The organism is Microcoleus sp. B3-D2 (assembly GCF_036705345.1).
Lineage (GTDB): Bacteria > Cyanobacteriota > Cyanobacteriia > Cyanobacteriales > Microcoleaceae > Microcoleus.
In genome coordinates, this window is record NZ_JAUBUG010000057.1 from 5,601 (window position 1) to 48,019 (window position 42,419).

General features: G+C 46.6%; 38 protein-coding genes and 1 pseudogene. 11 read left to right on the top strand and 28 right to left on the bottom strand.

Going from position 1 to position 42,419, the window contains the following annotated elements; all coding sequences use genetic code 11:
• Positions 1–124 precede the first annotated feature (124 nt).
• The 11 genes from QUB14_RS20425 to QUB14_RS20475 form a co-directional block, all read right to left on the bottom strand.
• Positions 125–1,078, bottom strand: coding sequence for an asparaginase (locus QUB14_RS20425; protein WP_333218772.1), 954 nt, complete (start codon positions 1,076–1,078; stop codon positions 125–127).
• Between the two features lie 166 nt (positions 1,079–1,244).
• The gene (locus QUB14_RS20430) at positions 1,245–1,754 is read right to left on the bottom strand and encodes a CGLD27 family protein (RefSeq protein ID WP_333218773.1); all 510 of its coding nucleotides are present in this window, start codon (positions 1,752–1,754) and stop codon (positions 1,245–1,247) included.
• A 2-nt stretch (positions 1,755–1,756) separates the two neighbouring features.
• Positions 1,757–2,176 carry a ribosome silencing factor gene (rsfS, locus tag QUB14_RS20435; RefSeq protein ID WP_333218774.1) on the bottom strand — a complete coding sequence of 140 codons (420 nt, stop codon included), beginning with the start codon at positions 2,174–2,176 and terminating at the stop codon, positions 1,757–1,759.
• A 137-nt stretch (positions 2,177–2,313) separates the two neighbouring features.
• On the bottom strand, positions 2,314–2,949 hold the full coding sequence (gene yqeK / locus QUB14_RS20440; protein ID WP_333218775.1) for a bis(5'-nucleosyl)-tetraphosphatase (symmetrical) YqeK: 636 nt from the start codon (positions 2,947–2,949) through the stop codon (positions 2,314–2,316).
• A gap of 32 nt (positions 2,950–2,981) precedes the next feature.
• Positions 2,982–3,116 (bottom strand): hypothetical protein, encoded by a 135-nt coding sequence (locus QUB14_RS20445; protein WP_333218776.1) that lies wholly within the window; start codon positions 3,114–3,116, stop codon positions 2,982–2,984.
• 422 nt (positions 3,117–3,538) lie between these two features.
• Positions 3,539–4,807: a WcaI family glycosyltransferase gene (locus QUB14_RS20450; RefSeq protein WP_333218777.1), complete on the bottom strand. Its 1,269-nt coding sequence runs from the start codon at positions 4,805–4,807 to the stop codon at positions 3,539–3,541.
• A gap of 161 nt (positions 4,808–4,968) precedes the next feature.
• Positions 4,969–5,406, bottom strand: coding sequence for an ATP-binding protein (locus QUB14_RS20455; RefSeq protein ID WP_333218778.1), 438 nt, complete (start codon positions 5,404–5,406; stop codon positions 4,969–4,971).
• A 547-nt stretch (positions 5,407–5,953) separates the two neighbouring features.
• On the bottom strand, positions 5,954–6,952 hold the full coding sequence (locus QUB14_RS20460) for a sugar transferase (RefSeq protein ID WP_333218779.1): 999 nt from the start codon (positions 6,950–6,952) through the stop codon (positions 5,954–5,956).
• Between the two features lie 373 nt (positions 6,953–7,325).
• Positions 7,326–7,994, bottom strand: a complete 669-nt coding sequence (locus QUB14_RS20465) for a DUF3318 domain-containing protein (protein ID WP_333218780.1) — start codon at positions 7,992–7,994, stop codon at positions 7,326–7,328.
• 290 nt (positions 7,995–8,284) lie between these two features.
• Positions 8,285–8,440, bottom strand: a complete 156-nt coding sequence (locus tag QUB14_RS20470) for a hypothetical protein (protein WP_333297294.1) — start codon at positions 8,438–8,440, stop codon at positions 8,285–8,287.
• 871 nt (positions 8,441–9,311) lie between these two features.
• Positions 9,312–10,367, bottom strand: a complete 1,056-nt coding sequence (locus QUB14_RS20475) for a hypothetical protein (RefSeq protein ID WP_333218782.1) — start codon at positions 10,365–10,367, stop codon at positions 9,312–9,314.
• On the opposite strand from QUB14_RS20475, the gene QUB14_RS20480 reads away from it, so the two are divergent.
• Both QUB14_RS20480 and QUB14_RS20485 read left to right on the top strand, forming a co-directional pair.
• Entirely contained in the window at positions 10,366–10,503 is a 138-nt protein-coding gene (locus tag QUB14_RS20480; RefSeq protein WP_333218783.1) for a hypothetical protein, read from the top strand. The two genes, QUB14_RS20475 and QUB14_RS20480, sit on opposite strands and share 2 nt — an antisense overlap.
• A 173-nt stretch (positions 10,504–10,676) precedes the next feature.
• Complete coding sequence (locus tag QUB14_RS20485; protein ID WP_333218784.1) at positions 10,677–11,840, top strand: DUF3800 domain-containing protein; 1,164 nt, start codon at positions 10,677–10,679, stop codon at positions 11,838–11,840.
• Positions 11,841–12,051: 211 nt separating this feature from the next.
• Here the strand turns inward: QUB14_RS20485 and QUB14_RS20490 are convergent, their stop codons facing one another.
• From QUB14_RS20490 to QUB14_RS20505, 4 genes are all read right to left on the bottom strand, one after another.
• On the bottom strand, positions 12,052–13,461 hold the full coding sequence (locus tag QUB14_RS20490; protein WP_199297522.1) for a ferredoxin:protochlorophyllide reductase (ATP-dependent) subunit N: 1,410 nt from the start codon (positions 13,459–13,461) through the stop codon (positions 12,052–12,054).
• Between the two features lie 475 nt (positions 13,462–13,936).
• The gene (locus QUB14_RS20495; RefSeq protein ID WP_333218785.1) at positions 13,937–15,511 is read right to left on the bottom strand and encodes a DUF5331 domain-containing protein; all 1,575 of its coding nucleotides are present in this window, start codon (positions 15,509–15,511) and stop codon (positions 13,937–13,939) included.
• A gap of 34 nt (positions 15,512–15,545) precedes the next feature.
• Positions 15,546–16,412 (bottom strand): ferredoxin:protochlorophyllide reductase (ATP-dependent) iron-sulfur ATP-binding protein, encoded by an 867-nt coding sequence (bchL, locus tag QUB14_RS20500; RefSeq protein ID WP_006634709.1) that lies wholly within the window; start codon positions 16,410–16,412, stop codon positions 15,546–15,548.
• A gap of 936 nt (positions 16,413–17,348) precedes the next feature.
• Complete coding sequence (locus QUB14_RS20505; protein ID WP_333218786.1) at positions 17,349–19,511, bottom strand: CBS domain-containing protein; 2,163 nt, start codon at positions 19,509–19,511, stop codon at positions 17,349–17,351.
• A gap of 145 nt (positions 19,512–19,656) precedes the next feature.
• On the opposite strand from QUB14_RS20505, the gene QUB14_RS20510 reads away from it, so the two are divergent.
• Entirely contained in the window at positions 19,657–22,218 is a 2,562-nt protein-coding gene (locus tag QUB14_RS20510; RefSeq protein ID WP_333297296.1) for a PhoD-like phosphatase, read from the top strand.
• Between the two features lie 270 nt (positions 22,219–22,488).
• On the opposite strand, the gene QUB14_RS20515 is transcribed toward QUB14_RS20510, so the two are convergent.
• The 5 genes from QUB14_RS20515 to purS form a co-directional block, all read right to left on the bottom strand.
• Complete coding sequence (locus QUB14_RS20515) at positions 22,489–22,698, bottom strand: hypothetical protein (RefSeq protein ID WP_333297298.1); 210 nt, start codon at positions 22,696–22,698, stop codon at positions 22,489–22,491.
• A gap of 117 nt (positions 22,699–22,815) precedes the next feature.
• On the bottom strand, positions 22,816–25,023 hold the full coding sequence (locus QUB14_RS20520; RefSeq protein ID WP_333218789.1) for a WD40 repeat domain-containing protein: 2,208 nt from the start codon (positions 25,021–25,023) through the stop codon (positions 22,816–22,818).
• Positions 25,020–27,083, bottom strand: a complete 2,064-nt coding sequence (locus tag QUB14_RS20525) for an ATP-binding protein (RefSeq protein ID WP_333218790.1) — start codon at positions 27,081–27,083, stop codon at positions 25,020–25,022. Before QUB14_RS20525 ends, QUB14_RS20520 begins: the two co-directional genes overlap by 4 nt.
• 220 nt (positions 27,084–27,303) lie before the next feature.
• Entirely contained in the window at positions 27,304–28,005 is a 702-nt protein-coding gene (gene purQ / locus QUB14_RS20530) for a phosphoribosylformylglycinamidine synthase subunit PurQ (protein ID WP_333067849.1), read from the bottom strand.
• Positions 28,006–28,315: 310 nt separating this feature from the next.
• Positions 28,316–28,600, bottom strand: coding sequence for a phosphoribosylformylglycinamidine synthase subunit PurS (gene purS / locus QUB14_RS20535; protein WP_006634701.1), 285 nt, complete (start codon positions 28,598–28,600; stop codon positions 28,316–28,318).
• Positions 28,601–28,743: 143 nt separating this feature from the next.
• On the opposite strand from purS, the gene QUB14_RS20540 reads away from it, so the two are divergent.
• On the top strand, positions 28,744–29,136 hold the full coding sequence (locus tag QUB14_RS20540; protein ID WP_006634700.1) for a Fur family transcriptional regulator: 393 nt from the start codon (positions 28,744–28,746) through the stop codon (positions 29,134–29,136).
• Between the two features lie 294 nt (positions 29,137–29,430).
• On the opposite strand, the gene QUB14_RS20545 is transcribed toward QUB14_RS20540, so the two are convergent.
• The 3 genes from QUB14_RS20545 to QUB14_RS20555 form a co-directional block, all read right to left on the bottom strand.
• Complete coding sequence (locus QUB14_RS20545) at positions 29,431–31,641, bottom strand: peptidase domain-containing ABC transporter (protein ID WP_333218791.1); 2,211 nt, start codon at positions 31,639–31,641, stop codon at positions 29,431–29,433.
• Between the two features lie 134 nt (positions 31,642–31,775).
• Positions 31,776–31,949, bottom strand: coding sequence for a hypothetical protein (locus QUB14_RS20550; protein WP_333218792.1), 174 nt, complete (start codon positions 31,947–31,949; stop codon positions 31,776–31,778).
• A gap of 169 nt (positions 31,950–32,118) precedes the next feature.
• Positions 32,119–32,346, bottom strand: a complete 228-nt coding sequence (locus QUB14_RS20555) for a secretion protein HlyD (protein WP_333218794.1) — start codon at positions 32,344–32,346, stop codon at positions 32,119–32,121.
• A gap of 335 nt (positions 32,347–32,681) precedes the next feature.
• Here QUB14_RS20555 and QUB14_RS20560 point away from each other — a divergent pair, with 335 nt between their 5' ends.
• The 6 genes from QUB14_RS20560 (at position 32,682) to QUB14_RS20585 (ending at position 38,437) form a co-directional block, all read left to right on the top strand.
• Complete coding sequence (locus tag QUB14_RS20560) at positions 32,682–33,797, top strand: HlyD family efflux transporter periplasmic adaptor subunit (RefSeq protein WP_333218796.1); 1,116 nt, start codon at positions 32,682–32,684, stop codon at positions 33,795–33,797.
• 169 nt (positions 33,798–33,966) lie between these two features.
• Positions 33,967–34,977 (top strand): tryptophan--tRNA ligase, encoded by a 1,011-nt coding sequence (trpS, locus tag QUB14_RS20565; protein ID WP_333218798.1) that lies wholly within the window; start codon positions 33,967–33,969, stop codon positions 34,975–34,977.
• Between the two features lie 145 nt (positions 34,978–35,122).
• Complete coding sequence (locus tag QUB14_RS20570; RefSeq protein ID WP_333218800.1) at positions 35,123–36,013, top strand: methylenetetrahydrofolate reductase; 891 nt, start codon at positions 35,123–35,125, stop codon at positions 36,011–36,013.
• Positions 36,014–36,126: 113 nt separating this feature from the next.
• Positions 36,127–36,387 (top strand): hypothetical protein, encoded by a 261-nt coding sequence (locus QUB14_RS20575; RefSeq protein ID WP_333218802.1) that lies wholly within the window; start codon positions 36,127–36,129, stop codon positions 36,385–36,387.
• Between the two features lie 94 nt (positions 36,388–36,481).
• Positions 36,482–36,724, top strand: a complete 243-nt coding sequence (locus QUB14_RS20580) for a hypothetical protein (RefSeq protein WP_333218804.1) — start codon at positions 36,482–36,484, stop codon at positions 36,722–36,724.
• A 63-nt stretch (positions 36,725–36,787) separates the two neighbouring features.
• Complete coding sequence (locus tag QUB14_RS20585; RefSeq protein ID WP_333218806.1) at positions 36,788–38,437, top strand: mucoidy inhibitor MuiA family protein; 1,650 nt, start codon at positions 36,788–36,790, stop codon at positions 38,435–38,437.
• 91 nt (positions 38,438–38,528) lie between these two features.
• Here QUB14_RS20585 and QUB14_RS20590 read toward each other — a convergent pair whose 3' ends face one another.
• The 4 genes from QUB14_RS20590 to QUB14_RS20605 all read right to left on the bottom strand — a co-directional run bounded on the left by QUB14_RS20590 (position 38,529) and on the right by QUB14_RS20605 (position 41,455).
• Positions 38,529–39,020: a YajQ family cyclic di-GMP-binding protein gene (locus QUB14_RS20590; RefSeq protein ID WP_006634691.1), complete on the bottom strand. Its 492-nt coding sequence runs from the start codon at positions 39,018–39,020 to the stop codon at positions 38,529–38,531.
• A 123-nt stretch (positions 39,021–39,143) separates the two neighbouring features.
• Positions 39,144–39,560 carry an MAPEG family protein gene (locus QUB14_RS20595; protein ID WP_333218812.1) on the bottom strand — a complete coding sequence of 139 codons (417 nt, stop codon included), beginning with the start codon at positions 39,558–39,560 and terminating at the stop codon, positions 39,144–39,146.
• A 15-nt stretch (positions 39,561–39,575) separates the two neighbouring features.
• A complete protein-coding gene (locus tag QUB14_RS20600; RefSeq protein WP_039887610.1) occupies positions 39,576–40,079 on the bottom strand; it encodes a hypothetical protein in 504 nt (167 codons plus the stop codon).
• A gap of 278 nt (positions 40,080–40,357) precedes the next feature.
• Positions 40,358–41,455 (bottom strand): phosphotransacetylase family protein, encoded by a 1,098-nt coding sequence (locus tag QUB14_RS20605; protein ID WP_333218808.1) that lies wholly within the window; start codon positions 41,453–41,455, stop codon positions 40,358–40,360.
• Between the two features lie 113 nt (positions 41,456–41,568).
• Here QUB14_RS20605 and QUB14_RS20610 point away from each other — a divergent pair, with 113 nt between their 5' ends.
• Positions 41,569–41,763 carry a hypothetical protein gene (locus QUB14_RS20610; protein ID WP_333218810.1) on the top strand — a complete coding sequence of 65 codons (195 nt, stop codon included), beginning with the start codon at positions 41,569–41,571 and terminating at the stop codon, positions 41,761–41,763.
• A 379-nt stretch (positions 41,764–42,142) separates the two neighbouring features.
• Here the strand turns inward: QUB14_RS20610 and QUB14_RS20615 are convergent.
• Positions 42,143–42,334 (bottom strand): annotated as a pseudogene (locus QUB14_RS20615) (hypothetical protein); the annotation flags it as partial.
• Between the last annotated feature and the right edge of the window lie 85 nt (positions 42,335–42,419).

Consider the following 42,419-nt stretch of genomic DNA (forward strand, 5'->3'; position numbering starts at 1 on the left):
CGCGTCGCTTTTTGTCTCTCTACTAATATAACCATATCTTTCTGAAAATTGCAACCCCTAAATCAAAAAAACTTTTTAGATTGTGGGAGGGGTTGCTGAAATCGGCGAGCGAGTCTCGATCGCCCTAAAGCATCGAAACTTCCCCGATTACCTCCAAGCGCTTGAATTCACTGAGAGTGAGGTAAGTCTCCGCCAGAGTTTCGGCGATCGTCGGAGTAATCCACCCCAACTGCTTGAGCAAGTGAATCGCCACAGCAAATTGAGCACGCTTTCCTCCATCCGTCACCTTAATTGCCAAGCCCATGCCTTCGCCAACGCGGCCAATGCACTGCACCCCTTCGGCGCCGGACTTGCTCACCAATTCCCCTTGAGTCAAGCGCATCAGTTCCGTGTCAAATTTGCCCTCACCGGCAACCATCATCGGGTGATGAGTCATAGCGCGGACAATCCGCTCCATCTCCACATTGTCGCCGGAAGCCAACTTAGCGTACAAAGACGCCATTTGCCCCAACTGCAACAGATAGGTAGGAGCGCCGCAGTCGTCACGAGCGCTGATAAACTCTTCGGCAGGCATTGCCAGCAAGTCAGCCACTTTGCCCAAAATAAGCTGCTGGACAGGATGTTTGCGGCGTAAATAATTTTCCAGAGGCCAGTGCAGTTGCTGGCAGACAGCCAGCATGCCGGCGTGTTTCCCAGAGCAGTTGTATTGCAGGGCGCTCTTTTTGCCTTCGGGAATGGGGCATTGAAGTTTAGAGGGGTCAATGTCGCAGCGCCACAGTACGTTAAATACCTGGCGCGATTGCTCGATCGTACCTTGATGGGAACTGCAAATAATCGCTAAATCTCGATCGGTCAATTCGTAGCGTTCTAAAGTGCCAGTCCCCGTCACAGCCAAAGCTTGAAAAGGCTTGAGTGAAGAACGGACAAATGAGGCCGTTTCCGAGTTACCAGCAACAGACAGAACGCGCCCGCGGTTGTCGCAGACAGCGGCCTGGGCGCGGTGCCTCGATTCCACAATACCTTCGCGCAGCAATGTGACTTCCAGTTCGGGAGCTTGGGTTCGTTTTCCCCTTGTCATATCAATTTTACATTTTAGATTTTAGATTTTAGATTGGGGTTCAGGAAGTTATGAGTTGCGAGTTGTGAAATTAATCTTTTGGCGATCATTTCTGACTCATGCACCCCGTGTGTGTTGTTGGCTGTGCGCGACTATCTCAAAACTCAAAACTCCCTTCTATTCCCGATTACAAACAACTCCAAATTAGTCCCCCGGCAACCAGCAATACTGTCAAACCATAAAATGTCTGCCGCAGACGCCTGAGAATTGGTTCTAATTGGTAGTTGACAATCAACTGGTCTTGAAGCAAAACTTCGGGAGTTTTAGGCCAAGATTGACAATCGTACCAGCCAGACTCTTCGTAGACGACCGTGGGATTTGAAAGGCGCGATCGCACGTAGAACCAACCCAAGTAAAGCCGCAGCAAAGCTAATCCTAGAATAAAACCGGCACCTGCGGCACCGCACAGGACAAACTGAGCTGGATACTTGACAGGAGCAAAGCTAGAAGCAGCTATCGGCACCGATACCAAGCAACTCCAAGCCCAAACCCAAGCTAGTTTTGCCAGGTATCCGGGCCAATTGAGTGTTACCCAGCTAAAAAACCAGGATTCTTTAAGTTCTTGGTATTCATTGATCGGTCGCTGTTCTTGCGGAACGGGACAAATAGAAGCAGAAACGTTTTTCACATTAGCCATCCTCACGGCGTGGGGGAAAAGTCAATGCGTTCGGCGTGTCCCCAGAACGCTTCTAAATTGTAGAACTCCCGCTCTTGAGGCTTCAATATGTGAATGATTGCGTCGCCGTAGTCCATGACTACCCAACTAGCGTCTGATAGGCCTTGTGTACGCAGTGGCAAGCGTTGCCACTCTTCTTCCACTTGGTCTGCTATCGCTTGGGAGATGGCTCGTACCTGCACGTTGGAAAATCCGGTGATGATCGCAAAGTAGTCTGCCAAAAAGCATACTTCTGACACGCGGAGCAATACAATATCTACTGCTTTGCGGTCATCGGCTGCTTGGGCAACGGTCATGATCAGGCCACGGGCTTCGTCTGAGGAGGTGCTGTCCGTTGCTGTAGACTGGGCCCTGGAGTATTCGAGTTGGGTTAGATCTGACATTAAGTGTTTAATTTCCTAATTGATACGGTAAGGGGGAATCGGTGCGTTTTCGCGATCGGTTGTTGGCAGTTTGAGACGGGAAATAGGAGTTAGGTTGAAGCCAAAAGTAAGGACAGGATTTCTGGTAAATTTTACTTTTAACTTGTGATTTGTTCGATCGACTTTTCTGTCGAATTTCCTCTTTCCGGCGATTCGCGGGCCCTTTGCAGCGCCCAATTCCGCGTAAGTACGGTGCGGGGGTGGATGTAGCAGCGAGTTTCTAGCAAATATTTAAGAGAATAATCGCTAGTTTGCCACACCGCTGCATAAAGATTTTGCCAGCTTGCCTCGCGCAGTGCTTCTAGTTCGGCTGTGTTGCCGCGGCTCGGCTCTATGGTATCTGCTACAAATACGGTACAACTGAGCTGGCTCATGCTTGGTCTGCCGAGGGTGTGATTGGCGATGGCGTCCAAAATTTCTCGATCGACCACCCCGAATTCGTCTCTGGCGACGATCGCGCTGGCGTCTGCGTGCAGCAAATGCGGGTGTGCTTCCAACACTGAGTCTAACTCTAAACCTTCCTTCTGGGCCATTTGCAGCAGCAGTGGAGGTTTGAAGTATTTTGCCAAATCGTGCAACAAACCGGCCGATCGGGCTTTTGCTTCATCGAGGCCGTAATGGCGAGCCAAGTCACCTGCTACCTGTTCGACTCCCAGAATATGTTTGATTCGGGCAGCAGGAACGCGCTCACAGAGCCAAGCTAGGACGTTTTCGCGCGCGGGTGCAAGTGTCAAATATTAACTCCAAAATTGTATGAGCTACTATTTTAGCGTTTTGTTTCGATCGGCTGCGGTGTGGGGCGGACAGGGGTGTGGTTACTTATGGGATGGGGAGGGGTGAAGGGGGCGATCGGCTGTTTGGGAGATACGTTATCTTTTCTGGTAACTGCTGGAATATTCAAAACATTCCCTAGCTGAACAATTAGTCTAATGGACTCGCTATTTTTGGTAATTCTCTCATTTTTTCTATTTTTAGTCAGTGCTATCAAAGGTTATTTTGTCGTTGAGCCGCTGCTAGCTTCTCTGGGAATTTTTAGGATTATTTTCTTAATTTAACCTAAAAACTTTTCTAAAAATATTAATCAAAATGGCTGTAACGGGAAGTCAAAAGTCTGTTTCAGTAATCTGTATTTTACTTTTTATCGGGGTAGTCAGGGATTTCTGGATGGCGGCGGGGACAGTTCCAGTTCTCGTTTTATTGGCGACTTAAATCGCTCAACCATCAGTATTTCATTTTTTTTGTATTTATGTTAACGAACGTTATTTCTGTACTGCTAGGAACATCTTTTGGCACTCTAAGTAGGCACGATTTCAAGCGGTTATCTTATTTGGGCAGCGGCGCCAATATTTTCTCAGCATGATTCGCTGCCACCGCCGCAAATAAGGCTTCATAATGATTCAAAGCTTCCTCAAATCCGTAATTCTCTACAGCATAATTTCTGCCTTGCTCGCCCAACGTATCCACCTTAGCAGGGTGCAAGTACAAATCCTCAACAGCCTCAGCCAAAGCCTGCGGATCTTCCGGCGCAACCACCACCCCGCCACCGCTTTGCTGCACTGCTTTCTGGGCCGTACCAGTTTCGGGAACCGAAGCCAAAATTGCCCGGCCGCTGGCGAGAATTACTTGAATTTTTGAAGGCATATTGAAGTTAGTAACGCGGCGCTTTTGTACGACTAAACTAACATCAGCAGCAGCTAACAATTCGGGCAATTTTTCTCGCGGTTCAAATGGCAGCAACATTACATTATTAGCTTTGTAAGTTTCGCAATCTTGTTGCAAGCGGGCGAGTGCTGTTGATTCCCCTACTATTACAAAAGCGATTTCCGGTATGTGCTTCAAACGAGCGGCTGCTTGGACAACTGTTTGCAAGCCTTGAGTGAGGGCAATATTGCCTGCATAGAGAACGACAAATTTGCCCTTGAGTTTGTGAGTTTCTCGAAATGAGTTACTTTCCTTGGGTAAGGGACGAATGAAATTGACATCAACCCAATTGGGCACGCAAACTATTTTTTCCGGCGGTACTCCCTGAGAGTGCAATTTTTTGATAAAACCGCTGTCGATGACGCTGACTTGGCTGGCTGTGCAGTATGCCAATTTTTCCAAAGCGTCAGCAATGCGAACTAGCACTCCGTTTTTTTTGACCAAGCCGACGCGCACGGCTGCTTCTGAGACGATATCCTGAACGTTGAGGACGATCGGACAAGCGCGAATCCAGCCGTAAAAGGCGACTGGGACGCAAATCGGTAAAGGGGGCATGGTCGAGAAAATCACGTCGGGACGCCAGCCTCTGAAGGCTTGGACGGCGCTGGAGACGACAAAACTGCCGTCTAGCAAAAGTCGGTCTAGCAGGCTGGGGTGGGGGCCGTTGACGCGCAGATAGCTGCGCTGAATTGTGACGCCCTTGTGTTCTTCGGTGAGGTAAAATTTGCCCTCATATTGCGGATAAATCCGGCGCTGCGGATAGTTGGGCATTCCTGTGACGACTCGGACTTGGTGGCCGCGCTTGACTAGGCCTTGCGCTAGTTCTGTCATCAGGGGGGCAATGCCGATCGGCTCTGGATAATAGTTATAGGAATAAATTAGAATACGCATACTATTTATTTTGAAGCAAATAGTCCAGCAGCCGCGTGCATCGAGCCTGCACCCGCAGAATTGCAGAGGATGTGGTTGGGTTCCGGGTAGGACAATAGGGGGCGAGGGGATCTTCCACTCCTGGCGAAAGAAGCCGCCCTTACCGGGCGGGTATCCCGCCCTCAGATAATGTTTTTTCGCATTACCAGGCAGTTCCGGCGATCTTCGGTACGGATATAGCGAAGATCGTCTGTAAGCTTGTACATGAACACCAGTCCCCTTTCTCCTTCTCGGTCCAAAGGATCGCGTTGCTCTTGCATGATCGAGTGCAGCTTTGCTTCTAAGTTGAAGGGTTGACCCCTGTCCCAAATCCTAATTTCTAAGTAATCGGCAAACACTTTTACCTCAATGTCTATGGGCGTCGTGGGGGGCAAGTTCGGGTGAGCGTGGCGGACAGCGTTTGTAAAGCCTTCGTTGATTATCAGTCGGCACTGCCACCAGAAATCCGCTGGTATCATGGGCAAAACGATATTCTCCAACCATTCCAAAATGGATGTTAAAGCATTCAGGTCTGTTTCAACCTGCAGGTGCCACTCGGCCTTTGGTTGCTTGTCTTTCATCTTTCTTCCCCCTGGTCGGCCCCCACCACCGCTGTACTCAGCGGCGGAGGGAGAGAAAAAGGAGGGCAAGGTCTTGGCAACATATTAGTTAAGTCAAGCTTGAGTTGAAGAAGCCCGTTTTGCCTCAAGGTGAGCATTCCTTTCGCACCATTTACTCGCACAGCAAATGAGAGACTTCCGATACTGTAAGCCGCCTCGGTAGGGCGTTTAAATAGGGAAAATTCCCGAGTCAGCTTGCGAGGAAGTGATTTAAGCTTCGACCGTGTTAGCAGTCGTTACTTTTCTAAACACAGGTGAGTTCTTCTCGTCCTCGAAAATCATGCTGGGAGCATTCGAGTATGACCTCGAACTCGCCAATTGCTAATTATTAATGCTCTGATTGCAGAGCTGGCAACTAGCTTGGCATTTTCTGGGCGTGTGAATTTTAACACTTAATGCTAACGTAGGTATCGCTAGCGATCGTCTGCTTGACTAAGTATCGAGTTCGAGTTCCCGCCCCCCGTCGGCAACAGCACCTCAAAGTTCAGCGGTGGGTTGTTGAGGGTTCCTACACAGCGCCACTATTTTTGTTAAACAGGACTGTTATAGTTTTGACAATTAGTTTGAGGTCATACACCAGGCTCCAGTTTTGTTGGTATTTTAAATCTAAACGGATGACATCTTCAAAATCGCGGACTTGAGAGCGACCGTTGACTTGCCATTCCCCTGTCATCCCGGGTTTGACATCCAAACGCTGCCACTGAGGGACTTCGTAACGCTCAACTTCGTCTGGGGTAGGCGGTCTAGTGCCAACTAGACTCATTTCGCCTTTGAGCACGTTCCAAAACTGCGGCAGTTCGTCGAGGCTGGTTTTGCGTAAGATGCGCCCGACTTTGGTAATCCGCGGGTCGTTGTCATTTTTGAAAAATGCGCCAGAAGCCTGGTTTTTGATTTGGGCTTTCATGGCTTCGGCGTTGGTACACATCGATCGAAATTTCCAAATCCGAAATTGTCTGCCCATCCAGCCACAGCGGGTTTGACCGAAAAATATCGGGCCTGGATCGTTGATAGTGATGGCTGCAGCTATGGGTACGAGCAAAATTCCTGTAATCATCAAACCGACTATTGCCCCAACAATGTCTATCAGCCGCTTCACCCACGATTGCACTGAGGGGTGGGTCATCGGTAGCTGATTGTCCGAGGGGTTGGTCTCTGTCGGAGTTGAGGTTGCAGAGGGCTGCTCGATCGTCAGCACTTGATCTAGGCTGGTGAGAGCAAATACTGCCATCACCTGCGGCTTGAGGCTTCGGAGCACCAAGTCGCTACCACGCTGTTTGGCAAATTTCAGATTGCTGACTAACGCACCGATCCCGCTACTGTCGATGAATGTCGTCTGACTGAAGTCTAGGACAATCTTGCTGGGAACGGTGCTGCCCGAAAAGAGTTGCTGGCAGGTTGTCTTGAAGTTTACGGCTTCAAGTACGCTCAAGCGCACGGGTATGTGAACTGAGGGAATCTCGTCGGAGTACGTTACCCGAAAATCTGCCTCTGGGGTGTGACTGACCATGAAGTCCTAGTTTCAAATTTCAAGCTGATGTCTTTAGCCTATTCTGTCCTAGCAGCTCCTCCTTATGCTAGCTTTATAAAAACTTTATAAAAACGCCTGCCAACTCGCCCCCCGAGAATGATATCAAAGGCAAAAATAGACTTGAGTCTACCAGTGCCAGTTTTGGTCCAAAGATTTTTGAACGCAGTCGCGGCCAAACTTTGACATCGGAATCAAGATTTTTGTGGATTCAGGCCGACTAATCTTGTCGTTAATCATTTTGGTGCCTGTCTTGCACCGGATAGCCATCGCAGTTAACAGTTAACAGCTAACACACAAGTCAACAGTTAACGGTTAACTGGAAAACCCCCGTAACAAGCGTCGGGGGATGAGGTTAAGAATTGTAGACGTTTTCTGACTGGGAGGTTTCGCGGGTGATGGGTTTGACTTTGGCTTTGGCTTTGGCTGCGTTGCGTTTGAGGGCCTGGAGACGAGCTTCGTATTTAGCCCGCTGCTGTTTTTTGGAGGTTTGCTCGATTAAGGTTTTTAAGGCGCTGCCGAGGCTTTTGTAGGCGTTTGGAAGAGTGTAGCCGAAGCGGGTTGCCAGGGCGAGGGCTTTTTCGTCGGCCTCTACTGCTTCTTTTAAACTTTTCTCTCCGTTGTTTTTTTGGAAAAGTCTCCAGCCCGAGACGCCGCACAGGGATAGGGCCAGTAACAGCAGCAAGCCGTCTTGCACCCAAAGTTCGCCGACAGCGCCGCCTAAACCAATGGCGAGGGCTGCCATTTCCCAACCGTCTCTGGGGATGGTGTCGTTTTGGATTCTGGCGACTTCGTGCCAAAATAGGAGGTTCCGCTGATCTATTGCTAGCTGTTCCCAGCGGATCAGGTCTATTTGGATTTCTACCTGGTCTTTGCCTATTTCTTCGCTGCGGATCAGGGTAGGATTAACTTCTATTGTTTTTTCTACTGTTACCCAACTTTGGAGTTCTGGGGGCAGTATGTTTTTCAAGCGCCGGATCTCACTCATCTCGGCTCTTGCTGTAGAGGTTGCATAGGATGTCATAGCTCCGGCCTATTGATTTTGCAAAGGTTAATATGTGTCTATTTCTGGAGTATAGCAAACCTTGAATCCAAATATAGTCGAGTAACAGGGGTCGATCGACCAATACTTGCAATTTTAGTTGATTTTACTCTGTGGGCGCGATCGCAACTGCCTGCTCGATAATTGACTTTCGACTATTTCATCAGCGTTTCGATTTCTTGTAGCAATTTCGACCAAGCCGACAAAACTTCCGGCTTAGAAGTTATGCCTTTTTGAACTAAAACAACTCCGTCCAATTCTTCAGCAATTCCCTACAAACCTCGCAGTAGAGATTCATCGGTAAGACGCACCCCCTCAACTCTACCTCTGTCAATCGGAGGTTTTAAATTCTTCTGCTGTAAATGCCACAAGCCCAGAAACTCATAATCGACAGCAACAGTTTTTTCGTCTTTCTCTATAAACTGCATCACTTCTAAACAAATTATTTTCTGGCTGTCAAAAGCGGAGAAACTATAGCTACTCTAAATCCTTGTTACAATATAATCATATTTTGTTCACCTTAGTAAAATTGGATATTATCAAGGTAAAAATTAAAATAATTTATTAAGTAGGTTAAAATTTGGGAAATAAAATAACAGCCGATAACAAGGTTATTACCTTATATGCCCATCCTTTCTGCATGGTTTTACTCTGAGTTCTAAGAAGCAAATAAACAACAATTTATTGGGCATTTTGACGGTGATTTACCGTAGTGTTACCTTTTAACAAGCTGCTGCATTTTTTGACCTTGAGGATAGCTAGCACCCTCCCCTATCAAGAAAGCTTCTGTTAGACATCAAGTGTTTTTCTAGTTTTGATATATTCCGTTTTTCCGGTTGAGATAGCCACTGGATGCGGAAACCTGTTGCTTAGTTAAATAGCTTTTTAACAATTTTTTAATGTCGTGATTATCGACGAAGTATTTTCTGTGAGTGTGTGCAATAAAACTTGTTTCAACGTCTATTTTTTTAAAAAAAGTAGCGATAATTAAATTAGTGTATTATGAGTATAATAGCTTGTTTTATGTTACATTTCTGGATATTTTTTAGGGTACATAAAGTTGTGCAAGTCTTCTTTTTCTCCCCACATTCTCTCTTTTTTTTCCTTGTGTAAAATTCATTTTTTTCTCTTTTTTTGCTACATGAGCGCGATCGCCCACAGTCGGGTGTTCGATCGCGCACAGTAGCGAGTCGGAGCGCGCACAGTGGCACTAACTACTGGTCTACCCCTTTTATTCTTGCAGTGGATCTTACCACTTTTCGGGGATTTACACACATCCTTCAGACGCGATTTAAATGATTAAAGTGACTTGAGAAGACCGCTTTCTAACTGATAAATTGCTGCCATGATTCCGCTTTCAGGATTTGTGAGCAGCGACTTTTTGACATCTTTTAAGTATTCTACAATATGTTCCCGCAAAATAGGTCTTTCTACTGTGACTGTGTGATTATAATCCCACAAATCCCAAATGATAATTCCGATGCCGACAATCGGGTCGATTAAACTTACTCCCAACTGACTAGCCACTGTACCGCCTGTTTTTGTGGCTACCTTGGCGGCGGCTTTGCTGGCTACTTTTGCGGTAACTTTACTACCAACTTTAGCTGCGACTCCCAAAATTAAGGGTTTAGCAACCAAGTAACCGCTACCGCCAACTAATACTTTTAAGGATAAATTCGAGACGTTTCCTTTGTCGCTAATTGTGGTAGCAATATCGTTCAGATATTTGTCCCACTGTACCTGCGGTATGCTATAATTGTTTTGAACTACTTTCACATTTTTGCTAACTTCTGATATGTACAAATTAGCAGTATCTTGAGTAATTAATTGAAAGCGCAGTTGAGCATTTTTTGGCACCAGCACGCGGTTAGCAAATTCTCTTTGAAAGTCTTCGGTTAATTTTTCGGAAACAGCACGAGATGCTGCTGTCATATCAAATCTGTTCAGTACGGCAGATTTCACAAAATTAAAAGGTACGGTAAACTCCATCTTTTTTTGGTTGAAGTAATCGAAATACCAATCGAGGAAACTGTTGTCAACCCGCGCGATTACTTCTGTTTCCCATTTGTCCAACTCTTTAGATGCGAAAGTTTCGGCAGTTATATGGGATTGTTGGATGGCGTTTTTAACGTCTTGGTTGACTTTTCTAAAATCGTGTGGCGGCGATACTACAACTGCTGTGGTTCCTGTATTTGTTAGTGACTGGGAAATTAGAAAGTTACCTAATAGGGGAATGATGACTACTAAAATTACGATCGTCCAAATCATCGGTGTTACAGTTTTGATAAACTGACCGATAACTCTGAGGCGTTCTGTTTTCTCTGAATAGCTAATTTCTTCCTTGTCTTGACTCATGGCGGTTTCTCAACTGATGAGAGTTGGGCTAGTTTCGATTATAGGCGATCGTACCTGCGATCGTGTTACGGGCGTGTGGCATGGGATTCTGGAAAGGTTGAGGAAAAGTGCGATCGCCCACACAGTCTTATTATAGCAAGCTGTTTTTCGGAGCGTACTCAAATACCAAGTCCTGTATTATTGTTAATTTTCATTTGTGAAAGGAGGCTGTTAAGTCTCATTTCTGAAGTGCTCTGCTTCTGTAATTTCATGTTATACTACCAAAATGACACGTAATACATAACCTTCAAAATTAAACGGAGAATCGCTATGAAACAAACCCTTCAAGAAATTTACTGCGATGAATCAGGTTTCACTGGTAACGCTCTTCTTGACAAAGAGTCCACTTTTTTTGCTTATGCAAGTGTAGCAATTAACCATGAAGAAGCTACGGAATATGTAAATAATATAATACAAAAATATAAGCTACAAGGGGGCGAATTAAAAGGTCGAAACCTTCTTAACTCTCCCAAGGGCAAAAAGGTAATAGCTGAGATATTGAATACCTTTAAAGATCGCATAAAAGTAGGTGTTTATCATAAAAAATTTAACTTGGCTTGCAAATTTTATGAATATATATTTGAGCCACCTCTCTCAGAAAAAAGCTCTCTATTTTATCAAATAGAATTTAACAAATTTATCAGCAACATTTTATATCTAGACATTAAATGTCAGAGTGATGATGCTGAAAAAATTTTTAGCGATTTTCAAAAGCTTATGAGAAGTTTGGAGGACACAGAACTTAACGCTCTCTTTAGTTCTTCACAAACACCTGATATTTCGCCTACACTCGACGACATAAAAACTTTTTGTATTCATCATAGAAATACGATCGATCAAGAATTAAACTCTTTACGAGGAACTGATATAGGCAAGTGGATTTTAGAGCTTTCGACCTCGGCTTTGTTTTCTATTCTCTGTGACTGGGGAAAAGAGTTTAACCAACTTAAAGTTTTTTGTGATGTTAGTAAACCACTCAAAGAAAACAATAGACTGTTCGAGCCTATGATTGTGAAAGAGAATAAGATTGATATTGACTTTTGTCAAGGAGTAGAAGAACCTATTATATTTAATCTATCCCAAGAAGTAAAATTCGTGGAATCCCATAAATTTCCTGGCATACAAATAGCTGATGTTGCTGCGGCTGCTTGTGCTTCTGCTTTTAAAGAAGATTTCAACCAAAATAAAGAAAGCTGGATAGAGCATATACCTGGTATTGTAGGTAGCCACTTAGTGATTCCTGATTTGAGTTACATCGACCTAAATACATTGGATGCCACCAGAAATTGTCTGTTGTTAAAATATTTGGTGGAGAGAAGTATCAACAAACAGCCATTGCTCGATGGAATAGAAGAGTTTTTATTGTGGGTTACTCGTTCTTTACTCCATCCGAACGCTTTTGTGGTACCTGGCTCTGACTATATACCTTTCTAGTAGTTAGAAGTAAAGCATCAACAGACTAACACTACAGCACGCTCTTCATAAAGTAATAGGAGCAATCGCGCGATTGCCTCTCAATACTAGCCCGCCTGCGCGGGCTAGGTTGTTGTAGCGATGGGTTTCAACATCGGCCTTCAACCTATGGGATATTTAAAAAACCCGGTTTCTTGGAGAAACCGGGTTTTTAATTGAAGGCTAAAAACGATTAAACCTGAGCCTCATTCTTCACCAAATTACCCCAACCCAAATCCTTGAGCGAATTATTCCGGCGCAACGGACGAGTCACCAACTCCAAAATATCCCGCGCATTACCAAAGCCGTGAATCTGAGCAAAAGTAAACTCAACAGACCACTTAGTATTAATCCCCCGCGCTTCCAAAGGATTAGCGTGAGCCATACCAGTAATCACCAAGTCAATATTCTGCTCGTAAATCCGCTGCAACTGATTGTAATTGTCCGGTTTCTCCACAATCCGAGGAGTAGGAACTCCCATCTCGTGACAAGTCTTTTCTAACAAAGCCAACTCTGCCGCCTGATAGCGCTTGTCCATGTAAGGAATGCCGATTTCCGGGCAAGTCATGCCGCAGCGAATCAAGAAACGTGCTAAAGAAATCTCTAGCAAATTGTCGCCCATAAAGAAGACTGATTTGCCGCGAATTATTTGCAGGTAATCTTCCAAACCAGCCCAAATTTGCGCTTCCCGTTCGTCCAAACCTTTTGGTTCAATTCCCAACACTGAGCAAATCTTTTCAATCCAAGCGCGAGTTCCGTCAGGGCCGATCGGGAATGGCGCACCAATTAGCTTACACTTGCGGCGGCGCATCAACGTAGAAGCAGTGCGCGACAAGAACGGATTCATGCCAGATACATAATAACCTTCTTCCAAGACTGGCAATTCAGTGTAGCGCTTGGAAGGAAGCCAACCGGAAACTTTGATTCCTTGCTTCTTCAATTCTAGAGTTAGCTGAGTAACAACCGGGTCGGGCAAAGAACCAAAAAGTACCAGCGGCGTGTGCTTGACATATTCCGATTCATCTGCTGCAACTTCCTCTTTTTTCTTACCGAAATTCAGCAGTTGAGAGATAGCATTGCGTTCTTGTTTCTGAGATTCCATCACGGGCGCTTTCTCAGGGCATTTAGCAGCCATCGCTGCTAAAACGGTATCTTCCCCTTGAGTAAAAGCGTAATCCAAGCCGTTAGCGCGAGCCGTGACGATGGGAATGCCAATTTCTGCTTCGAGTTTCGGCGCTAACCCTTCCAAATCCATTTTGATGATTTCGGTGGTGCAAGTGCCGATCCAAACAATTACACTCGGGTTACGATCGCGCTTAATTTGCAAGCACAGCCGCTTCAACTCATCATAATCGTTTAACTGAGCGGAAATATCGCCTTCTTCCAACTCAGCCATCGCATAGCGAGGCTCAGCAAAAATCATCACGCCCATTGCGTTTTGCAAGAAATAGCCGCAAGTCTTGGTACCGATTACCAAGAAAAAGCTATCTTCAATTTTTTGATAAAGCCAAGCTACGCAGCTAATCGGACAAAATGTGTGATAATTGCCTGTTTCGCATTCAAAGTTTAAAGCTTCCGGTTCATTAGTAGTAATAGCAGTCATATGTCAAATCTTCTCCGTTTAAATTGTTTTTCGTCTCGAACAGGACTTGCGGCGGAGCGAGGAAACACCTGGATTTTGCGATCGTCTCGGCGATCTCGCCCAGGAGAGGAATAGGTTGTTTTTCCTCTCGATCGCGAACAGGCGCAGTGGCGAGAAAACACCTGTTTTGCCGGATCGCGACGCACAGTCAACAATAAATAGAAATACCTATTTTTGGGCTAATTCCTCTGAAAAATAGATGCAGCCAACTCAATATTTCCCCAGCCGCAGCATCCAAAATTGGAGCTAAAAAATTCTGCGCGAGGGCTTATAATCCCTCACAGCAGGGATTTAGTTTTCTTCAACTCGCTAAGGCAAAAATCCTTTTGGCAGTTGTGAGGTGGAGCTAATTAAAAATTAACAACTCGCAACTCACAACTCACAACTAGAGCGGGAAACTTCAAGACTAGAACAGATGCGGGCGATCGCAACAACCTCACTTAAAATCCGACAAAAAGCCAGAAATTTCTTCATCCTCATCGTCGGAATCCAAATCACCGAGACCTAGAGCATCTAAATCATCTTCATCGGGATCTCCGGTAGTTGCTTCCCCCAGATCGTCGAGTCCGAGATCGTCGAGGTCATCGTCATCAGATACAGAGAAATCGTCAATACCGTCATCGTCCAAGTCGCCCAGATCCATGTCTAGGTCATCTGAGGTCGCTGTCCCAAAAGGATCGGGTATTTCTTCGGCGACAAACTCTGCATCTTCTTCCCCAAACGGATCGGAAATCCCCGCTTCGAGATCTCCAGAGGTCAAACTCCCAAATTGTGAGGCTTCTTCTTCCTCGTCATCGCCGAGGTCGAGACCGCCCAAACCCGAGGCTTCTTCTTCCTCGTCATCGCCGAGGTCGAAACCGTCCAAACCCGAGGCTTCTTCTTCCTCGTCATCGCCGAGGTCGAGACCGCCCAAACCCGAGGCTTCTTCTTCCTCGTCATCGCCGAGGTCAAGACCGCCCAAACCCGAGGCATCTTCCTCATCGTCGTCGCCTAGGTCGAAGTCAGATACGGCATCTTCCTCGTCGTCGCCGAGGTCGAAGTCGGATACGGCGTCTTCCTCATCGTCACCCATATCGAAGTCAGATACCGCGTCTTCCTCATCGTCCCCGAGGTCGAGACCGTCCAAAGCCGAGGCTTCTTCCTCATCGTCGTCCATGTCGAAGTCGGAGACTGCTTCTTCCTCATCGTCGTCCATGTCGAAGTCGGAGACTGCTTCTTCCTCGTCATCGCCCAGGTCGAAGTCGGAGACTGCTTCTTCCTCGTCATCGCCCAGGTCGAAGTCGGATACGGCGTCTTCCTCGTCATCGCCCAGGTCGAAGTCGGATACGGCGTCTTCCTCAAACTCATCGAAGGATTCGTCGTCGGAGCTCAGTGCTGACGCAGCAGCAGCCAGACCGGCGGCTCCGGCGACTCCGGCGACTACTCCGGCTGCTGCTAAGGCCGCACCGCCCAATTTATTAGATTTGGCATCAGCGGGTGCAGCAGTTGCAGTTTGAGCTGCTGCGGGTGCAGCAGTTGCAGTTTGAGCTGCTGCGGGTGCAGCAGTTGCAGTTTGAGCCGCTGCGGGTGCAGCAGTTGCAGTTTGAGCCGCTGCGGGTGCAGCAGTTGCAGTTTGAGCTGCTGCGGGTACAGCAGTTGCAGTTTGAGCTGCTGCAGGTGCAGCAGTTGCAGTTTGAGCTGCTGCGGGTGTTGGAGATGTGCCGGCCGTCTGCGGCGCGATATTTGAGGGCATACCCAGCGCTATGTCCGGGTCAAAATTTAGCCCCAACACTTCGATCAGGCTGTCTGCATCCGGCTTGAGTTTTGAGAAGGGCAGCATTAATTGCTGGAGTTCCGGCTCCAGGGCAGCCGCAATTCCCAGGATGAGGTAAGAAACAGGCCTTTTCCCGCCGTCGGGTGTGGCGACCGTGTTGTCAGCCGTCATGTGCAGGAGCAGCCAAGCCCGATTTACCTGGTAGTAGTCCAACCACTTCTGTTTGAGAGCAACTGAAAAAGTATCAAAAAAAGCCATAACCTCTTTATCCTCATCCTGATCGCTAGACCTATTAAACCATCATCAGGTCTAGCTCATCTTCCTCCTTCTTGACCACCGGTTGCACTGGATTTAGATAAAAATCTGAAAGTAAGGCGAATAATTCGCGATCGGGCGTGTCGTTGGGCACTACTCCTTCGGGCATTGCCAAAATCTGGTCAGCGATGTTGAGGTAGTAATCGCAGACGTAGTTGAGGGAAGGATCGCTTTCGGCCATCTCAAACAATGTTTTGCCTTTGACGCGAGAAACGCGGATGTCTTCAATCAGGGGCAGCACTTCCAGCACTGGCATCGGTACAGAGTCTATGTACTTGTCGATCAAGTCGCGCTTTGAGGTGCGGTTGCCAATTAAACCGGCGAGCCGCAACGGGTGAGTGCGGGCTTTTTCGCGGACTGAGGCGGCGATGCGGTTGGCTGCAAATAAAGCGTCGAACCCGTTGTCGGTAACAATCATGCAGTAATCGGCGTAGTTCAAGGGGGCTGCAAAACCGCCGCACACTACGTCACCGAGCACGTCGAACAGGATGATGTCGTATTCGTCGAAGGCATTGAGTTCTTTGAGGAGTTTGACGGTTTCACCGACTACATAGCCGCCGCAGCCAGCTCCTGCGGGAGGGCCACCTGCTTCTACGCAGTCAACGCCGCCGTAGCCTTTGTATATGACATCTTCGGGCCAAACGTCTTCGTAGTGATAGTCCTTTTGCTGAAGGGTGTCAATAATTGTGGGGATCAAGAAGCCAGTGAGGGTAAATGTGCTGTCGTGCTTTGGATCGCAACCGATTTGCAAAACTTTCTTGCCGCGCTTGGCTAGGGCAACGGAGATGTTGCAGCTTGTTGTCGATTTGCCAATTCCACCTTTTCCGTAAACTGCGAGTTTCACTCTTTGTTCTCCTATAGGTTTCTATCAAAACGATGAGGGCTGGCTTTTCATGCTTTTTTTCGATCGCCCAATTGCAATAGCCCAATTGCAATTCCCTTACTGTCAGTCGATTTGAGATTTCAGATTTGAGATTAAAGAATGGACTCCACAGATGAATCTGGGGCTTCTCTCTAACTAAAATTTTCGATCTCGACGACTTTTGTTTGGGGCTTGTATCCGTCTTTGGGTTAGGCCAATTTTGGACTCAGCCCTTAGTCACCTCGTTGAAAGCATTATTAGCTAACTTGCGAGGAAAAGAAAGGGGGCGTGTAAATGAAAATGCTAGTAAATTGGTTTATTTTGCACCTGTGAGAATCTTAACGGGTTTTTTGAGACAAAAATCTATTTTTATAATTTTTTTAGCTTTTAAATTGATTTTAGAATACTTTCTTAATATAAAGAGGTACAAAAATAAAACAAAAATTAACTTCTAAAACAATCTGGGCTTTTGGCTTTGGGGCTAGGATGCAGGCAGTTGATGGCTTGTGCGGGTAACTGGAACGGTCATAAAGGCGCTAGTGGATGAGGCAAACTCGAAGTGAGTTCGGATCAGTTGGGTCAGGGGAGGGCAAAGTTATGGGATTTTAGATTTTAGATTTGAGATTTTAGATTGGGAAAGATTGACTTTGCTTGGGTTTCTGGTGTTTTGTAAAAAATTGTGAATTTTTAGGAAATGGTGGAAAGTCGGAGAGTGGGGGAGTGAGTCGGCCAGAGGGAGAGTGCATGGGGAGAGTGGGGGAGTGGGAGAATATGATGTCTTCCCCATCACTACTGATACCAGTTGAAAAAAAGAATGCAACTGTAGGCCCGCGATCCAAACCCCGGGCTTCATGAGTCATTTCCCATCCTTAAATTGTTCAATCTAAAATCTAAAATCTAAAATCGTATGACTGCTGACTAATGACCGCTGACAATCGGAATCTCGATCGCAAATTCAGTGCCCCGTCCAGCTTCCGAAACGCAGTCGAGCCGCCCCCCGTGCTGTTCGACGACTAAATGGTAAGAAATCGACAGTCCCAACCCAGTGCCCTTGCCGACTGGTTTGGTAGTAAAAAACGGGTCAAATAATTGGCGGCGAATCTCCTCCGGTATGCCCCGCCCGTTGTCGGAAATGCGGATCGCCACAAAATCGCCACCCACAACTTCAGTGCGAATTGTAATAGTGGGAACAGTCAATGGAGAATTAGGATTTGACAGGGCTGAATTTTTCGCATTTCTCGTCGCCCATTCTCCTTTCTGGATTTCTTCATCCAAAGCATCAATAGCATTGCCGATAATATTCATGAACACCTGATTGATCTGACCGGCACAGCACTCGATGGGGGGCAAATTGCCATATTCTTTAATAATCTGGATAGCTGGATGTCCGCCGTGGGCTTTGAGTCGGTGCTGCAAAATCAACAAAGTGGTTTCGAGTCCCTCGTGAATGTCAACGAGCTTGACGTTAGATTGATCCGATCGCGAAAAATTACGCATCGACACAACTATTTGGCGGATGCGCTCGGTTCCTACTTGCATAGAAGACACTAGCTTAGATAAGTCTTCTACCAAAAAATCGATTTCCATCTCTGCTGCTGCTTCCCGAATTTCCGAGACTGGTTCGGGATAGTGCTGCTGGTAAAGTTCCAACAGTTGGATCAATTCTTTGATGTAGTGGCTGGCGTGGGAAAGGTTGCCGTAGATAAAATTAACAGGATTGTTAATTTCGTGAGCGATACCGGCAATCATTTGTCCCAAAGAAGACATTTTTTCGGTTTGCACCAATTGAGTTTGAGTTTGCTGCAACTTTCGCACAGTTTCCTCTAATTGCTGCGCTTGATTTTTCAAGCAAGTTTGCTTTCGCCGCAGCACTTCTTCGACTCGCTGGCGCTTGATAATATCCCGTCTCAACAATTCATTGGATTCTAAAAGTTGAGCGGTGCGTTCTTCAACTTGTTTTTTTAAGTCGTCGTGAGCTTGGCGCAGGGCTTCTTGGGCCCGCTGCCGCTCTAAAATTTCTTGCTGCAAAAGTTCGTTGGCTTTCTGCAATTGGGTGGCTCGATCGTCCACTGCTTGCTGCAAAAGCTCGATCGTCCCGTACATTTCAGATTGGTTAAAAACTTGCGGCAAACTTGTCTGAGAGACAATGCCCAAAAGTTCTCCCTGGCTGCCAACTACTACCAAACGGCGGACGCAGTGCCGCTGCATGGACTGGTGGACACTCCAGAGGGAATCGGCGGGAGATACGCAAAATAAAGGCGCACTCATGACCATTGCAGCCGGGATTTCCGAGAGGTTGAGTTCGAGGGCGTGAAACTGCACGATGTCGCGCTCGGTGACAATGCCGATCGGAATTTGATAATTTGGTGTTGGTGCGATCGCCAGCTCGGGATGCTGAATTTGCTCTTGGACAATGACGACGCAACTAACTCGATGCTTGACCATGAGCTGGGCTAAATCGAGGGCTGAGGCAGTTGTTGGGGCAGAAATGACTTCTTTAGTCATGACATCTGCTGCACAGCGCAAATTGGTTAGCAAGTTAATCGGTTGCAGGGCTTCGTGAATCGCTTCGCGGGTGATGATGCCCAGAAGTCGCGAGTCCTCGTCCACTACGGGCAAATGCCGGATCTGGTGCTGGCGCAACATGAACATAGCTGTGAAAATATCTTGAGACTCGGATTGTTTGAGGGTAATGGGCGATCGAGTCATTACATCAGCAATTGTCAGTCCGACTGTACAAGCTGCGACGGTAGTTAGCTTGACGATATCCCGTTCTGTAAAAATGCCGATCGGTCGATTATCTTCCACGACTATGACGCAACTGCGCTTGGCTGCGCTAGCAACAGCGTTTTGTTTTTCCCCACAAAGCTGACAGGAGACGCGCATCGGGTTCATGAGAGCCAACACTGGGGCGATCGGGGTTTCTGGAGCGACGGTGAGGGGGTGGCGGTCGATCGCCCGATCTAAAGGTGAGGAGTAGAGCGGTTGGCTGTTGGGCCGTCCGGCGGGTTCTGATGATTTAATTACGGGCAATTGCGGGGCTGAATTGACGAAATGCTGTAATTTTTCTTCTTGTAGCATGATTATTAATTTTACTTAATGAGTTGTTACAAAGTTGCAGACGGGGGTTGGCAGACTTAGCATTAATTAACCCGGTCACAGATGCTGGCTCGCCTAAAATCTGATTGCTAGAACACCCTTATTTAATTTTTATTTTTTAAATTCTATGTCGTGGACTCCCTTAAGTCATCGAATTCATCACTTGCCGCTTATCCTTGCGGGCCCGATTTTGCGCCGGACTGAAAGTCGGGCCGTGACAGTTTGGCTGGCTCTGAAAGCACCCCGCCGAGTCGAACTCAAGGTTTATTCGACAGAGGGCGGAACCGGCGAAATTGTCGATCGACCCTTGCTCCAAGGTGCGAACTCTACTGTGCAGCTCGGCAAATACCTGCACGTAGTGGCGGTGACTGCTAAACCAATTAATAGCAATGTCTTGACATCCGGGCAAATTTATGCTTATGACATCAAGTTTGCTGGGAGTAGCGAGTCGCCGTCGGGGGTGGCAGTCGCAGAAAATGAGAAAGAAAATCTCATTTCTTGCCTGTGGCCTGCCGCCCCGGATTTGTCGGCTTTGGGACGGGACACGATTAGTTATTTCGCTCACCAGTTGCCGACTTTTGCCCTGCCACCGAACGATTTAAACTATTTGCGTATCGTTCACGGTTCTTGTCGCAAGCCCCACGGAGACGGCAGAGATGCGCTGCCAATCTTGGATAATTCGATCGAACAGTTTGCAGGTACGGCAAATAGCAGGCCCCACCAACTGTTTTTAACCGGCGACCAAATTTATGGCGACGACGTGGCCGATGCGATGCTGTGGGCTTTGACTGATGCTGGCGATACACTGTTGGGCTGGGAAGAAAGTCTACCCCTGATGGATGATGCCCAAATTAAAAAGAATTTGTGTATCAGTATACCTAAAAATTCGCAAAACGAAAATGCAGTTGGCGAAGAGAGGGAAATTTTTAAAGAGTCCCCTATTCAGAAACTCTCTGAGGCTGATGAGTATCAGTACAAAAAACCAATTGAGTTACAGCCGGGGACTCGCAGCGATATTGCCAGAGATTTTGGCGGCTTTACGGCGATGTTGGTGAATAAACCGGACAAGGCTAAAAGTCACTTGTTCAGTTTGGGGGAATATTGCGCGATGTATTTGTTAGTTTGGTCGCCGATACTTTGGTGCGCGCGTTTTCCGAAGGGTAAGGATATTCGCCAAAATTCTAAGCAGGCAAAAGTCTGGGATAGAGAAGTTGTTGAACTTGACGGTTTTGCCCGCAATTTGTGGAGGGTGAGAAGGGCGCTAGCGAATATTCCTACTTATATGATTTGCGACGACCATGATGTTAGCGACGATTTTTATTTGAATCGAGAGTGGTGTTACCGGGTGCTGGGGAAGCCGCTGGGACGGCGGGTGGTCCAGAATGCTTTGGTGGCTTACGCTGTGTTTCAGGCTTGGGGCAATACGCCCGCACAGTTCGATCGGGAAAAACCGGGAGATAAATTATTAAAGGCTGCTGAAAAATGGTCTGTTTCGGCGGGAACTGATGTTTCTGCTTGGGAGGATGCGGCTTTGTATTTAGGAATTCCAAGGCTCGATCCGAAAACACATTTACCGAAGTTTAAATTAGATGAAGATGTTTTTATTTTGGATCGAGATGACGAGGGTGTAAATGAGGTTTTGAATTGGCATTTTACTGTGAGAAATTTTAAGCACGAAGTGATTGTGCTGGATACGCGGAGTTGGCGGGGTTATCCGATGGAAAGCCCGATGGATCCGCCGATGCTTTTGACTCACAAAGGTTTTGAGGAGCAAATTCAGAAACCTTTGAAGGAGACGGATTTGCTGAATAAAACTGAGGAGTTTGAGATTGAGGCGACGCTGGTGGTTGTGCCGACAAATTTGGTGGGTTTGTGGCTTATTGATGCGGTGCAAAAGTGGGATTTGGCACAGGGGAAGGTTTTTAGTAGTGATGCGGGGGATGCTTGGAATTTTCATGAGTTGGCTTTTGTGAAGCTGTTGGTGGAATTTTTTAAACAGCGCGATCGCGTGATTGTGTTGACGGGGGATATTCACTATGCTGCTGCTGTGCGACTGAGTTATTGGTATGATTGTCATTTTGGCGATTCTCGACCGAATATTGAGCCTTTGGGGGGGGCGAATTATAAGTCAAGTTGTCAATATTCTGTGCTGGCGCAGTTGACTGCTAGTGCTTTTATCAATGAGGAGTGGAAAACGCATTTAGTTCATACTAAGATTAAGTCGTTGCTTCCTGAGCGATCGCACCAATGTTTGGGATGGAATGAGCCGCTGGAATTAATGAATATTTCGAGGATGACCAGAAAGAAGGCTGTGGCGGCTGGTCTCAGAAATAGACAATCTCTGCCTGATTGGGGCTATCGGATTGACTGGATTAAACGCCAAAGAGCTCGGGTGTTTTTGAAGCTAGAAAAGGGAACTCCGTCAAGTAGATCGCATAAAAATAAACAATTGTCACTGCTGCATAGGTTGTGGAATTTTATATCGCTGTTGTGGCGCAATCGCTGGCTGCAAGAGGGTGATGAGATTGTGGGATATAGCAATATTGCGATCGTCAGTTTTCAGTGGCCTGCTGATGGTGATGGGGAGAAGGCGGTGATGCAAAATGTTTATTGGCGGCCACTTTGGGAGCCAGATAGTGTGGTTTACAGTCAATATTTTGTGCCGCTGGGATTGGATGAGGATGATTAGATTACCGATTTCTTGAAGAAGTCGGGGATTTGGATATTGGTACAATATTGTGATGCGTTTGTGGCAGTTTCCGCCGGGGGTTGAAACCCCCGTCTCATAGCTAAAGTCGGTTGAAACCGACTAAAGATTCGCCTCAAACCGATGTACATCAACTAAATCTTCAGTCCTCTTGAGAGGACTTTCGCTTTGAGACAGGGGTTTCAACCCCTGGCGGACTCGCGGGCGAACCAACTGGCTTTCCCTGCGCGGACAAACTAACGGACTAACAAATCAAATTCGATCGCACATTTCTCTCAAATTCGATCGCCCATCAACCAAAAAATCCGATCGCCCCTCCACCAAAAACCCGATCGCGGGGCCCCAGAAACCGGGTTTTTTCCGCAATACTTCGGTACAACCCACAGATTCGGACAAAAACCCGGTTTCTTGGATCGGCGGGTGGCCCAGAAACCGGGTTTTTTCCGCAATACTTCGGTACAACCCACAGATTCGGACAAAAACCCGGTTTCTTGGATCGGCGGGTGGCCCAGAAACCGGGTTTTTTCCGCAATACTTCGGTACAACCCACAGATTAGGGCAAAAACCCGGTTTCTTGGATTATCGCCCGTCGCTAACTCCCTCCAATCGCAGGAAATGCACCCGGCCCGATCGATCGCCCGCTACAACTGTCACTCCATCAGGGGCGATCGCACAGCAATTAAATCCATACTCTCCGCTGAAGCTAGCGAGCTCTTTACAGCTAAGCAAATCCCAGATTTTCAGGGTGTAATCCCATGAAGCGGAAATCGCTGTCATGCCGTCCGGTGCGATCGCCACTCCTCTTACCCAGCTAGTATGACCGGTGAGGGTTCTCAGTTGGGTGCCGCTTTCTGTGTCCCAGATTTTCAGGGTGTTATCATCTGAAGCGGAAATGGCTGTTAGGCCATTGGGTGCGATCGCCACTGCCCATACCGCGCCACTATGACCGGTGAGAGTTTTGAGTTCCGAGCCTGTGTCGGTGTCCCAGATTTTCAGGGTATTATCCATTGAAGCGGAAATCGCTGTTTTTCCGTCGGGTGCGATCGCCACTTCCCATACCGCGCCACTATGACCGGTGAGAGTTTTGAGTTCCGAGCCTGTGTCGGTGTCCCAGATTTTCAGGGTATCCCAAGAAGCGGAAATCGCTGTTTTTCCGTCGGGTGCGAGATCCACTGCATTTACCGCGCCACTATGACCGGTGAGAGTTTTGAGTTCCGAGCCTGTCTCGGTGTCCCAGATTATCAGGGTATTATCATCTGAAGCGGAAATAGCTGTTTTTCCATCGGGTGCGAGATCCACTGCATTTACCGCGCCACTATGATCGATGAGAGTTTTGAGTTCCGAGCCTGTCTCGGTGTCCCAGATTTTCAGGGTATTATCCCCAGAAGCGGAAATCGCTGTTTTTCCGTCGGGTGCGAGATCCACTGCATTTACCGATGTACTATGACAGGTGAGAGTTTTGAGTTCCGAGCCTGTGTCGGTGTCCCAGATTTTCAGGGTGTAATCCGTTGAAGCGGAAATCGCTGTTTTTCCATTGGGTGCGATCGCCACTGCATTTACCCTGTCACTATGACCGGTGAGAGTTTTGAGTTCCGAGCCTGTCTCGGTGTCCCAAATTTTTAGGGTATTATCCCAAGAAGCGGAAATCGCTGTTTTACCGTCGGGTGCGATCGCCACTGCATTTACCGATGTACTATGACCGGTAAGAGTTTTGAGTTCCGAGCCTGTCTCGGTGTCCCAGATTTTCAGGGTTTTATCATCTGAAGCGGAAATCGCTGTTTTTCCGTCGGGTGCGAGATCCACTGCCCGTACCCAGTTAGTATGACCGGTGAGAGTTTTGAGTTCCGAGCCTGTCTCGGTGTCCCAAATTTTCAGGGTATTATTCCAAGAAGCGAAAATCGCCGTGAGGCCGTCGGGTGCGATCGCCACTGCATTTACCCCGCCAGTATAACCGGTGAGGGTTCGCAGTTCGGCACCTGTCTCGGTGTCCCAGATTTTCAGGGTATTATCCCCTGAAGCGGAAATCGCCGTGAGGCCGTCGCGCGCGATCGCCACTGCATTTACATAGCTAGTATGACCGGTAAGGGTTCTAAGTTCGGCACCTGTCTCGGTGTCCCAGATTTTCAGGGTTTTATCATCTGAAGCAGAAATCGCCGTGAGGCCGTCGGGTGCGATCGCCACTGCATTTACCTCGCCACTATGACCGGTGAGGGTTCGCAGTTCGGTGCCTGTCTTGGTGTCCCAGATTTTTAGGGTGTTATCCCCTGAAGCGGAAATCGCCGTGAGACCGTCGGGTGCGATCGCCACTCCTGTTACCACGCTACTATGACCGACAAGCGTCCGCAATGCCCCTTCATTTGCCCGCTCTAAATTAGCCTTCAAAGGCCGGAACCAAGAACGATCTTTCGACTCCTTCGCCGCCTCCAGTAACTCCTGAATCTGCGGCATTTCAAAATCCAGCAACCTCCCCCACAAATGCCCAGCCAATTGCGTTTTATCCTGCTCCAAAACGTGCGCCGACTTCCTAATTGCCCCTTGAATCAACTTCAGTGTTTCAGTTTGCCCCTCCGACAACAAAACATCAGAAACCCTCGCCAAATCGTAATCCTCAATTAGCGCTTGTACCCCCAAAAAATCCAGTTTCATCTCAATAAAACCGAAATCCGTCAACCAAGCGCAATAACGGTCAAGCTTCCCCCGTTTCGCAAATCTCTTCGGTTGATATTTCAACAGCAAATCTCGATCTTCCTGACACTGCTGCGCCAACCACACACCTAATTCGCTCATACCGGCGCTCCGTCTATAGCGTTATCACAAATGTCATCATTAATATCTTCCAGTGTTAGTCCAGCCGACTGCACAGTTTCATCTGCTTCCAGAAACTGCCGAAAACTGTTGTGATAGATAGTGTATCGAGTTTCATTCCCTACTTTCTCATGTCGCAAAAACGAATTCCATTTTCCGAGCACCTGCTGTACTTTTATAACATTTTTATCGCCGGCAGATTTAGCCAACCAGCGACAAGAAACAGGTTCCTCTGCTTGCGACAGGAAATAGATAATCCTAACCTTCAATTCCAGCAGAGGATCGTTTTCCCTGCCCATGCCCATCATCTGTCCCCAGTGTTTTTGATAATATTCCTCCAAACCCGCTGGCAAATCATTTAAATTCACATCATTGTACGTGCCACCTTCAATCTCATCAAGTACGTGGCGGAGATAGATAAATTTCTTTTCGCTTTTTTGGGCTACCGCCGTCACAAACTGTTCCCGCTGCAAATTTCGACCCTTAATCCAATCCTGAATCAACTGGCTTCTCTCCGTGCGTTTTGCCAGATAAGCCTCGACATCTTTGAGACTGTCTGTACTGTATTTCATTAAATCAAAAACCGTCTTGTTAGCTGTCGGCATTGTCAGAAATTCCGGCCGCTTCGAGACAATAAAATAAACGTTATCCGGCAAATCATTAGGCAAATACGAAACATTGCTACCGCTAGTTTGAGCCTTCCAGTCAACTTCATCCAGCGCATCCACCACAAAAATAATTTTTTTGTCACTGCTAGACTTAGCGCTAACCTCCTTCAGTAAATCGCCTAGAAAGTTGTTATTTTTCAGGGCATTTTCCGGCAGACGCGGGTACTTGTCTTTAAGGCCAAAACCTTCAATTAACTGAGTGCAAGCATTTTCCAAAAAAGTTTCAGCGCTAACAATCCCGTCCGGTTGCGAGTTGAAATGAGTAACGCAGCGGCGCTTCAACATCACCACACAGGCAGCCATAATCGCGCTTTTCCCAACACCCGGTTCCGCCTGCAAAACAAAATAGCCTTTTTGCTTTGTCCTCAGAAACTCATTAATTGCTTCAAACACAAATTTCCGACCGGTAAAGTCTTTAATTCGGTCCTGAATAATCGTCTCTGACTTAACAGGAATCGGCAAACTCGGCGCAGCAGGATCGATATATCTTTCCAGCAATGCCCGAATTTGCGCCAAATCGTCGCGGATGCCAATTTCTATGGATTCCAATTTCCCCATCACTTGACAAATCTGCTGCCCAGTCGCCACGGCCTCCAATTTGTGCAGAATTTCTCCATTTTGCAGCCCCAAATCTCTCAGTTCAGCTAAAGCAATTTGGTGCAGATTCAACAGCATCGCCGCAAACTTTTCTCCTCCCTTCGCCGCATCCAGTTTCAGCACTTCGCGGTACGCTTTCGGGAAAGTTGCGTACAGCTTGGCCGCGACAAATTCCACAATTTCCGCATCGAAGGATTTGCCCTCGCTGGCCGCGAATTCGTTGAGGAAAGTGGCCCAATCTGCCGTTGTCAATCCGGTAACTCGATCGAACTCTTCGGCATCCGCAGAAAAAATCAGGGTTAACTGGTCTTCGGAAATATTTAAACCCCTTGACAAGTCGGCTGTATTCGTGTTAATATCCAGCCAGTATTCAGGAGTTTTCTCGGCTAATTGACTGAGTGCTGTTTCTGGATAAGGCAAATTTTTGGTTTCGGCGATCGCAATTAGGCGATCGGACTTCGCAACCTCTCTCAAAATATAGCCGATCGCCTCACCCGCCGCCTTAATCAAATCGTGATTATCGAGAATCCTCGGATTTTTGCTCAACCCTTCCGTCATCCGATTTGCCAGTTCATCAGCGGCCATAGTCTCAGCGAGACTACCAGCAATCGCCGCTAAGATAGAAACTCCCCCAAGTGCGATCGGGCCGCCGATAATACCCGCTGCTGCTTGAGTTGCCGGATTGGCGATCGCGCTTGAAATAACTTGTCCAATAGCCATCACCGCACTGCATCCAATTACCCTAGTTTTAAAATTAGCTAAGTCCATTAGTGGCATAAAATAAATATTCCTCTTTTCAAAAGTTGATAAGCTGTCCAGGAGCTAAATTGTATTTATTTGGGCGGGCAAGATGCCCACCCCACAATCAATTTAATCTACTGTGGAACAGGCATCTTGCCTGTTGATTTTGGGCGGGCAAGATGCCCACCCCACAAGAAACTTGATGTATTGTGGAACAGGCATCTTGCCTGTTCATAAAATCAGAGACAAATATCAACTACAAAACAGCAGCAACACTTGCCATCAACAACCCTTGAAACAATTTCACCCCATCAGTTTCGCCCAGCATCGGATCGGATGCCCGTTCAGGATGCGGCATCATTCCTAATACATTGCCTTGGCGATTGCAAATACCGGCAATATTATTTAACGAACCGTTGGGGTTGCCAGCATCGCTAATTTTGCCCGCCGGAGTACAGTAGCGAAACAGGACTTGCTTGTGCTCTTCTAGTTCTGCTAAAGTATCGGCATCGGCATAATAGTTGCCTTCCCCGTGAGCGATCGGCAAATCGATGATTTCACCCGTAGTATAAGCGGCAGTCCAACGAGTATTACCGCGCTCGACTTTCAAAGAAGCGCGATCGCAAATAAAATTCAATCCCGCATTCCGCACCAGAGCACCGGGCAACAAACCAGCTTCAGTCAACACCTGAAAACCGTTGCAGATGCCTAATACAAGTTTGCCTTTTTTCGCGTGTTCCGCAGTAGCCCGCATCGCCGGAGAAAAACGGGCGATCGCGCCGCACCGCAAATAATCTCCGTAACTGAAACCACCGGGAATTACAATGATATCAATATCCGAAATATCGGTATCTTCGTGCCAAATCATCCGCGTCGGTTGGTGGAGTAACCCTTGAGTCACCCACACCACATCGCGATCGCAATTTGAGCCCGGAAAAACAATAACTCCAAATTTCATAAGCTGAAGGAAGAAGGAAGAAGGAAGAGGGAAGAAGGAAGAGGGAAGAGGGAAGAAGGAAGAAGGAAGAGGTGTCAACATAAGACTAAAATCTTATGTTTTTCTCGCTTGTTTCTAAGCCTCGATCCCCCTAAATCCCCCTTAAGAAGGGGGACTTTGAGTCGTTCTAGTTCTTGTGTTTTTAACGAAGACTTTGAACGCTCTTGTCCTCGCTTTTTAACAAAGACTTTCAGAACCCTGTTGTCCCCCCCTTATTAAGGGGGGTTAGGGGGGATCTCCGAGTTTAAAAACACCCTAGGGACGATCGCATTTATGCCGCCGCTGTCTCCACAGCAACAGGAATTTCAGTCAAATCAAAGCGATAATTTTCAATCACTGGATTAGCCAAAAGTTGGTCGCAAACGCGATCGAGTTGTTCGCGGGCCTCCGACTCAGCAGCAGCAGTCAGCGTCAATTCAACGTACTTCCCGATTCGCACACGCTCAACATTGTCGTATCCCATGTGTTGCAAACCAGACTGTACGGCAGTGCCGGCGGGATCTAAAACAGAAGGGCGGAGGGTAACATAGATTTGGGCAAGATATTTCTGAGTCACGGGAATGTTGCGGTAGGTGATGTGAAAGTTAGCCCCATTGTATTCTACAACCGAGCTGCGCGCCGATCGCCATTTGGTTCGCCCAAGTAAGATAGCCTAGAAATAGGGACAGATGTGATTCCAGCAGATTCGAGAAAAAAATTATGAGAACCAACCACACCCGCAGTCAGGAGCGTATTTTAAACTTGCTCAAAGTCCTGAATCGATCGCTCTCAGCGCAAGATATCTACTTAGAACTGCGTAACAGCGACCAAAGCATGGGCCTAGCAACAGTTTACCGCTCCCTCGACGGTTTAAAGCGAGAGGGGTTCGTTCACGTCAGAACTCTCGCTAGTGGCGAGTCTCTCTACGGTGCCGCCCACCAAGACCAACACCACCTAACTTGTCTGGAATGTGGCACCTCCATTACGATCGACGAATGCCCCGTCCACCACTTAGAAAGCCAACTACAACAATCTCATTCTTTCAAGATTTATTATCACACTTTGGAGTTTTTCGGATTGTGCGATCGATGTACTTTGGCTCAAGAATCTTAGAGAAGTTATTAGTCATCAGCGATCTCAATTCCCGTTGCACGAGCGAAATGATTGTTGACTGTTAACTGTTGACTGTTGAATCTGGTCGAAACACTGAATGGTTGAGTGTTAAATGTTGACTCAATTTTATTATTCCCATGAAACCGCCAACGATCTAGCAATCCTCGGATCATTTGTGAATTTCTTACTTTCTCCCCGCGGGTTCGGGGAGGGTTGGGGTAGGGTGCAAAAGTGAGATGATCCCGGTGTTGTTTGTGTAGCGACAGATTTAAACCTGTTGTTTTATTAACTCGCTCAAGGATGCAAGAACTCTAAATGGTCTCCTGGAATCGATCGCAATTTTGCAGCCGAGCCTTGCAGTTTCAATCGGCCGCGTTCTAACATGATAATCCAATCGGCGCGATCGATCACTCGCGGCCTGTGACTGATAAAAATCGTCGTTTTCCCGTGCCGGTACATCAACAATTGTTCTAAAACTTCCGCTTCGCTTGCGGGGTCAAGCCCTGCGGTAGATTCGTCTAAAATCAATACGGGTGGGTTATTGAGAATGGCGCGGGCGATCGCCAATCTTTGTCTTTGTCCGCCAGAAATATTCGCTCCAAACTCCCCTAAAACAGTTTGATATTTATCCGGCAATTGGCTGATAAATTCATCCGCCCCCGCAATTTTGCAGACTTTAACAATCTGTTCAAAGCTGATATCTGGATTGCCCAAACGAAAATTTTCGAGAATCGATCTGCTCCAAAAATGTGCTTCTTGAGGAACCAATACTACCTGCTGTCTGAGACTGTCGAGAGACAAATCCTGTAAGTTGTAACCGCCAATTCTAATATTACCAGATTGCAGCGGGTACAGACCAGAAATTACTTTTGCTAGCGTACTTTTTCCGCAGCCGGAATGGCCGATTAAAGCAATTGCTTGACCGCCGGGAAATGTGACCGAAAAATTTTCCAGCAAGTCAAGTCTACCGGGGTAGTGAAAATTAACACTCTTGCAAACAATACCGTCGCGGTTCTGAATTGTTACGAAAGGTTTATTCGTATCGTCTTTAGTTTCCGCTTCAGCATCGATAACTTCCGACAGCCGTTGAGTAGCTGTCTGCACGCGAGTCATCTCATCAGTAAATCCTACTAGCGAATTCACCCAAGTAGTAACGTTTTGATTCATGCTAATAAACGCTAGCAACTGACCTATACTCAATACCTTGTCAATCACCAAACCGCTACCAAGCCACAGCAGAGTAATGCTGCCAGCAGAGGCAACAAAACCAGAAAATATATTGTTAAGAATGCCAATTTGTGTAGTGCGAAAACTGATATTTGCTAAACGACCGAAGCGGGTTTGAAATTCTTCCCAAAGTTGCTGACCGCTGCTAGTAGTTTTGACAGTCAGTGCGCCTTTAAAAGTTTCTACTAAAACGCCTTGAGTTTCTGCTTCCAACACCAATAAAATGCGCGTTTTTTGCTGCAATACGGGCAGAAATACGACTGTAGAGGCAGTCATTAACAGAGCTATAGCTGTAGCTGCTAACGTCAGTTTCTTGCTGTAAAATAACATAAAGATAAAAGAAAATACAGCTATAAAAAATTGACTTGGCAAGCTGATAGCGACTTGAGAAACTAATTTATTTATTTCTTGGATATCTTGTAATCTACTGACGACTTCGCCACTGCGTCTAGTTTCGTAAAAACTCAAAGGCAATCGCAGGAATTTGCGCGCGAATTCCATCACCAATCCCAATTCTAAACGCTGGGAAAACTGAGCAATTAAGTTGGACTGTACCAATCCTAAACTGCTGCTAAAAAGGTTCATAACGATAACTGCGATCGCCACGCTTGCCAGGAGTTGTCTGTCGCCCCGCACCAGGATGTCGTCGGTGAGCATTTGAACTAGAAAAGGCGAAGAAATTGACAGCAAACCCAACACTGCATTCAGCAAAAATGCTTCCATTAAAATCGGGCGGTAAATCCCAATCCGGCGCATCCATTTTTGTAACGAATTAGCGGGCGGTTGACCCTCTGCGGCCGCAAAAAACCGCTCAGCATCTGGTTCTACTAGCAAGCACAGCCAATCTGTCCAAGCTGCTGCTAATTCTGCTTTAGAAACATAGCGCATACCGACAGCCGGATCGCCGATCGCATATTGGTTGCCCTGTTTTCCGTACAACACAACCCAGTGAGAGCCGTTCCAGTGAATAATCATCGGTAGAGGGGCATCATCGAGCTTGTCTAAAATTGCAGCGGCCGCTCTCACCGATCGAGCATTAAAGCCGATCGCCTCAGCTCCTTGTTTCAAGCCAAGTAAACTCGTCCCTTGTTGCCCAGTGCCGACAAATTCTCGCAAGCGGCTAATTGTAAAATTCTGTCCGTAAAATTTACCGATCGAAGCCAGACAAGCTGCACCGCAATCTTCTTCGCTCTGCTGGAGAACAACCTGATATTTCATCAGCCTGTTTACTTGTCCGAAGAAAGGCATTTCTCGGATAAAAGGAATGTTTTTTAACATTTGGCAAAATGAATAATGAGTAGAGCCTAATGAACATTACCCCTCACCGAGTAGCCAATCAGAACAAAGCACCCATAAGTTTATGGGTGCTTTATTGATTCGTATCAATCGAGCTGAATACACAGCAGTAAACTTTACCAGTAGCGGTACACTACTCTTAAGGAGCCGTCGAAATCCCGGCGGTACACGACGTGACGGGTCGGACGGTAACATTTGTATCGATTAGAATAAGAGTGACCGCCGTTGACGCTAGCTGATTCTTCAGATGTAAGTTCAGTAAACAGTGAATTGTCCTTTGTTTCTTTCATGCTTTGGCTCCGTTTAAGTATAGAAAAGTGAAGGGAAGCTAGAAATCTTATCTAATTTCTAGAGCCTCGTGTAAATACTGACTAATACTTCTGCTAGTGCTGGGCAACCTCCGGAATATTACGGAGAAATATTCAAATTTTACTCGATCGCACAACTTGACTCAGCTATCTAAACCATTAGGGTTTTGAAAGTGCGATAGTCGTTCGGATTGTACTGATAAAGCTGGCTAGGCGGCGGCAGGAAAAACAGCATATTCAGACCATAGCTGCTGCTGTTATCCGTGTAGCTGTTGCTTTTAGCACCGCTAACACCGCTGGTAATGCTGCCACCGTTGACAGTAGCAGATTCTCCATCGGTTACTTCGATGAAGAGTGAATTTTGTTGATTTTCTGACATAAAGAACTCCTATTAATACCTATGTACTTACTACCTACGCATACAGGAAAAACCCGGTAACAGCGCCAAAAGTCATTGCAAAAATCCCATATTTTCCTGACTGTAGCCCGTTGGCTTCACTCCTCTTGATATTTGGGGAAGTTTGTGGGTGGGAACGCCAAAGCTGTGCGGATTTTTACCTTTACCCTGTGAATTTTGATTTAGACTTCTAAACCTATGCTTGGTTTCCGGAAAGCCGATCGTAAAGGTGACAAAACAAATCAGCGATCGATCTCTCCCTCCCCCCCAACTCAAAACTCAAAACTCCAAACTATTCCCCTCTCCCCCTTGCCGCCATGTCTCTCACTCCCGAAGCCACACCCGCTGAAACCTTTGATAACGACCAGTTTTTGCCCCCTGTCAGCCGCTGGACGACTTTGGGGGGCATTTTGATGGTGGCGACCTTTGGCGGGGCGATCGCCCTCGCTAGCGTCACCAAATACAGCGCTACAGTCAAAGCAGATGCGATCGTCCGTCCCGCCGGAGAAGTGCGCGTCGTGCAAGCAGCAACCGAAGGAACCGTCGAAAGCATTGCTGTCAGCGAGAATCAGACAGTAAAAGAAGGAGATGCGATCGCAGTTGTAGACGCTTCGCGTTTGGGCGCTCAACAACAGCAATTACAAGAAATAATTAATCAGTCTCAAACAGCAGCACAGCAAATCAACCAGCAACTGCGCGACTTAGAAAATCAAATTTTGGCCAGCGCCCAATTTAAAAGCATCCAAAGAGAAAGTTCCGCCCAACAGGAATTAATCGAATCCGCTTTAGTAAAATTCGCCACATCGCTGCCAGATGTCGCCGAGAGACTGGGCCGAAGTCGGCGGGTTTTGCTCGTTAAGCGATCGTCCCTTCAACAACAATTGATTCAAGCTAAAAAAGAACTAAATCTAATTGACTTAAAACTCGAAAATAGCGTGATCCGCGCCCCCGCTGATGGTACAATTCTCAGATTGGAAGTACGAAATACTGGTCAAACCGTACAAGCCGGCAGCGCGATCGCCAAAATTGTCCCCAGCGACGTACCCCTGGTAGTCAAAGCCAAGGTAACATCCCAAGACATCGCCCGCATCCAAATCGGCCAACCCGTACAGATCAGGATTTCGGCTTTGCCTTTCCCCGATTACGGCACATTAAAAGGAACCGTCAGCGAAATCGCCCCAGATGCGATCGCCACTCAAAATCCCACTAATAATTTAGGTACAGCTTATTACGAAGTGGCAATTAAGCCCGAACAAACTTATTTAACAAAACTCAAATCCGCCAACGGCCAATTCTTCGGAAACTCCCCGGCTAATGTCCCCCGCCAGTATTCAATTCAATCGGGAATGGAAGGCCGAGCCGATATTATTACGGGCGAAGAAACTGTTCTGACATTTGTTCTACGCAAAGCCAGGTTGCTGACAGATTGGTAATTAGTCAGTTGTCAGTTGTTAGTTGTCAGCAGTCAACAGTCAACAGTCAGCAGTCAGCAGTCAGCAGTCAACAGTCAACAGTCAACAGTCAACCGCCAGAAAATTAGAGGCTCTGAAATTGAAATAACGTGTCAATATAGAAATGTGAGTTCAATTCTATTCTTTCCTCATGGGCAAACAGCGCGTTCTTTCTGGAGTTCAGCCAACAGGCAATCTTCACCTCGGCAATTATCTCGGTGCCATTCGCAACTGGGTAGAAGGTCAAAGTCAGTACGAAAATTACTTCTGCGTAGTCGATTTGCACGCAATTACCGCACCGCACAATCCAGCAACTCTAGCCTCCGACACTTACACGATCGCGGCACTCTATTTAGCTTGCGGCATCGATTTAGAATATTCTACTATTTTCGTGCAATCCCACGTCTCGGCGCACACAGAACTAGCATGGCTGCTCAACTGTATTACGCCGATTAACTGGCTCGAAGATATGATTCAGTTTAAAGAAAAAGCAGTTAAACAAGGTGAAAATGTCAATGCAGGCTTGCTAAATTATCCCGTGTTAATGGCAGCAGACATTTTGCTTTACGATGCCGACAAAGTGCCAGTGGGAGAAGACCAAAAACAGCATTTGGAACTCACCCGCGATATTGTCATCAGATTAAATCACCAATTCGGCACGCCCGAAAAGCCAGTATTGAAACTTCCCGAACCGTTAATTCGGACTGACGGTGCGAGGGTAATGAGTTTGACAGATGGCACGCGCAAAATGTCGAAATCTGACCCTTCCGAACAAAGTCGAATTAATTTATTGGATTCGCCAGATGTGATCGCCAAAAAAATCAAGCGCTGTAAAACCGATGCCGTGCGGGGGTTGACTTTTGACGACCCCGATCGCCCCGAAGCTAGAAATTTGCTGACACTTTATCTCCTGCTTTCCGGCAAATCTAAGGAAGAAGTAGCAACAGAGTGTGAAAACATGGGTTGGGGAGATTTTAAACCCTTGCTGACAGAGACGACAATTAATGCCCTCAAACCAATTCAGGATAAATACAAGGAAATAATGGACGATCCGGGATATTTAGAGTCTGTACTACGTCGCGGAAGAGAACAAGCAGAAGCTATTGCTAATCAAACTCTAAATAAGGTTAAGAAAGCTTTCGGTTATTCTTTACCTGTTTAGTTGTGAGTTGTGAGTTGTTAGTTGTTCTTGGTTACTTGTTAAGAATGACAACTGCCAACTGCCCACTAACAACTGCCAACCGTCAACAGTCAACAGTCAACAGTCAACAGTCAAATAACAAATAACCCATAACAGACAAATAATCATGAACCGTTTTCGCACAGCCTGCACCACCCCCGGAGAATTTATAATTACCGCCGAAGTTGCCCCGCCAAAAGGCGGCGACATAACTCACACAATTCAAATGGCTGAACGCCTCAAAAACAGAGTTCACGCAATTAATGTCACAGACGGGAGTCGCGCAGTTTTGCGAATGTGCCCGCTAGCAGTTTCGGCGATTTTAGTGCAGCACGGAATTGAGCCAATTTGTCAAGTTGCTTGTCGCGATCGCAATCTAATTGGCCTGCAAGCGGATCTCATGGGAGCCCACGCTTTAGGCATTCGCAATGTATTAGCACTTACAGGCGATCCCGTCAAAGCGGGCGACCATCCTAAAGCAAAAAGTGTATTCGATTTGGAATCAGTTCGGCTATTGCAAGTTATTCAAAAAATGAACGGCGGCCAAGACTGGAATGACAAACCTTTAACCGACGGAGTTACTGATTTATTTGTAGGTGCAGCAGTCGATCCGCAATCCCCCAGTTGGTCGGGTTTGCAAAGTCGGTTCGAGAAAAAAGTAGAGGCTGGAGCACAGTTTTTTCAGAGTCAATTAATTACAGATTTTGAAGTTTTGGATAAGTTTATGCACCACGTTGCAGCGGGCTGCAACAAGCCAGTCTTAGCAGGAATATTTTTGTTTAAATCAGCTAAAAATGCTGAATTTATTCAAAAATACGTGCCGGGAGTTCACATCCCACAAGAGACGCTCGACCGTTTGGCTAAAGCTCCAGAACCATTGCAGGAAGGAATAAAAATTGCGGCAGAACAAGTCAAGCTAGCGCGGCAGATTTGTCAAGGAGTTCACATGATGGCTGTCAAACGAGAAGATTTAATTCCTCAAATTTTGGATTTGGCAGGAATCGAGCCGCTGAGCTAAACTTAAACGTAGGAGCGGGTTTTACCAATTATCAATTCCTAAAACTAACGATTTCGTAAACTCATGAACCCGCCCACTCCCGCGCTACCATTTTGAACATCAATAAAACAATCATGCTTCAAACTGTAGACAATCCAAGCAGTTCTCCCGCAGTCGAACAACGTTTCACTTGGCGCGGTTTGACATGGCATCAATTCAAGGCCATTCAAGCTGGTTTTGAAGACGTGGCGAATGTACGCTTATTTTATTGTGATGGAGTTCTAGAAATTGTGGGTACTGGAAGGTTGCATGAAGCGATTAGGTGTTTGATGCGCTTGCTAACGGGACAGTATTTTCTGAAAAAAAATTGTATTTTTTGCCAGCGGTACTTATAGTCAGATTGTCGAACAGCAAGTCGAGTATCAGGCAGATTTGTCTTATTGTTTCGGAACTATTAAAGATGTTCGAGATTTATGTATTGAGATTGTTATGACTAGCGGTAGTCCGATTAAACTTCAGAAATACCCACTGATGGGAGTCCCGGAAGTCTGGTTTTGGGAAGATGGCACTCTAGAGCTTTACCATCTGCGAGAGGAAGATTACGAGCGAATTGCTAGCAGCGAAATGCTGCCTGAGTTAGACTTATCTTTGCTGAAAAGGTGCATTTTATTTGGTTCGCCTTGGGATGCGCTTGAGGAGTTGGCTAAAGGAATGGGCGAGCGGAAAAATTGACCAATAAACTATTTTTGAAATAGCTCGATCGACTAAACGGTTATTAAATAGGAGCAACTGGCAATGACTGACTCAGAAATACTTAATTCTGATACCATTAAAACACTAAATACTAGCATATCAGCAGTTACAGTTTATACCGATCGCGCTTTGGTGACGCGGCGCGGTACGGTATCTCTGACGGGAAACGAGCGAGAATTGGCGATCGCCTCTGTACCGGCAACCCTCGAAACAGAGTCAGTCAGGGCCACGGGTGCGGGTACAGTTGCAGTGCGATTGCTGGGAGTGCGAACCGAAACAGTGTTTAGCAGCGAACCTGTGGGCGATCGCACTGCCGAATTAACCCAACAAATTCAGGAATTACAAACCCAAAGACGGGGAATTAACGACAAAATAACAGCCCGAAAAATTCAGCTCAAATTTGTGGAAGGTTTGAGCGAAAAAAGCGTCGGTTTCTTTTCCAGCAGCATCGCCAAACAGCAGGTAGGTTTAAACGAAACTGGCGAATTGCTCAACTTTTTAGGAACTAATTACCTAAAATATGTAAGTGCGATCGCCCAGCACGAAAAACAGCAGCGCGAATTAGACAAGCAAATAGAAGCTTTGCTGCTGCAGTTGCGGCAAGTACAAACTCCCCATTCTCAGCAAAGTTTTAACATCATTGTTGCCATAGAACCCAGTGGCACCGGCAATTTTGAACTAGAAGTTTCCTATGTAGTCATGGGAGCCCGCTGGACTCCCCTTTACGACTTGCGAGTCAACACTACCAAAAACCAAATTAATCTCAATTACTTAGCCGAAGTCAATCAAAATACAGGGGAAGATTGGACGGGAGTAGGGCTGACTTTATCCACAGCAAAACCGGGAATGGGAACTTTGCCACCAAAACTAGAACCTTGGTACATCGATGGTTTATACCCTGGACGCCGTAGAGGCCGATCCCAAAAAGCCGAATTAGAGCAACCTCTTAGCGTTTCATCAGACTATGATGTAGACGTAAACGATATGTTCTTTGAAGACGTTGCAGGCGCTACATCCGACATGGCACTCGCACCCATACAAGCTGAAACAGCCACAGCCAAAGTCTCCAGAGAAGGCGGAACTGTTTCATTTCAAGTAGGCGGAAATACCAACATTCCCAGCGACGGCACGCCGCACAAAGTCACTATTTTCAGCGAAAATTATCCATTTAAACCTGAATATATAGCCGTTCCGCGATTAGTCAGTTTTGCCTATTTGCAAGCAGTTGTTGTGAATCCGCTGACAGGCGCAACTCTGCTTCCAGGTAAAGCAAATATCTTTCGCGACAACACTTTTGTCGGTACTGTACCATTAGATAATATTTCACCTGGTGCCGAATTTAAGCTGAATTTAGGAATTGATGAAGGGTTGAAAATCGATCGCGAATTAGTGGAAAGACAAGTAGATAAAAAACTGATCGGCAATCAGCGGCGCACGAGTTACGCTTATCGCTTAAATGTGACCAACTTGCATCAGGTGCAGGTACACCTGACACTAAAAGAGCAATTGCCAGTAAGCCGCAATGAACAAATTAAAGTGCGATCGACTCTCACTAATCCGAAGATAGTAGCAGGTGAAATGGGACTCCTAGAATGGATAATGTCTCTGCCGCCGCAAGCAAAGCAAGAGTTATATTACCAGTTTGTTGTAGAACATCCTCCCGAGTTAACAGTCAGGGGTTTAGATATTTAATATTAAGTCGATAAAACGTTGTTTGTAGTCAGGACTTTAGTCCTTATTCGTCACCCCGTATGAGGACTGAAGTCCCGATAAACTCTCAAATCTAGCGGTAATTTGTAAACTGCAAAGCCACGGGATAATCTTCTTGTTTCAAGCGTTGAATCACCAACTGCAAATCATCTTTATCCTTGGCAGAAACGCGCACTGCATCTCCTTGAATCGAACCTTGAATCTTCTTAAATTCATCGCGAATCAATTTAGTAATCTGTTTCGCGATTTCCTGACTAATTCCTTTTTTAAGTTTAATTTCTTGACGCACCCGACTGCCGCTAGCAGGTTCAGCTTTGCCGTAATCAAAAATTTTCAAAGATAAATTCCGCTTGGCGGCTTTAGTTTGCAAAACAGTGTGAATTGCGTCGAGAGTAAATTCGCTGTCCGTATTGACAGTAATTGATTCTGCGCCCAATTCCACGGTAGTTTTGGTATCTTTCAAGTCGTAGCGGCTTTGAATTTCCCGCACAGTTTGGTCAACGGCGTTAACTAATTCTTGCCGATCGAACTCGCTGACAATATCAAAGGAATAACTAGCAGCCATAAATTAGTAATTGGTAATGGGTAATTGGTAGTTGGTAATGGGTAATTAGTAATTAGTAGTTAATAATTAGTCATTAATTAAGCGTCTCTTAACTAATGACTAATGACCAGTGACTAATAACAATTAGCCATTAACAGCTCTCAAACTGAAATAGAATAAAGAAACAGTGCAAGAAGAACTAATCGCAAACATGAGCGATCGCGCCAGCGGCACATTCAGAATATAGAAAACCGAAAACAACAACCGGGCGATCGTAAAAGCGATCGCAGCCCAACCCGCCGCTTCGGAATCTACCCCCGTCACAAAAGCCATCAAAGCCGCCGCTGAAAACAGCATAAACGTCTCAAACGAATTTTGGTGAGCCCAAGTTGCCCGCTGAGCGTAAGCAGGCAACCTCTCAAACATAGCGCGGGGGGCTGCTTGGTCATAGCCTAGCTGCAAGCGGGCGAACGCAACCACCAAAAACGGTGCGTAAACCAGCGCAGCAGCAGCAGCAATACAATCAAGCAGAATAACCGACACAGGCAATCCCAACAGCATCATCCGCCTCGCAGTTCAATCAAAATAGAACAGAGTAACTACCTTGCGCTGTTCCTCCGCATCCTGGCAAGTTTTCAGCAAAGTGTGGCTTTCGTGAAAAGCAAAACATATCAGTTGCTGGCAGCGAGAAATAATCTCCTGATTGCACATGGCGCTTGCTTCCGGGAGAGACAAGCTATCATTTTTGGGATTTTCTACCAAATGTATCACTTGTTCGAGTTGGTCGCGAGACTCCCGAGGCTGGCGACTCATGCTTTGTGGCAAAATCACCGTCAGCAGATTAGGATCTGCTCGCATTGCCCCCCGAATTGCGGCTGAATTGGTGCCTGTAGCGCCAGAAGTGATGAGCTGATTGCCTCCCAGAACTATGGCGTAGCTCAGCATCTCAATTAGCTGCTGGTGGGTAATAGGAACGTGGCGAGAACCCAAAAGAGCAATCCGCTTGGAGCTGGTTTGCTGGATCGCCGCAAGTTCTTGTAAAAAATCATCTACTCTGGGTAGCTCAATTGATTGACTCAAAGAATTTATTAAATTAAATAAAACTACGTTGTGGATTTTAGCAGACTCACTAGCCATTGCCGCCAAAAAGAAGTTAAGAATTGCTGATTTACGGGATCAGACTAGAGGATCTGGAGATTTTAGGAAGCCAGAAGGCAGAATGTCTCAAGACATTCGCCAGCCGGAGCTCAAGGTAGAATTCAAGAAAAATTGAGAATTTAAGAATTTTGGCTTTTTATTTATTTAAACAAAAAGTTTTCTCTGCCGAATACCTTCTTCCCTCAGCTCCGGCTCTGTTATTAATGGACTCGATCGCTCAGGCCCAAGGATGCCATCAGACCCTCAAGGTCAAAATGTTCTGCCATTAGCTGAGTAACGCATTCCACCTTGATCGGTTCGTGCAGCCGCACGTTGCCAAAGGTGCTGTCGATAATTTCTACCGTCGTTAAGGTATCCAAATCAACAGACAAAACCGGAATTTCCATTTCTTCTGCCCTGCCAATCACTAGGGGAGAAGGAGGCAAGTGACCTGTCAAAATTAAGCACTGAGTCGAGCTCTCCAGAGCTGCTAGCTGAATGTCCGTGCGATCGCCCCCCGTCACCACCGCCATATTTCTCGCTTTGCGGAAATACTTCAGAGCAGAACTAACATTCATCGCGCCAATTGTCAAGGTTTCCACCATCAAGTCCAAACGGTCTCGACGGCACAGCACATCAGCTTTCAATTGGTGCACCAATTCTTTGACGCTGACACTTCGCAGCAAAGCACTTCTCGGCAGCATTCCCAAAACAGGAATACCTGCAGCCTCCAGAAAAGGCCGCACAGTCGCCGTTACCGATTCGAGTTTGTCCGAGGGAACGTCGTTGAGTACCACGCCCAGCAACCGCGAACCCAAACGCTGTTTAGCAGACAGCAAATCGTCTATATAAAGATCGATCGGGCGGGCTACCAACAGCACAGAGGCATCAACTGCCTCAGCGACTTGAGCCAAAGACAAGTCAAACAGACTGCCTTCCTCCAAATTAGCTGGGCCTTCTAACAGCACCAAGTCTCCGCTGGGAGCTTGCAAATATTGCGCTAAAGACTGGCGGTAATCTGTCTTGTCTTCTCCCCGCAAACGCTTGTGAACGGTCTCTTCATCCAAATACAGCAGTGTTGACGGCATCTGGCTTTCTGAGAGCTTCAGCGTCTCTACCGCGAACCGCACGTCTTCCTCCTCGATCGCAGCTCCCTCGGAGCTGAAACAGGTTCCCAGAGGTTTGCCGTAGGCGACGGCCAGTCCTTTTGCCCGGAGTCCGAGTGCCATCCCCAGGGCGATGGCCGACTTGCCGCTGTAAGCTTTTGTGGAACCGATCAGCAAATATTTAGTCAATTTGGGTACGCCTTCAATCCTCAATTTGCACCTGTCTATTTCAATAAATTTAGTTTTTTCTACAGTATTTCTGAACTGCGACTCAATTTGGCAATACTATTATACTCGATTTTGTCGCTTTTGGGCAGATTGTTTTTTTGCGAAAAACTTTTATTCGCCTGTTAGCAACCCTTTTCTTCCCATTCTTTTTACTTGATTTTGGGAAAGCAGTTTTTAAATTGTTTGTTTTACCCGCCGTTTTTGATAATGATTTCTCGCCCCTGCTTGCTTTAAAAACCCATTTTACTTATAAAAGTTTTAGCAACTTTTTTATTACTGAACTTAGAGAGTGATACCGACTTTTATAAAATCTAAATAACCGAGGAGAAGTTGTGATTTCACTAGAAACACCTATTGAGAGGGCTTGGTGAAGTTTTTGTTTGGTATATAGCAATTCTAAATTATTTGTGGATTTCTTACCCCCTCGCCTTACGAAGGGTAGAGTTGGGGCGGGGTAAAAAAAATACGACTCATTTATGATTGCTATCCTACAGGTATTTTGTAGGAAGAAAGCCCGGTGCTTGCCCGATCATTTTTGCATATAATCGAAAATCGATAGGTTGTATTATTAGTTATTAATTATTAGTGCGATCGCCCGCGTTCAAACCGATCGGTGGCACTGCGAGCAAGAAGCTGCTTAGGATCGGGCTTCTAGCTTCTAAACAAATAATATCAATTCCGGTTGCACCGGAATGATATAGCTTGGGTTTTTGGCCACCAATGGAAACAAGTAATCCCTTTAATCAAAGAAGATTGTTTCAGCAGAACTTGGCAACGTTGAAATAATACTTCTTCTAATTCATCCAGATTTTGAAATGACCGATTGGCAATTGGTTCATTTACTAAAGGCCACAGACGTTCTGAGACAGTTGTAATACCAAATCCGGGTTAGCTACCCCCGTTATGATGGCAAAAAAAACTGCACTCACTTGTATTGGTTTAAAACTCC

Coding starts and splice junctions, on each gene's coding strand:
- QUB14_RS20475 (WP_333218782.1), bottom strand. CDS start 10,367: ATGAGTCAAGACAAGGAAGAAATTAGCTATTCAGAGAAAACAGAACGC.
- QUB14_RS20505 (WP_333218786.1), bottom strand. CDS start 19,511: ATGCTACAAGAAGAAAAATTACAGCATTTCGTCAATTCAGCCCCGCAA.
- QUB14_RS20470 (WP_333297294.1), bottom strand. CDS start 8,440: ATGCAGTTTATAGAGAAAGACGAAAAAACTGTTGCTGTCGATTATGAG.
- QUB14_RS20480 (WP_333218783.1), top strand. CDS start 10,366: ATGGCGGTTTCTCAACTGATGAGAGTTGGGCTAGTTTCGATTATAGGC.
- QUB14_RS20560 (WP_333218796.1), top strand. CDS start 32,682: ATGTCTCTCACTCCCGAAGCCACACCCGCTGAAACCTTTGATAACGAC.
- QUB14_RS20585 (WP_333218806.1), top strand. CDS start 36,788: ATGACTGACTCAGAAATACTTAATTCTGATACCATTAAAACACTAAAT.
- QUB14_RS20550 (WP_333218792.1), bottom strand. CDS start 31,949: ATGAAAGAAACAAAGGACAATTCACTGTTTACTGAACTTACATCTGAA.
- QUB14_RS20555 (WP_333218794.1), bottom strand. CDS start 32,346: ATGTCAGAAAATCAACAAAATTCACTCTTCATCGAAGTAACCGATGGA.
- QUB14_RS20545 (WP_333218791.1), bottom strand. CDS start 31,641: ATGTTAAAAAACATTCCTTTTATCCGAGAAATGCCTTTCTTCGGACAA.
- QUB14_RS20520 (WP_333218789.1), bottom strand. CDS start 25,023: ATGAGCGAATTAGGTGTGTGGTTGGCGCAGCAGTGTCAGGAAGATCGA.
- rsfS (WP_333218774.1), bottom strand. CDS start 2,176: ATGTCAGATCTAACCCAACTCGAATACTCCAGGGCCCAGTCTACAGCA.
- trpS (WP_333218798.1), top strand. CDS start 33,967: ATGGGCAAACAGCGCGTTCTTTCTGGAGTTCAGCCAACAGGCAATCTT.
- QUB14_RS20580 (WP_333218804.1), top strand. CDS start 36,482: ATGACTAGCGGTAGTCCGATTAAACTTCAGAAATACCCACTGATGGGA.
- QUB14_RS20525 (WP_333218790.1), bottom strand. CDS start 27,083: ATGCCACTAATGGACTTAGCTAATTTTAAAACTAGGGTAATTGGATGC.
- QUB14_RS20485 (WP_333218784.1), top strand. CDS start 10,677: ATGAAACAAACCCTTCAAGAAATTTACTGCGATGAATCAGGTTTCACT.
- QUB14_RS20570 (WP_333218800.1), top strand. CDS start 35,123: ATGAACCGTTTTCGCACAGCCTGCACCACCCCCGGAGAATTTATAATT.
- QUB14_RS20495 (WP_333218785.1), bottom strand. CDS start 15,511: ATGGCTTTTTTTGATACTTTTTCAGTTGCTCTCAAACAGAAGTGGTTG.
- QUB14_RS20590 (WP_006634691.1), bottom strand. CDS start 39,020: ATGGCTGCTAGTTATTCCTTTGATATTGTCAGCGAGTTCGATCGGCAA.
- QUB14_RS20460 (WP_333218779.1), bottom strand. CDS start 6,952: ATGGTCAGTCACACCCCAGAGGCAGATTTTCGGGTAACGTACTCCGAC.
- QUB14_RS20510 (WP_333297296.1), top strand. CDS start 19,657: ATGTCGTGGACTCCCTTAAGTCATCGAATTCATCACTTGCCGCTTATC.
- QUB14_RS20455 (WP_333218778.1), bottom strand. CDS start 5,406: ATGAAAGACAAGCAACCAAAGGCCGAGTGGCACCTGCAGGTTGAAACA.
- QUB14_RS20540 (WP_006634700.1), top strand. CDS start 28,744: ATGAGAACCAACCACACCCGCAGTCAGGAGCGTATTTTAAACTTGCTC.
- QUB14_RS20490 (WP_199297522.1), bottom strand. CDS start 13,461: ATGACTGCTATTACTACTAATGAACCGGAAGCTTTAAACTTTGAATGC.
- QUB14_RS20465 (WP_333218780.1), bottom strand. CDS start 7,994: ATGACATCCTATGCAACCTCTACAGCAAGAGCCGAGATGAGTGAGATC.
- purQ (WP_333067849.1), bottom strand. CDS start 28,005: ATGAAATTTGGAGTTATTGTTTTTCCGGGCTCAAATTGCGATCGCGAT.
- QUB14_RS20425 (WP_333218772.1), bottom strand. CDS start 1,078: ATGACAAGGGGAAAACGAACCCAAGCTCCCGAACTGGAAGTCACATTG.
- QUB14_RS20595 (WP_333218812.1), bottom strand. CDS start 39,560: ATGCTGTTGGGATTGCCTGTGTCGGTTATTCTGCTTGATTGTATTGCT.
- QUB14_RS20430 (WP_333218773.1), bottom strand. CDS start 1,754: ATGGCTAATGTGAAAAACGTTTCTGCTTCTATTTGTCCCGTTCCGCAA.
- QUB14_RS20575 (WP_333218802.1), top strand. CDS start 36,127: ATGCTTCAAACTGTAGACAATCCAAGCAGTTCTCCCGCAGTCGAACAA.
- QUB14_RS20450 (WP_333218777.1), bottom strand. CDS start 4,807: ATGCGTATTCTAATTTATTCCTATAACTATTATCCAGAGCCGATCGGC.